The 57,671-nt window shown below is 52.2% G+C and carries 44 protein-coding genes and 6 pseudogenes (1 of these 50 running past the window's edge); 19 read left to right on the top strand and 31 right to left on the bottom strand.

What is annotated here, in order from left to right; all coding sequences use genetic code 11:
* The 9 genes from CPJ18_RS24700 to CPJ18_RS24660 form a co-directional block, all read left to right on the top strand.
* Nucleotides 1-594, top strand: the 3' end of a protein-coding gene (locus CPJ18_RS24700; protein WP_233109030.1) for an NAD(P)/FAD-dependent oxidoreductase. The gene continues 648 nt to the left of window position 1, outside the view; only the last 594 of its 1,242 coding nucleotides appear in the window; the start codon falls outside the window, past its left edge; its stop codon occupies nucleotides 592-594.
* A complete protein-coding gene (locus tag CPJ18_RS24695; RefSeq protein WP_065698674.1) occupies nucleotides 575-874 on the top strand; it encodes a (2Fe-2S)-binding protein in 300 nt (99 codons plus the stop codon). The genes CPJ18_RS24700 and CPJ18_RS24695 overlap by 20 nt, the downstream gene beginning before the upstream one ends.
* The gene (locus CPJ18_RS24690) at nucleotides 871-2,250 is read left to right on the top strand and encodes an NAD(P)/FAD-dependent oxidoreductase (protein ID WP_065698673.1); all 1,380 of its coding nucleotides are present in this window, start codon (nucleotides 871-873) and stop codon (nucleotides 2,248-2,250) included. The genes CPJ18_RS24695 and CPJ18_RS24690 overlap by 4 nt, the downstream gene beginning before the upstream one ends.
* Complete coding sequence (locus CPJ18_RS24685; RefSeq protein ID WP_099086243.1) at nucleotides 2,247-3,368, top strand: NAD(P)/FAD-dependent oxidoreductase; 1,122 nt, start codon at nucleotides 2,247-2,249, stop codon at nucleotides 3,366-3,368. Before CPJ18_RS24690 ends, CPJ18_RS24685 begins: the two co-directional genes overlap by 4 nt.
* Nucleotides 3,365-4,306 carry an ABC transporter permease gene (locus CPJ18_RS24680; RefSeq protein ID WP_065698671.1) on the top strand — a complete coding sequence of 314 codons (942 nt, stop codon included), beginning with the start codon at nucleotides 3,365-3,367 and terminating at the stop codon, nucleotides 4,304-4,306. The genes CPJ18_RS24685 and CPJ18_RS24680 overlap by 4 nt, the downstream gene beginning before the upstream one ends.
* Complete coding sequence (locus CPJ18_RS24675) at nucleotides 4,303-5,181, top strand: ABC transporter permease (RefSeq protein WP_065698670.1); 879 nt, start codon at nucleotides 4,303-4,305, stop codon at nucleotides 5,179-5,181. Before CPJ18_RS24680 ends, CPJ18_RS24675 begins: the two co-directional genes overlap by 4 nt.
* A complete protein-coding gene (locus CPJ18_RS24670; protein ID WP_065698669.1) occupies nucleotides 5,178-7,040 on the top strand; it encodes an ABC transporter ATP-binding protein in 1,863 nt (620 codons plus the stop codon). Before CPJ18_RS24675 ends, CPJ18_RS24670 begins: the two co-directional genes overlap by 4 nt.
* 100 nt (nucleotides 7,041-7,140) lie before the next feature.
* Nucleotides 7,141-8,238, top strand: coding sequence for an NAD/NADP octopine/nopaline dehydrogenase family protein (locus CPJ18_RS24665; protein WP_065698668.1), 1,098 nt, complete (start codon nucleotides 7,141-7,143; stop codon nucleotides 8,236-8,238).
* 517 nt (nucleotides 8,239-8,755) lie between these two features.
* Nucleotides 8,756-9,823, top strand: coding sequence for an NAD/NADP octopine/nopaline dehydrogenase family protein (locus CPJ18_RS24660; RefSeq protein WP_065698667.1), 1,068 nt, complete (start codon nucleotides 8,756-8,758; stop codon nucleotides 9,821-9,823).
* A gap of 700 nt (nucleotides 9,824-10,523) precedes the next feature.
* On the opposite strand, the gene CPJ18_RS24655 is transcribed toward CPJ18_RS24660, so the two are convergent.
* From CPJ18_RS24655 to CPJ18_RS24645, 3 genes are all read right to left on the bottom strand, one after another.
* Nucleotides 10,524-11,084 carry a RolB family protein gene (locus tag CPJ18_RS24655; RefSeq protein WP_065698665.1) on the bottom strand — a complete coding sequence of 187 codons (561 nt, stop codon included), beginning with the start codon at nucleotides 11,082-11,084 and terminating at the stop codon, nucleotides 10,524-10,526.
* Between the two features lie 514 nt (nucleotides 11,085-11,598).
* Nucleotides 11,599-12,321, bottom strand: a complete 723-nt coding sequence (gene ipt, locus CPJ18_RS24650) for an adenylate dimethylallyltransferase Ipt (RefSeq protein WP_065698664.1) — start codon at nucleotides 12,319-12,321, stop codon at nucleotides 11,599-11,601.
* Between the two features lie 696 nt (nucleotides 12,322-13,017).
* Nucleotides 13,018-15,285: an FAD-dependent oxidoreductase gene (locus CPJ18_RS24645; protein ID WP_010891461.1), complete on the bottom strand. Its 2,268-nt coding sequence runs from the start codon at nucleotides 15,283-15,285 to the stop codon at nucleotides 13,018-13,020.
* Between the two features lie 339 nt (nucleotides 15,286-15,624).
* On the opposite strand from CPJ18_RS24645, the gene iaaH reads away from it, so the two are divergent.
* The gene (gene iaaH, locus CPJ18_RS24640) at nucleotides 15,625-17,028 is read left to right on the top strand and encodes an indoleacetamide hydrolase (protein ID WP_010974823.1); all 1,404 of its coding nucleotides are present in this window, start codon (nucleotides 15,625-15,627) and stop codon (nucleotides 17,026-17,028) included.
* 506 nt (nucleotides 17,029-17,534) lie between these two features.
* Here the strand turns inward: iaaH and CPJ18_RS24635 are convergent.
* A complete protein-coding gene (locus CPJ18_RS24635; protein WP_083212579.1) occupies nucleotides 17,535-18,200 on the bottom strand; it encodes a RolB family protein in 666 nt (221 codons plus the stop codon).
* A 763-nt stretch (nucleotides 18,201-18,963) separates the two neighbouring features.
* Here CPJ18_RS24635 and CPJ18_RS24630 point away from each other — a divergent pair.
* Nucleotides 18,964-20,070 (top strand): glycerophosphodiester phosphodiesterase family protein, encoded by a 1,107-nt coding sequence (locus CPJ18_RS24630; protein WP_010891464.1) that lies wholly within the window; start codon nucleotides 18,964-18,966, stop codon nucleotides 20,068-20,070.
* A gap of 461 nt (nucleotides 20,071-20,531) precedes the next feature.
* Here the strand turns inward: CPJ18_RS24630 and CPJ18_RS24625 are convergent, their stop codons facing one another.
* The 3 genes from CPJ18_RS24625 to CPJ18_RS24610 form a co-directional block, all read right to left on the bottom strand.
* Complete coding sequence (locus CPJ18_RS24625; protein WP_256367196.1) at nucleotides 20,532-21,473, bottom strand: RolB family protein; 942 nt, start codon at nucleotides 21,471-21,473, stop codon at nucleotides 20,532-20,534.
* A 481-nt stretch (nucleotides 21,474-21,954) separates the two neighbouring features.
* On the bottom strand, nucleotides 21,955-22,650 hold the full coding sequence (locus tag CPJ18_RS24620) for a RolB family protein (protein WP_099086244.1): 696 nt from the start codon (nucleotides 22,648-22,650) through the stop codon (nucleotides 21,955-21,957).
* Nucleotides 22,651-23,355: 705 nt separating this feature from the next.
* A complete protein-coding gene (locus CPJ18_RS24610; RefSeq protein WP_010891467.1) occupies nucleotides 23,356-24,054 on the bottom strand; it encodes a RolB family protein in 699 nt (232 codons plus the stop codon).
* A gap of 1,073 nt (nucleotides 24,055-25,127) precedes the next feature.
* Here CPJ18_RS24610 and CPJ18_RS24605 point away from each other — a divergent pair.
* The 6 genes and pseudogenes from CPJ18_RS24605 to CPJ18_RS27360 form a co-directional block, all read left to right on the top strand.
* Nucleotides 25,128-26,705 carry a hypothetical protein gene (locus CPJ18_RS24605; protein WP_065698662.1) on the top strand — a complete coding sequence of 526 codons (1,578 nt, stop codon included), beginning with the start codon at nucleotides 25,128-25,130 and terminating at the stop codon, nucleotides 26,703-26,705.
* Nucleotides 26,706-27,571: 866 nt separating this feature from the next.
* A pseudogene (locus CPJ18_RS24600) lies at nucleotides 27,572-27,880 on the top strand (phosphodiesterase); the annotation flags it as partial.
* A complete protein-coding gene (locus CPJ18_RS24595) occupies nucleotides 27,873-28,649 on the top strand; it encodes an inositol monophosphatase family protein (RefSeq protein ID WP_065698661.1) in 777 nt (258 codons plus the stop codon). The pseudogene CPJ18_RS24600 and the gene CPJ18_RS24595, both read left to right, overlap by 8 nt.
* Nucleotides 28,650-28,852: 203 nt before the next feature.
* Nucleotides 28,853-29,379: pseudogene (locus CPJ18_RS24585) on the top strand (NUDIX hydrolase).
* Nucleotides 29,380-29,402: 23 nt separating this feature from the next.
* Nucleotides 29,403-30,040 (top strand): annotated as a pseudogene (locus CPJ18_RS24580) (sugar phosphate isomerase/epimerase family protein); the annotation flags it as partial.
* A gap of 71 nt (nucleotides 30,041-30,111) precedes the next feature.
* Nucleotides 30,112-30,440, top strand: a pseudogene (locus tag CPJ18_RS27360) (autoinducer binding domain-containing protein); the annotation flags it as partial.
* 30 nt (nucleotides 30,441-30,470) lie between these two features.
* On the opposite strand, the pseudogene CPJ18_RS27700 reads toward CPJ18_RS27360, so the two are convergent.
* The 12 genes and pseudogenes from CPJ18_RS27700 to virD1 all read right to left on the bottom strand — a co-directional run.
* Nucleotides 30,471-30,518 (bottom strand): annotated as a pseudogene (locus tag CPJ18_RS27700) (hypothetical protein); the annotation flags it as partial.
* Nucleotides 30,519-30,544: 26 nt separating this feature from the next.
* The gene (locus CPJ18_RS24570; protein WP_108722683.1) at nucleotides 30,545-30,817 is read right to left on the bottom strand and encodes a hypothetical protein; all 273 of its coding nucleotides are present in this window, start codon (nucleotides 30,815-30,817) and stop codon (nucleotides 30,545-30,547) included.
* 486 nt (nucleotides 30,818-31,303) lie between these two features.
* The gene (locus CPJ18_RS24560) at nucleotides 31,304-33,358 is read right to left on the bottom strand and encodes a virA/G regulated protein (RefSeq protein ID WP_099086245.1); all 2,055 of its coding nucleotides are present in this window, start codon (nucleotides 33,356-33,358) and stop codon (nucleotides 31,304-31,306) included.
* 66 nt (nucleotides 33,359-33,424) lie between these two features.
* On the bottom strand, nucleotides 33,425-35,095 hold the full coding sequence (locus CPJ18_RS24555) for a type IV secretion system single-stranded DNA binding effector VirE2 (RefSeq protein ID WP_010891481.1): 1,671 nt from the start codon (nucleotides 35,093-35,095) through the stop codon (nucleotides 33,425-33,427).
* Between the two features lie 13 nt (nucleotides 35,096-35,108).
* On the bottom strand, nucleotides 35,109-35,300 hold the full coding sequence (gene virE1, locus CPJ18_RS24550; protein ID WP_010891482.1) for a type IV secretion system effector chaperone VirE1: 192 nt from the start codon (nucleotides 35,298-35,300) through the stop codon (nucleotides 35,109-35,111).
* A 115-nt stretch (nucleotides 35,301-35,415) separates the two neighbouring features.
* Nucleotides 35,416-35,666 (bottom strand): annotated as a pseudogene (virE3, locus tag CPJ18_RS24545) (type IV secretion system virulence effector VirE3).
* Between the two features lie 452 nt (nucleotides 35,667-36,118).
* Entirely contained in the window at nucleotides 36,119-36,577 is a 459-nt protein-coding gene (locus tag CPJ18_RS24535) for a virA/G regulated protein (protein WP_233109028.1), read from the bottom strand.
* Nucleotides 36,578-36,754: 177 nt separating this feature from the next.
* Nucleotides 36,755-39,280: a virA/G regulated protein gene (locus CPJ18_RS24530; protein WP_065698659.1), complete on the bottom strand. Its 2,526-nt coding sequence runs from the start codon at nucleotides 39,278-39,280 to the stop codon at nucleotides 36,755-36,757.
* Nucleotides 39,281-39,391: 111 nt separating this feature from the next.
* Nucleotides 39,392-41,398, bottom strand: a complete 2,007-nt coding sequence (gene virD4, locus CPJ18_RS24525; RefSeq protein ID WP_065698658.1) for a type IV secretion system ATPase VirD4 — start codon at nucleotides 41,396-41,398, stop codon at nucleotides 39,392-39,394.
* Between the two features lie 73 nt (nucleotides 41,399-41,471).
* Nucleotides 41,472-43,205, bottom strand: coding sequence for a protein virD3 (locus CPJ18_RS24520; protein ID WP_233282972.1), 1,734 nt, complete (start codon nucleotides 43,203-43,205; stop codon nucleotides 41,472-41,474).
* A gap of 302 nt (nucleotides 43,206-43,507) precedes the next feature.
* A complete protein-coding gene (locus tag CPJ18_RS24515; RefSeq protein ID WP_065698656.1) occupies nucleotides 43,508-44,851 on the bottom strand; it encodes a T-DNA border endonuclease VirD2 in 1,344 nt (447 codons plus the stop codon).
* A 33-nt stretch (nucleotides 44,852-44,884) separates the two neighbouring features.
* Complete coding sequence (gene virD1 / locus CPJ18_RS24510; RefSeq protein WP_010891489.1) at nucleotides 44,885-45,328, bottom strand: T-DNA border endonuclease subunit VirD1; 444 nt, start codon at nucleotides 45,326-45,328, stop codon at nucleotides 44,885-44,887.
* 270 nt (nucleotides 45,329-45,598) lie between these two features.
* Between virD1 and CPJ18_RS24505 the strand changes: the two genes are divergently transcribed.
* Together CPJ18_RS24505 and CPJ18_RS24500 are read left to right on the top strand one after the other, a co-directional pair.
* Nucleotides 45,599-46,294 carry a conjugal transfer ATPase VirC1 gene (locus CPJ18_RS24505; protein WP_010891490.1) on the top strand — a complete coding sequence of 232 codons (696 nt, stop codon included), beginning with the start codon at nucleotides 45,599-45,601 and terminating at the stop codon, nucleotides 46,292-46,294.
* A 2-nt stretch (nucleotides 46,295-46,296) separates the two neighbouring features.
* The gene (locus CPJ18_RS24500; protein WP_010891491.1) at nucleotides 46,297-46,905 is read left to right on the top strand and encodes a conjugal transfer protein VirC2; all 609 of its coding nucleotides are present in this window, start codon (nucleotides 46,297-46,299) and stop codon (nucleotides 46,903-46,905) included.
* 141 nt (nucleotides 46,906-47,046) lie between these two features.
* On the opposite strand, the gene virG is transcribed toward CPJ18_RS24500, so the two are convergent.
* The 12 genes from virG to CPJ18_RS24440 form a co-directional block, all read right to left on the bottom strand.
* Nucleotides 47,047-47,808: a two-component system response regulator VirG gene (gene virG / locus CPJ18_RS24495; RefSeq protein WP_010891492.1), complete on the bottom strand. Its 762-nt coding sequence runs from the start codon at nucleotides 47,806-47,808 to the stop codon at nucleotides 47,047-47,049.
* Between the two features lie 218 nt (nucleotides 47,809-48,026).
* A complete protein-coding gene (gene virB11 / locus CPJ18_RS24490) occupies nucleotides 48,027-49,061 on the bottom strand; it encodes a P-type DNA transfer ATPase VirB11 (RefSeq protein WP_010974918.1) in 1,035 nt (344 codons plus the stop codon).
* Between the two features lie 40 nt (nucleotides 49,062-49,101).
* Nucleotides 49,102-50,235 (bottom strand): type IV secretion system protein VirB10, encoded by a 1,134-nt coding sequence (virB10, locus tag CPJ18_RS24485; RefSeq protein WP_010891494.1) that lies wholly within the window; start codon nucleotides 50,233-50,235, stop codon nucleotides 49,102-49,104.
* A complete protein-coding gene (gene virB9 / locus CPJ18_RS24480) occupies nucleotides 50,232-51,113 on the bottom strand; it encodes a P-type conjugative transfer protein VirB9 (protein ID WP_010891495.1) in 882 nt (293 codons plus the stop codon). The genes virB10 and virB9 overlap by 4 nt, the downstream gene beginning before the upstream one ends.
* Nucleotides 51,110-51,823: a type IV secretion system protein VirB8 gene (locus CPJ18_RS24475; RefSeq protein WP_010891496.1), complete on the bottom strand. Its 714-nt coding sequence runs from the start codon at nucleotides 51,821-51,823 to the stop codon at nucleotides 51,110-51,112. Before CPJ18_RS24475 ends, virB9 begins: the two co-directional genes overlap by 4 nt.
* The gene (locus CPJ18_RS24470; protein WP_010891497.1) at nucleotides 51,810-51,977 is read right to left on the bottom strand and encodes a type IV secretion system lipoprotein VirB7; all 168 of its coding nucleotides are present in this window, start codon (nucleotides 51,975-51,977) and stop codon (nucleotides 51,810-51,812) included. Before CPJ18_RS24470 ends, CPJ18_RS24475 begins: the two co-directional genes overlap by 14 nt.
* Nucleotides 51,978-52,012: 35 nt before the next feature.
* On the bottom strand, nucleotides 52,013-52,900 hold the full coding sequence (locus CPJ18_RS24465; RefSeq protein WP_010974917.1) for a type IV secretion system protein: 888 nt from the start codon (nucleotides 52,898-52,900) through the stop codon (nucleotides 52,013-52,015).
* 100 nt (nucleotides 52,901-53,000) lie between these two features.
* Nucleotides 53,001-53,663, bottom strand: a complete 663-nt coding sequence (virB5, locus tag CPJ18_RS24460; protein WP_010891499.1) for a pilin minor subunit VirB5 — start codon at nucleotides 53,661-53,663, stop codon at nucleotides 53,001-53,003.
* Nucleotides 53,664-53,679: 16 nt separating this feature from the next.
* Entirely contained in the window at nucleotides 53,680-56,049 is a 2,370-nt protein-coding gene (gene virB4, locus CPJ18_RS24455) for a type IV secretion/conjugal transfer ATPase VirB4 (RefSeq protein WP_010974916.1), read from the bottom strand.
* A complete protein-coding gene (locus tag CPJ18_RS24450) occupies nucleotides 56,049-56,375 on the bottom strand; it encodes a type IV secretion system protein VirB3 (RefSeq protein ID WP_010891501.1) in 327 nt (108 codons plus the stop codon). The genes virB4 and CPJ18_RS24450 overlap by 1 nt, the downstream gene beginning before the upstream one ends.
* Entirely contained in the window at nucleotides 56,375-56,740 is a 366-nt protein-coding gene (gene virB2 / locus CPJ18_RS24445) for a pilin major subunit VirB2 (protein WP_010891502.1), read from the bottom strand. Before virB2 ends, CPJ18_RS24450 begins: the two co-directional genes overlap by 1 nt.
* Entirely contained in the window at nucleotides 56,740-57,477 is a 738-nt protein-coding gene (locus tag CPJ18_RS24440) for a type IV secretion system lytic transglycosylase VirB1 (protein WP_010891503.1), read from the bottom strand. Before CPJ18_RS24440 ends, virB2 begins: the two co-directional genes overlap by 1 nt.
* Nucleotides 57,478-57,671 lie beyond the last annotated feature (194 nt).

Here is a 57,671-nt window from a genome sequence, read left to right as displayed (position 1 = left end):
GGAAAAATTCTGTTCCGCAACACCGTACAATCCATCACTCCCGGCGCTGACGGATTTACCGTCACCGCAGCGCTTGGAAGCTATAAAGCACCATGTGTTATCGTCGCTGCCGGGCATGCGACGCCTTCGCTTACAGACCCGCTTGGCTTCAAAATTCCGCTTAAAGCAGATCGTGGTCAGTTGCTTGTTACGGAACGCATTGAACCACTCCTTCCCTATCCTGCAAGCGGACTGAGGCAGACGTCCGATGGCACTGTAATGATCGGTGCGACGAAGGAAAATGTCACAGATCGCGGTGTTACTGTTGCTTCGGCAACGAAGCTGGCCTTGCGCGCAACGCGGATAATTCCTGCTCTGGCGTCAGCGCGTCTTGTCCGCCAGTGGAGCGGCTTCCGGGTTCTGCCACCCGACGGTACGCCGATATACGCTCAATCCGAGGAATATCCCGGCCTCTTTGCGGCCGCTTGTCACTCGGGCGTGACGTTGGCCGCTGCCCATGCCGCTATCGTGGCGCCTGCAATGATCGAAGGCCGGTTGTCTACTGACCTGTCCGCTTTTTCAAATGGAAGATTCGATGTTCAAAAGTGTGCTTGAGCGGCCGGACAAGACGGCTGACATGACCATCCTAGTCAATGGCGTCGAGACCATCGCTTGGGAAGGCGAAACCGTTGCCAGCGTGCTGCTGCGCGTTCCGGAAGCGGGACGTCGCTCTCCCGTCAGCGGCAAACCACGGCTTCCTTACTGTCAAATGGGAGTGTGTTTCGAGTGTCTCGCCATCGTTGATGGCATTGCGTCAACACAGGGGTGTCTCGTCCCAGTTCGCCACGGGATGCGTATTGAAAGTCAGCGCGGACCCCGGGAGATTTCACGATGAACTATGACGTCGCAATCGTCGGGGCCGGGCCGGCCGGAATGAGCGCCGCGATACGTTTGCGTGAGCTGGGTGCCTCTGTGGTTGTCATTGATGAACAACCATCGCCGGGAGGGCAGATATTCCGCGGTGTCGAGCGCAACGTAAAAAGCCCGGTTTTTGAAGCTCTTGGCACAGACTACCAGAAAGGTCAGGCGCTTACCGCGGCTTTTCGCGCATCCGGCGTGGAATATCTCCCGTCAACTCAAGTCTGGCAGATTGAAGACTCCTGGAGCCTTTTCCTTACATCGGAGGGCAAGGCGCGTCGTATCACGGCTCGCGCGGTGCTGCTCTCAAACGGCGCACAAGAACGACCTGTACCGTTTGAAGGTTGGACGCTGCCAGGAGTTATGACGGTGGGAGCCGCCCAGATCCTTCTGAAATCTGGTGGAATGTTGCCAGAAGGCAAGGTCTGGATCGCCGGTGCAGGACCATTGCCACTCCTCTATGCCACCCAGTTCCTGAATCTTGGTGGACGTATAGCCGGCTATCTCGATACTGCGGCATCCCCGAAATTGTCTGCCGTAAGTCGATTGCCGCGAGCCTGGAGGGACTTCGGCGGCCTGCTCAAAGGACTGCGCTGGCTCCGCGACATAAAACGTAGCGGCATGATGGTTCGGGGTTTCTCTGACCTGCGAGCCGACGGCGACCAGTGTCTGAAGTATCTCACATGGGAAGCGAAGGGAAAGCGTCATCGCGTTGAAGCGGACGTGCTGTTGGTCCATGAAGGTATCGTGCCGCGTATCCATGAGACCCTGGCGCTGAACTGTGATCACCACTGGAACGAGGAGCAGGGATATCTGGCGGCGAAGCTAGATCGATGGGGAGAAACCAGTCGCGAAGGGCTTTTCGTTGCAGGTGATGCGGGCGGAATTGGGGGCTGGCTTGCCGCGACTATCTCCGGAGAAATCGCTGCGCTTGGAATTGCCAGCAGACTTGGAATTTCTTCAGAAACAGAGAACCTTCGCCGCGCATCTAAGCTCGATCAGCGCCGTAAAAGAGCCTTCGCATTGCGTCCGTTCCTCGATGCTATGTACCCGCCTCCACGGAACCGGCTCGACGACGATGTCGTCGTATGTCGATGCGAAGAAGTCACTGCGGGGGCCATCCGAGCTGCCGCCCGTAACAGCCCCGCCGATCCGAGCGCAGTCAAAGCTGCTACGCGCTGCGGAATGGGGCCCTGTCAGGGTCGCCAATGCGGCTATACGGTCCAGGCACTACTGGCCGAGGTTCATGATCTCCCGATCAAGGACGTGAACTTCTTCCATATCCGTCCGCCGCTCAAGCCGATTACGCTTGGCGAAATCGCGTCTCTGGAAGATGTGGCAGGTGCGACATGAATGCGGACGTCCTGGTCATAGGAGGTGGTCTTCACGGTATTTCGGCCGCTCTGCAAGCAGCGCAACGAGGTGTATCTGTACACCTCGTCGAGCGACATTTTCTCGGAAGCCACGCTTCCGGCGCAACCGCCGCAGGCGTGCGAACACTTGGTCGGGATGTAGCGGAACTGCCCCTAAGCATCGAGGCTGCCGAAGCCTGGCATGGCATGGAAGCTCTCGTCGGTGACGACTGCGGTTTCGTCGCCTGCGGCCAGTTACAGGTTGCGGAAGACGAACAGTCTCTGAACGAGATCGAGGCGCGCATCAAGCGGCTGGAAGCCATGGGACATCATCACGAGAAGCTTGTCGGCCCTGAGGAAATGCAACGCCTTCTGCCCGGTCTGTCTGCCCACTGTCTGGGCGGCGCCTGGGTGTCGAGCGACGGCTCCGCCGATCCGCATCGCGCTGTCCGGGCATTCCGGGACGCAGCCATCAAGGCCGGAGTGAAGATCGCCGAAGAATGCCTGGTGATCTCCATGATCCGATCGGAAAACGGTTGGCGCGTCGAGACGACGTGCGGCGCATTCGAAGTCGAACTCGTCGTCAACGCGGCAGGCGCGTGGGCGGATCACGTCTCGGCTCTCGCGGGAGATCCGCTACAGCATGCGATCCGAACCTCAATGATGGTCGTGACGGAACGTAGCGTCCCGAAAATCAGCCCGGTCGTCAGCTCGTTCGGCAAGAAGCTTTCATTGAAGCAGACATCCCAAGGCACCCTCCTGATCGGCGGCGGATCGCAAGGCAGGCTTGCCGCCGACAGGCAGTCGGCGGCGGTCGATGTCGTCGCGTTGGCGGCGTCGGTACAAGCGGCGGTCCGGGTCTTTCCTGAACTGCAGAACGTCCGGATCGTCAGAACCTGGGCGGGCATGGAAGCCATGACGTCAGACCACCGTCCGGTCATCGGATTGTCGAAAAAAGTCGAAGGCTTGATCCATGTTTTCGGCTTCTCCGGGCATGGGTTCCAACTTGTGCCCTCTGTCGGAAGAGTTATCGCCGATCTGATCTGTCATGGTCAGACAAATTCCAATCTGGACGCCTTCTGCCCAGGTCGCGTCTCTATCGAAAGGGCCGCCGCATGATAGGTTATGCGATCCGAAGACTTCTATTGGCGATCCCCACATTGATCGCCATGCTCACCATGGTTTTTGTTCTGGTTCGACTTGTACCGGGTGACGCCGCGGTTGCCATGCTGGGTGACCGCGCCAGCGATGCGGCGCTTCAAGCGCTTCGTGCACAGCTTGGGATCGATCAACCCATCGGCGTCCAGTATTTGCGTTTCCTTTCGGACATGCTGACCGGAAATTTCGGTACGTCGATGGTGAGCGGTCGCACGGTGCTGGAAGAGGTGGCGCTGGTCCTGCCCTATACACTTGAACTCGCCGCAGCCGCGATGATCATCGGGACGTTGCTCGGAGTACCGCTAGGAGTGATAGCTGCCGTTCGCCGCGATCAATGGCCGGACTACCTCAGCCGCATCCTGTCGCTCGTTGGCTTGTCCTTCCCGGGGTTCGTCTCCGCGATCCTGATGCTCCTGGCTTTCGCGGTTTGGCTACAGTGGCTGCCGGTGATGAGCCGCGCTACCAGCGACCCGGTCGATCATCTCCGCAATCTCCTGCTCCCGGCACTGAACCTAGGGCTGATCATGACGGCTTACATCGCACGAGTCACCCGCTCCTCCATGTTGGACGTCATGGGCGAAGACTATATTCGCACCGCACGCGCCAAGGGTGTCCGATCACGGAACCTCATTCTCCGGCACGCCCTTGGCAACGCCCTCATTCCGATCGTGACGGTTGTAGGTCTGTATTTCGGCACCCTGATAGGCAATTCGGTTCTGACCGAGATCGTCTTCACCCGCCCCGGCCTTGGGAAGCTCATACTGGGCGCACTGCAGTCTCGTGATTACACGATGCTCCAGGGACTAATGGTCGTTTTTGCAACCTTCGTCATCATCGTGAATACGATCACCGATCTCATTTACGCCCTCGTCGATCCCAGAGTGAGTCTTGCCCAATGACCGACGTCGCTGTCTCCCAAGCCGCGCCAGAGCGGCAACCAAACCCGGTCCTGAAGGCATTCCGTCGAAACCGCTTTTCGTGGATCGGCATTGGCCTTCTGACCTTGATTATTTTGCTCGCCGTTTTCGCGCCGCTTATCGCGCCATACGACCCCTTGAAGCAGAATATTCTTCATCGACTGACCCCGCCCTCCGCACAATTCTGGTTGGGAACCGATAGTTATGGCCGAGATGTTCTTTCCCGCCTCCTTTACGGAGCGCGCATCTCGCTATCCATCGGATTTCTGTCCGTCATGATTGCGATGGTGGTCGGGTCTGCGCTGGGGATTCTGGCAGGCTACATCGGCGGCATATTCGATCAGATTGTGATGGGTATCGTCGATGTCATGCTGTCCTTTCCCACCCTTCTGTTGGGCTTGATGGTTGCCGCTATGCTCGGTGCCAGCTTCGAGAACCTAATCATCGCGATTGCAATCACAGAGACCGCACCGTTCGCTCGCGTCGCCCGGGCACCAACGATTGCTATGAAACGGCGTGATTTCGTTGAGGCGGGACGGTCGCTGGGTTTCTCGCCACTCCGGATCATGGGCGTTCATATACTCCCGAACATTCTATCGGACATTGTGGTCGTCGCATCGCTCTGGATGGCCTCCGCCATTCGAACGGAAGCATCGCTGGCCTTCATCGGCCTTGGCGTTCTGCCGCCAACCGCCACGTGGGGCGGCATGATCCGTGAGGGTTTCGAAAACATCCTGAGCGGATGGTGGCTCGTTGTGTTTCCTTCGCTTGCCATTCTCCTTACCGTACTCGCCCTCAACATACTTGGTGACGCGCTCCGTGACGCGATCGATCCGAAAACAAGGAGCGCGCAATGACCGTGCCAATTCAAGAAAGCGTCGCCGGCCGAACTCCGGCCCACTTTGCCCCGGTGCTCTCCGTCCAGGATCTGACGACCTCATTCAAGATCGAGAACGGCTGGAAAGAGGTCATTCGTAATATCTCGTTCGATATCGCGCCCGGTGAGACTGTGGCGATCGTCGGAGAGTCCGGCTCCGGCAAATCCGTCACTTCGCTTTCCATCATGCGGCTTCTGGCGGCACGGTCGAGCAAAGTGGAAGGGAAGGTCATTCTTGCCGGAAGAAATCTCCTTTCGCTCCCGGAAGAGGAAATGCGTCAGGTCCGCGGCAATGAGATCTCAATGATCTTTCAGGAGCCAATGACCTCGCTCAATCCGATCATCCCGATCGGCAAGCAGATCGCTGAAGCGCTGACCGTTCATACAGAAATTTCCGCAGCTGAAGCCAAGGGCGAAGTCCTGAGATTGCTTGAAAAGGTTCGGATTCCCAACGCCAAGGGCCGGTACGACGAATATCCGCATCAGTTCTCTGGGGGCATGCGTCAGCGCGTCATGATCGCCATGGCGCTCGCCTCCAAACCGAAGCTGCTGATCGCCGACGAGCCCACAACAGCGTTGGATGTGACCATCCAGGGTCAGATTCTTGATCTCATCAAGACCCTGCAGGAAGAGGAAGGTACTTCGGTCCTTTTCATTACCCACGATATGGGTGTCGTGGCGGAAGTGGCGGACCGAACGATCGTCATGTTTCGCGGGGATGCGGTGGAAACAGGAGCGACTGACGACATCTTCCATCGGGGTAGACATCCGTACACGCGTGCGCTGCTTTCGGCTGTACCGCGCCTTGGCTCCATGGCGGACCGGAAACTGCCATTGCGGTTCCCGATCGTCGACAGCAAGACTGGCGAAGAACAGCCGCTCGCCGAGGTGAACGATACTGTCGCCCGGCACAAGGCGCCGATCCTCGATGTCAAAGACCTGACAATGCGGTTCAACATACGTTCCGGCTTTTTCAGCCGAAAAGCAGGCGCCGTGCACGCGGTCGAGAAGGTGTCCTTCAACCTCTTCCAAGGAGAAACCCTCTCACTCGTCGGGGAATCGGGTTGTGGCAAATCGACGACCGGCCGATCAATCACACGTCTCCTGAATCCGACTAGCGGCAACGTCGTCATTGATGGTCACGATGTCATGAAGCTCGATCATTCCTCGCTTCGTAAAATGCGTCGCTCGATCCAGATGGTGTTTCAGGATCCATATGCTTCACTCAATCCGCGACTGAGCATCGGCAGCGCCCTTGTCGAGCCATTTATTCAGCATCGGCTTGGAACGGCATCGCAAGCGCGCGACAAGGCCGCCGCACTGATGGAAAAAGTTGGGCTATCGCCCGAGATGATGAGGCGTTTTCCCCACGAGTTTTCCGGTGGTCAGCGGCAGCGCGTCGCCATCGCCCGCGCGCTGATGCTCGACCCAAAGATCATCGTTGCCGACGAGGCGGTTTCCGCGCTTGACGTATCGATCAAAGCGCAGGTTTGTAACCTGTTGCTTGATCTGCAACAGAGCCTCGACCTCGCCTTCCTCTTCATCTCTCACGATATGGCGGTCGTGGAGCGGGTGAGCCATCGCGTGGCGGTCATGTATCTCGGCGAGATCGTCGAAATCGGACCTCGCGCCGCCGTGTTCGAAAATCCCCAGCATCCGTACACCAAGAAGCTTATGGCGGCGGTACCTGTGCCGGATCCTGCGCGACGCAGGATCCGGCGGGGCATCGCAAGCGACGAACTGAAAAGCCCGGTCCGGCCGATTGGCTATGAGCCCCCTGCAAGACAGTACCGTGAAGTTTCGGAAGGGCATCTAGTCAGGATGGATGAGACAAACTGATGCACCGCACGCCCACGACAGGGCGCAACATCACGAAAATCATAAACCTACACCGACCGCGACATCTCGTGGTCGGCCTCTTTTTGAAAGGCCATCGCCAATGAAGGCAACAATAGCAGGGGCAGGCGCAATCGCAATGGGATATGCAGCCTTTCTGCTGCAGCGCGGCCACGACGTCAGCGTCTGGTCTCCGTCCGGCCAACGGACGAAAGCGCTTGTCGAGGGTGCCCCGTTAAAGGTCACCGGTGTGATTACCGGAGAATTTCATCCAGGCGTTTGCCGGAATGCAAAAGACTTGGCGGAGGGCGACGTCATTGTGTTGGCCCTACCTGCTTACGGCCATCGCTTCGTTCTAGACAGCCTGATCCCTCACCTGGAGCAACGACACACAATCATAATCAGTGCACACCTATCGTTTTCAGCCCTTTATCTGTCGAAGAAACTGGCGGAACGTGGAACTGTGATCCCGATCGTCGTCTGGAACACCACCGTTTTGACATCGAAAGCCCAGTCTCCGACCGAGGTTAAAATCGGGGCGATAAGAGGTAAAGTCGACATCGCGGCGGTCCCAGTATCTTGCTCCGTCTCCTCTCAGGAGACATGTGCACAACTGTTCGGCGACCGCTTCGCCGTCAAGGACGACATTCTCACAATCGTTCTTAGCAACACCAATCCTGAAAGCCATCTCGCAACGGCATTATGCAATCTCACTCGTATCGAGCGAAAAGAAAGCTGGGGCCAGAGAACCAACGTAACGCCCACCGTTGGCAGGCTCGTGGAGGCCATTGATAGGGAACGTCTCGCAATTGCGTCGGCCTATGGAAAGTTGGTCCCGTCTATTCTTGATCATTTCGCCAAATCTTTCGGGATCACGGCTGACAGTGTCGCGGAGGCCTCTGCCATTCTTGTGGAACGCGGTAACGACCCTTTGGGACCGGCAGACACTGAAACAAGGTATGTCCTCGAGGATGTTCCATTTGGTCTTGTTCCTGCGATTCAACTTGCAGAACTCGCGGATGTTGACGTTCCCTTGCACCGAAGCGGCGTTGAAATTCTGAATGCTTGTTATGGGCGGTCCCTTTCCGGCGATAACAACTTACTCGGAGAGCTGGATTTCGACACCATGGCGGCAGTGCAGTGTCTGGTTCCGAACGGATACAACGCCAAAGGCAAAATTGCTCAAACGAGCTACACGTAGTTTCTAACGCAAATGCACATTGCGTTCATATTAACGAGTTCACCCAGAGAGGAATAACCGACCATATGGACGTACAAATGCACAGACGTACGCTACAGCTTGATATATCCTGTCACCTGGCCATCATGAAGCTAGACAATAGGGGCAAATTCATTGGCATCATACATCTTTCCTTATATCACTGGAGTTTCTTCCGATGCAGTTTTTCCACGTACGACAAACATACGCGGACCCACGAAAGAAAATTAAAGCTTGGTCGGGACCACAAAAATTGAAGATTTCCTGATAAAACAAATGCACCCGTCATTCTGCGACATTTGAAGATAAGCTCACCTCAATTTTCAAAGGTTGAGGCCCATGCTCCTAGACTTTTAGCGTCAGTTGGCAGCCATTCCTGACTTTGCAGATCGAACCGTAGTCGCACCTCACGATTTATAAATAAGAAGTTGGCTTTGGTTGTCGAAGTATCCCATCATCAAAAACGATCAAACACAACAATTGCCAATATTTTCACCAAATGGCTGTACTCATCATCGGTGCTGGCACCTTGGGCTGTGCTTTAACTGCTGACCTTTGCAATCGAGACCGCGAAGTCTCGTTGTGGACACATCCTCATCACTCCGGCAACAGCGCCAACCTCCGCGATCAAGGGCTGAAAGCCAAGGGCGCTGTTTCTGGGCATTTCTGGCCTACAGTACACAGTGACCTTGGTGCTGCACTCAAAAGCGCTCGATCTGTATTTGTAACCATTCCTTCAAAAGCGGGAGCGCGTGAAGAACTGAGCTCTTATCTGAATCACTATGACCTAACCGAGAAACTGCTCTTCTGGTTGCCCGGGCACATGTCGAGCCTGTTAGGAAACCCTATTGCAACTGCTGCAACCATCGAGGCCTCCACAGCACCATATGGCTGCAGATGGGAGGACGGGGCTATCTATGTAAAAGCGATAAAAAATATAATTGAAATAGCGTCGCTCAATCCCCTCTCTGAAGAGACTCGTGACGAGGTTAGCTCCTTGTTTCCCCGGGGTGTTGAGTGGCGCGCCAATATTCTTGATGTAGCCCTTCTGAACACCAACGTTATATTCCACCCTGCTACCGTCATCATGAACGCCGACAGGATCAGAAATCAGGAGGATTTCTATTTCTACAAGGGTGGAATGACAAAAGAGGTTTGCGATAAAATGGAATTACTCGATGAGGTCAGAATTAAAATCGTGGAACGTTTCGGTTTTCAGGTTCTGCGTACCATTGATCTCGACAACCGCTGGTACGGGATGAACGAGCCGGATCTTGAATCATTTGCTTGCAACTCCCCGTCGCACAATGCCACGAAAGGGGTGCCGAAGGACATGAAGCACCGATACCTCACGGAAGACTGTCGCATCCTGCCTCTTTTCAAGGAACTAGCCCTGATGTTCGACATCGACACCAGTGCAATTGATTGGGTCCTCGACAATGCCTCTGAGCTCGCGAATGAAGACTTCAACGAGACAGGCATAACTCTGGAGAAATTGGGCATGGGTGAACTTTCTCCGGAGCATCTGACCGCAAAATGGGGAGCCTTATACCTGAAGATGTGTTGAACCCATAGCTATTATCGCGTGTGAGATTAAAGGGAACCTTTAGATAGTCGTGTGTTTTCTATGCCCGGGGCGGAAATTACACCGAGGAAGGGGGAGGTGGCGACGATGAGATGGACGATGAAGACGAGACTGCCGGAGCGGAAACAAGAGATTCTCAGACAGGTAACCTTATCAATTATCCGATCATTGCTTTAGGGTCATGCCATCTTTCGGCATAATTCCCGTCGACGACTCCTAATAAAGTCGCATAATCTATGAGAGTGTGCTTTGGATCTCTGTTATTTTTCGTGTTTCCAATGTCATCTAGTAACGAAATAAATACGTTATCTTCGTCTAAAAGCAGGGAATTTTTTCGGAAAACATCACCACCCATCATGGGTGTTTCTTGCAGTTTTCGAATCTAGCCTGGTAACAATCTAACGGGCGTCTATTTCTAACCATACCGTGAGATTGTGATTTAAATTAATTCAATGAACAACTTAACATCATTACTCTTAAATAAGAATATAATTATCTCTAAGTTTTACCGGGTTCGATTGAATATGACAAGAACTACAAGTTCAATACTATTGCCTTATTCCTTTAATACTTAATACAACGAGGTTCTCAGACACACCTTGACATAATAATAGATTTTATAAGCACCTCTATGATGCAACTACTAGAATGACATAGACTTCGAAACCCGGCGCCATTAAAACTAGACAGCACCATCTGACTCCACGTCATCAAGAGCAGCCTCAGGGAGGAAAGCTGAACAGCCCACAGCGATCAAGTGATAATCCAACGGTTGGCTGGCGTCTGGCATTCTCCTTTTCCAAATGTCCTTGCTTTGACCAAGTGTGTTCCGGACGGCTCCTACGTGCTTGAACTCGTTGCTGGCCTGAATTGTTAGAAAGTACGAGGACGAGTGTTCATTTCTGCTGTAGTTGATCCGACCACCGTCTCCGCTGAAGGCTTGCAGTTGCTCCCTCACCTGCCGGAATGTATAACTGTCAGAATAGGGCTCCAACGTCGTGGCAATCAATCCATCAGGAGCATTTGAAACTAGAACCATGCTTTGCCGGCATATCCGATAATTCTCTTCATCGAGATAGACGTACAGAAATTCCCCGCTAGGATCGATGATGTCGCCAGACTTAGTGTGCAGATCGGTTTGGAACTTTTTTCGATAAGCTTTTGAAAGCTCCGAGAGTTCATCCTGCAGTTGATCATCTTTGCCATGAGAAAGGCATGGTACAAGCCAACCTTGCCGAGTCATGCTCTTTCGATCCTGCGTTTTTAAGAAAAGAAACAGCTGAGCTTGGCTGCAATGGTAACAATTAGTGTCAAACTAAATATTAATAGGCAAACTGAAGACACTCCCCGCAAATTTCGCAGTTTTTGTCGCTTTCACGAATATCCGTGACTTTTTGCGCGAATAATGGAAATGATTCCCGGTGTATAAACAACGTATAAGAACTTATTTATAATGTTAAAAAAGGTGTATTTACTCTTATTCGTTCGATGACGAAAATGGAAGAACATTCATAAAACTTATGTTCTAAATGAACACTTAAATAGGTTATTTTACAATCATATCTATATCCAGACATCGTAATTTTAAGACGCAGTCTAGTATTTCCAAAGGAATTAAGAAGCTGTTCGCCAGCATAAATTTTGAAAACAGGATGATGTCTGAAGCACTTGCCGCCCTGCCACAACAAGACAAAGCTAAAAACAATTGCGAACATCTTATTCAAATGAAGACAGGTGTGACGCGGAGCTGGTGCAAACTAATACATTCCGAATGGATGACCTTCGAATCCGTCGTAAGCGGCTGCGTTAACTCGAGGGAATTTCTGTTCTTGTCGGCGTGCATGGATGAGATACTCCTGAGCGATCCCATGAATCAACTTATCCTCCATATCTGCGTCAAGCTGCAATAGCATATCGGATGTGATCTGGTTCTGGCTAGCAAACAACATGGCATATCGATATCCATCGATCTCTTTCAGTATGGGCCTCAGCCGAGGCTCTTTCCAAAGATCAACCAACTCTTGGATAATAGAAAGGCCTGCAGCGGGGCGTAACATCTGCTTAACTCTGGCCTTGGCCACTTTCATGAAGGTCTCCTCGTCTGCTAACTCGTGGCGAATAATATGCCAACGAAAATCCGCACTCCAATAACTGCTTTGCGCCATGCACTTGAGCAACGAGATAGATCCTCCCTCAAGAATAAGCCCGCCGTGGGCCTCATAATTATACACCTCCCCCATCAGCCTTTCATGAGCTTGCTTGGCTGCGATGATACCCTTCACCAGAGGCCGATCATCAAGGTATAGACGGCTCGTTCCTTTCAGTTCTTCCACTGTTGGTCGTCCGCTTCCGGTTGACAGCTGAGGACAACATTGGACCCGATCGAGCGAAAGGACTGGAAGCCCAGTCTGCTGGGCAAGAGCTACCGCGGTCGACGTCTTTCCTGTGCAAGTTGGACCGAAAATTAGACGCAGATCCATAAGTTTTTTGCGGTATCTTGAATACAAATTGATTTTTGGATTAGAGAAGTGTACTACCAGAGGCGGTTATATTGCCTCCTCGAGATTCCTTATTGAAGAGCAACTGGCTTTACCGTCTCCCCAAAGGGCAATTTGTTTTTCAACAAAGTGTGGGGCATGGCTGTCTCCTTGAAAGCAATTTGTCACTAACGAGGGCACCCTTAAGTCAAATAAGGCTGACTAAATCAGCAATACAGAGGCAGCTATTCATGCCACTCGGGGACGTTTTTCCGCGCTTTACTGCCATTTGTCTGCGCTGATTACACCATTGCTGGCGACAGAGTGAGATCTTTTGTAATATTTGATTAGGTGAGACGTCAAAATAAGGGCGACTATTTCACAATTGACGTAAATTTCCCTCTAGTTAGGCACATATGATAGCAATTCTTTAACAACGGCGTCTATTATTTACTTCTTGCAGTCGTTGTCATTGTAACAGAATCAAAGATATGGTTGAAATAACAGTGCCATTTCAATAAATGCGACAGTTAATATTTTAATTATTCATCATCATATTATGGCACGCTTCAACATCATGAAAGATCAATACAATAACATACATTTTTTCTTTTACGCCATTACCTTCGTTGTTGAAAATCAAGATTGCATTAATATGCAATTTATAAAACGTGCAATACTTGTAACAGGATCCGTAGATTAATTTCTATTGCGGTAGTTATATCTCTTCCAAGAGTGTTCGAGAGGATTGTCCTTTGCCAAAATACCTCCACAATTGTGGATAATTGCACAGACGGCGTTACACGCGGTCTGAATAGCGCCCTCCACCCATCCACCGGTGAAGGAACAACTGCAACCCGCCAAGTAAACTCCGGTATCATTAGTCATGTCCAGCGCTTGAAAGAAAAGTTCTTCAGAATAAAAATCCTCGCCACGCCGGTTGAGTTTGAAAGCTCCCCCGGCATTCTCGTCTGTAAGCCAATCATGTTGAACAACATTTTGGTCGTAATCAGCGCAGGCGGGAACTAGATGCTGGGCAAACTCCGGGAAAGATCTCGAAATTGCGTCCCGCAGCAGACAGAATCGCTCTTTTTTGTCGGGAACCGCCAACAGCTTGTGGGAGTCGTCCTCCCATGTATAACTGATGAGCACCAGACCTTTACCATTCGGATCCTGCGGCTCATAGTCCAGGCAGTACACTGCTTTTGCGATCCCGTCCATGAGGACACAGGACGGGAGGATATGGTCTAACCAAAATTTTCGTTCAGTCAGCAGGAAGAGTTTTGACGAGCCTGTCATATGGCTGTTATCAACCGCTTGGTTCACTGGTGCACGAAAAATGGTGGTATCGCATGTCAGACAATGCCTGAGTTGGATATTTGCGAGTCCAGATGTAACCACCACCTTATCATAAAGTTCAGATATCCCGCTCTTAAGCCTTATCTTTATTTTTGTCTTTTCCTTCTCAATCGCCCTGACTTGAACATGGCGTATACGCTGGCTTACAGACACACCGTTAACCACTTGAGTGGCTATTCGACGTGGAAGTTCTGAGATTCCTTCAGAGCACATCCGCTGATTTTCTTCATATCCGTTTATGACCAAGCGAAGGATCTCAATAAACCCGCTTTCAAAAACTGGACCAAACCCGCCAGATCCTATTCCCATTAGCTTGAATAGGTCCCAATCATGAGGGAAACTCCATGTTTCACCACCAGGAGGATGCGTGCCCAGAAAGATCCTCTCTATCGCTGAAGAGAAGGACTCCCTCCCGAAACGGTTCAGCCAAGTTTGCCAGGAGTCATGAGCCCGCCTAATGTCTCCTGATTTCAAGGCTTGAGTAATAGCAACAGGCGAAGCCAACACAATATCTCCCTCATGGAAACCGTCCTTCAAGAACGCACGCCAACCGCTGTAAACGCGATGGAACAGCTTCGGTGGCTGCTGCCCGGCTTTCCACATGTATCGGAGGCCTTGGTAGACCAAGTTAGTGTCGACTGTGCCGGGATTTGGGAACGGCCTCATCGAAGACAGGCCGTACCGCTCGAGGAAGAAAAACAAGCACGATGCAGCAGGAGGAAATCGCATCGCCCCCATTTCGGCCACCACGCTGGGAGCGTCCTTGAAAGCATGTGACCAAAGCTTGCCTCCAACCCGATCACTTGCTTCATATATTGTAACATCGTCTACAGCAGCATGAAGCAGTTCGCTTGCCACCACGAGTCCGGAAATGCCAGCGCCAATGATCGCCACTTTTGGCTTAGGAACATCTTCCGGAAAGAAGCCGATCCGTCCACTATCGGAACATTGGTCAAAAAACGATCTGTAGTCATAGAGCAAGTCAATTGTTGGAAAGGAACCTGCCGAAGCCTTCAGCATCAGGTTTCGACCATAAGCTACCATGTCAAATGGTACGGCCTCTTCAAGGGTCAGGGTAAACCCGGTAACGCGTTTCGTCGTGCCTTTCTCGTACGGCGGCATTTGCAGGGTTCGGGAGCGGGCAGTCTTAGAGATTGAAATGGCCACGAAATGACTAAGATCGCTGGATGCACATCTTTTACCGCTCAGCAAAAACAGGGTTTGGAGAAGTTGTGCTTCGGAGAAATCCATACAAAATGGTGCAAGGTCGATGGCAACGAGACCACTCACTCTTGCTCGCGCCCAAGGTTCCGATTCAAGTATCCGCCCCAGAATTTCCTTGCCAACATAGATGTAAGCGGAGAGGGCTGCTACCTTCTCACCAGCTGAGATCTCGGGAAAGCGACCGTCGGCCAGCCTTTTGCAAGCTAACCCAGCGCTGCACTCGCCGGAGATTTGAGTAATCCTCCTTCCCCTAGAAGCTTCACGTTCTGAGAAGGCATCGGAAACCCTGCGGTCCAATTCATCAGCCTTATCGACCATTATCAGATCCACCATTTTGGTAGAGAAATGATCGCACTGGTTATCAAGGAGAGCTGAAGCTGACATTGCTAGAAAAGATTGGTCTTTGTGTAGATAACTAACGACATCAACCGTTTCTATTTAAGTTGCAAATCGGGGAACATACTGTTCATTGACATCCCAATGGAAAGCGACAATTTGGGCATTTTTTAATACAATATTCACGCAGGTCCACCTCGCCGCTCAATCAAGTTGAATATTGATTGATACAATACTGTTTCCGTTTGAAAAAGCGACCTTAGTGCCTCCAATGATTAGTATCATACGCCGTGATTGCGGAATTCCCTCCAATAATCGCGCAATTTGGGTCAAAGCGCGGTATATTTATTTAATCTGAAATGGCCCTGAAATCCCCAAACCAGAAAAATGGTGCCCATTACCTCGTTAGCACAAACCCTAGAACGCCTGAGACGGAAAGACTACTCCTGCTTAGAACTAGTAGAAACTCTGATAGCGCGTTGCCAAGCTGCAAAACCATTAAATGCCCTTCTGGCTACAGACTGGGATGGCTTGCGGCGAAGCGCCAAAAAAATTGATCGTCATGGAAACGCCGGATTAGGTCTTTGCGGCATTCCACTCTGTTTTAAGGCGAACATCGCGACCGGCATATTTCCTACAAGCGCTGCTACTCCGGCGCTGATAAACCACTTGCCAAAGATACCATCCCGCGTCGCAGAAAGACTTTTTTCAGCTGGAGCACTGCCGGGTGCCTCGGGAAACATGCATGAGTTATCGTTTGGAATTACGAGCAACAACTATGCCACCGGTGCGGTGCGGAACCCGTGGAATCCAAGTCTGATACCAGGAGGCTCAAGCGGTGGTGTGGCTGCTGCGGTGGCAAGCCGATTGATGTTAGGCGGCATAGGCACCGATACCGGTGCATCTGTTCGCCTACCCGCAGCCCTGTGTGGCGTAGTAGGATTTCGACCGACGCTTGCTCGATATCCAAGAGATCGGATAATACCGGTCAGCCCCACCCGGGACACCGCCGGAATCATAGCGCAGTGCGTAGCCGATGTTATAATCCTCGATCAGGTGATTTCCGGACGGTCGGCGAAAATTTCACCCATGCCGCTGAAGGGGCTTCGGATCGGCCTCCCCACTACCTACTTTTACGATGACCTTGATGCTGATGTGGCCTTCGCAGCTGAAACGACGATTCGCTTGCTAGCCAACAGAGGCGTAACCTTTGTTGAAGCCGACATCCCCCACCTAGAGGAACTGAATAGTGGGGCAAGTTTGCCAATTGCGCTTTACGAATTTCCACACGCTCTAAAAAAGTATCTCGACGATTTTGTGGGAACAGTTTCTTTTTCTGACGTTATCAAAGGAATTCGTAGCCCCGATGTAGCGAACATTGTCAGTGCGCAAATTGATGGGCATCAAATTTCCAACGATGAATATGAACTGGCGCGTCAATCCTTCAGGCCAAGGCTCCAGGCCACTTATCGGAATTACTTCAGACTCTATCAGTTAGATGCAATCCTTTTCCCAACTGCACCCTTAGCGGCCAAAGCCATAGGTCAGGAGTCGTCAGTCATCCACAATGGCTCAATGATGAACACTTTCAAGATCTACGTGCGAAATGTGGACCCAAGCAGCAACGCAGGCCTACCTGGGTTGAGCCTTCCTGCCTGCCTTACACCTGATCGCTTGCCTGTTGGAATGGAAATTGACGGATTAGCGGGGTCAGACCACCGTCTGTTAGCAATCGGGGCAGCATTAGAAAAAGCCATAAATTTTCCTTCCTTTCCCGATGCTTTTAATTAGCTGTATGCCACGCCACTTATTGTCTAATAAATCTGCACTTCAGTTAGCATTATCTGAATGTGATAGAAATTTCTTCAGACAGGCTTGTCGTTCCCGAAATCAAAACAGCTACTTGATATATATATTCTACAGTTATTGCGTCTCCACGGAACAGAATACGCATTATCTTTTGACTCAATAGTGAATTAGATTCCCAAATAAAATTAAAGTAGAGAATTTCGTAGGCTGCACCTACAATTTGTTTTGAGCGCCAGAACGGCTCAAAGATTAGACAGGGGCCCCAAGCCAAAAATATTAACCATATATATCTTTAGCAAATAATTTATCACTCATAAAGCACGCAACAATACAACATAGAATTCATAGTACATATGGGAAATACGCTGATTATCTTAATGCTGGCTACAGCATTTTATTATCATTACATAGGATCGATACATTTCGTTACAATCGGACACTGTTGCTTCATCCCCGCTGACACACCTCTGCGCATTAGACCAAGCGCTTCAACAAGAAGGTGGGAGCCATTGACCACCACACCTTGGGTTCTTTTTCAGCCCGTTATCATGAAAGAGGGCTTTGCCGACCGCGATTATTTCAACACAGAAAGGATCAACCCGGGATGGCGCTAAGAAGCTATCGCAGCCGATCTTCATATGCGAGAAACTTGGATTTTGAAGCGAAGTAGGAAGGAAAGCAATATAAGCATCCAAATCATGTGTTTCATTGCTTGTATTCTGACAGACGTTGTTGTGCCACGACCTCATAGTTTCTTTTGTTATTCCTTCCGCATAGGGTGGAACGGTGGAGATGACTACGCCTTCGTCGGAAACGCCGTCATAAAATCGCTTGTGTGCGTACTTTCGCATTGCTTGAAACGAACAATAAACGTACATTAGTGAATCATTGAGTATAATATACAGGGGTATACCTGCTGGGCCTGGCAAGCAAGCAACTTCGCAAAAGCGCTTGACCACTTCATCTATAGCTGGATCAATGGGAACATCAGTATTAATGATGGAATTCATCCAGGAACGTTGAGCAGGTATGAGATCCTCTTGTGCAAAGCTGCGATAAGCAATCTCTGTGTGACGTAGGACGAGTTTAAGTTCACGCCGATCTTGTATATTCGAGCTGTCGATAATGTTGAATATCGGTCGACTGTGATACATATCGAACTAGTTACTTATTTTTGAATGTAAATTTCAGTCACAGTCAATAATTAAACGCGCTTCAGTGCCCCTTATATTGGGCGACTCTATAGCATCAATCACGGGATTGGTTTGAAATTAATTGAGTCGAATCTCAACGCCGAAGTATTTCGTCCTTTTACCCTATTAAACTATTTATCTTGATGGAGGATTTTTCAAAAATGGGGCCTGCCTTTCGCTGAAAACACCGACAAAGGTGTGATGTTAGGTCGAAAATTTGAAGATTTGCGCAACTAATCGGATAGTGGCCGACAAATTGACGCCGAAAATAACAATGACTGATTATCCGTGGAGTGATTCCAGCTAAGTTATGCCCCACAATAAAATATTAGCTAAAACTGTCAGCATTTGTGCATTATTTAAGTACTCCATTTGGCAATATCTATATACTCCACGACAAATTTTGCTTGTCACTTTTAGATCGAAATCGCTGCAATTCCCGCCGTGCACCCGGCAATTCGCTTTAGCTCGCAAATGGCTGTGAATGTAAGAGTACTTTATATTTTACTCACCATGTCGTGTCGTAACCTCCCGTTTTTTTGCGCAGGTCCTTTGTCAACGTAAGCCACTCAAGGTGGAAGGAACCGTTTGGCCGGCTTGGACACTCCATTGGGATCTACCAGAAAACGTTACTCCCCCCGAGGTTCTCGCACGCCATTCTGTCCCAAGGCTTCTAGAGCGGCTCGAGGAAGACCTGCCCTTACAGGTCATTGAGCACAGAGGAATGTTCAATTTAGGGAAACGAATTCAAGAATGCACCGCGAGCTCATTGTTGGCCGCGCTCGGGCAAGGAGGACGCAATCTGAGCGAGTTGGACGTCTGTTTAACTTCAGATAATGTAGCTATCGTTTCTCATGATCTTAACACTTGGCGAGTGTCTGAAAAGTTGGGAGATAAGCTTTTCAATGAAATTCACTCATCAAAAATCAAGGATGTACCTGTTATTATTCGAGAGGTATCAAATGGGATAATACAAGACAAGTATCTTGAAACCATTGATCATATTCCTTTGTTAACTGAAATATTCAGCAAGGTATTTTTGGCTAATCCAGATGCCACCATTTTCCTAGACGGTAGGAACTACGAGGCTCACGTGATTGTGGCTTGGCTTAGCCACCGGCCGGAATACCATCAAAGAGTTGTTGTACTTTTCTATACATTTGAATACCCACACGGCGGTGCCTTCGTTGATGCAGTTTTAAATGCCCAGCCCGCATCTGCTTGGAGGAAATCAATCGCCCTGATGCCCGCTCTTTTTCCTGAAGAACTGTGCCGACTGGCCCGTCTGCGTCAAGTTACTGAACCCACAGTCGATGATTTGTATTTGGCAGGCAAAGCCTGGTTTGATTCCATGCTAATGCAAGACATGAGGATCGTGGCGGCACATGTTGTTTTCTCCGGGGTGACCAGAAATTTGCTGGGCCAAGTTGTCGATAAAGATGTCTTGTTGGCTTTCGATTCAGATCAAGCCGCAGTGAGACTCGCGTATTACCTCAAGGAGGATACGATGATTAGAGCTAAACGCCCTCACCTGAAGTTTGCTGCGGTCACTAGATGCTATGACTTCGCAGCCCTCCTGGATTCCGGCGAGCGGGGTGAGTTCTCCATCGACATTAAAACAGGCAGGGCCCGACGTCATGAGACAGACGAGCGGAAACACATACGTTGGAGAAAAGGAACACCAGGAAATTCGGCAACAATTGCGGACTGGGTAATCTCAGATCGACCTGAAGATGAAATGGCTATCTGGGAATGGCGAAATCAAGGAATCGATCGTGAAGTTTCTCATCTAAGTCCACACTTGGATCTTAATATAGAAACGTCAAAATAAAAGTCTCGTAATTGAAACAATATGTTTATTAATTTCGATATATCAATGTGTTCACGCGTATTCTAAATTGCAGTGGCATAATTGGAGACCAGGTTTCTATTTTTGCGGCACGCCGCACTCGGTGACCCTTGGCCACGTCCATTTGTCTTTACGATTTTTTCAAAAATGCGATAATTTCGGGAAATCACTTCAAACTTAGTCGCTCGGATTCTCGATATTCAATAATTGAACTGCGAAATTATCGGGTTTGTGTTCGACAAATAATACCTATTAAATACCTATCTGATTACCTGTAGCAAACAACCATGTTCTATCAATATAGCATGATCGCTATTTTAAAATTTTTATTGATGGCCATATCAGCCAATAAAACATTTGTTTCAACAACATCACAAGGACCGCACTCGAACATAGATAATTATTTAAGCGAAAGCACAACCAGACAGCAAATTAATACAGATTCAGCGATTAAAGTAGAAATGCTTTGAAACAGATCGGAGCTTCTTGAAGAAGCGCTTCCAAGGTCTATGACGTTCATTCGGCACTCGATTTCCCGAAAGCAAGGGTTTGCAAGGATGATCTTGCGTCGGGGTCAGATTTGGAGGCCGCACGGGGTACACGGCGTCGGCTCCTAAAGCCGCTTCGGCCCAATTATCAGTTGTCTCCGCCGTTGGAACGTTGCGTGACAATTCGACACTGGCCCGAACATGATTCAAACGAGAACTCTCCCCGACGCTTTTCCAGTCCCAGGACGAGCCATCAGCTAGTATTTCGCTGAACAACGCTCTACCGAACGCGATGATGTGGCAAGGGAGTTCCAACCCTCCTTCTCGTAGAAAGAATTGGACATTTTCGCCACCCAGGTAAAACCGCGGCCCTCGCCGGAAAGCCGTGGTGGGAAGGAAGGCCACAAAATGACTCAAGTCTTCTTCGCCGGTTCCAGCTTCGACGCGATTTCCATCGCGTAAACGCTTGAACAAACATCGCACCATTTCGATTGTAACTCCGGTTCGGTAAGGAGCTAACGTGCATGCGAGAAGGTTCGCCCTTCCGAATTGGCAAAGATCCTTAGACTGCACATGACTCAGCATAGCTTCCCGGGAACAATAAACATAGATTGGCGCCGCGTCTTTACAGATCACCTCCTGCTCTGCGATGGACTGAAGCGTCGGCGGACGAGGAAATGGGAGACGAAGATATAACGCGGAAATTTCGTTTTTTAGCGCGCTCTCTGCCAATCGTCCCCGCCAGTATTTCGTCCAAATCTCCTGATAAATCAGGAGATTATCGCGGATATAGATATGATATAGGATGCATGCACTGGTCAAAAATAGATGCATTTCCATTCTGTCATTAATAGATTCAAGACTAAGCGGAGCGAAGCCTGGACGTGGTGGAACCATCATATCTATTTGCAGAAATGGTCTTCACCTCATCCGCTCAAAAGGCTTTAAATAGACCCTGAATCCAATTACACAGTTCGTCACACACAAGATAACTTTCGCTTACGACTATTTCCCGCTATTCATTGACTTTGTGTGGCATCAAAACGTATATGTCGTTATATGTATGGTATTCTTTTAAAACTATAGGTATCCGAGGTAATTGCCTGGGAATAAGAACTTTGAACAGCATGTTTACTATTTTACGACATATCGCACTGTTCTGTATGAATATTTGTTTCAAAAACACAAACAAACGAGATAATTTATTTCGCTTAGAAAGATGCTACAGTGCTTGAAAACAGAACGTAGTACATAGTGGCAATAGCCCACGATCTGCTGCCGACGTGCAACAGCAGATTATCATAACTTAAAAGATATTTCACAATAAACCGGTAAACGGCGATGCGGACCTTCTGGCTTCATTCCAACGCTTAGTTTCTTACAGGCAGGTGTTTGTCTTTCCGGTGAAGCAACAACGCAGAATTCCAAGACCAGAAGGCCTTTTTTTGGCAGCGGGATAGGCCAAACCAACCGCTACGACTTCAAAATGAAAGCGGGATCCTGGGAGCAGCGCAAAGAACTTATGAACATAACGATCATTGTGAACCTCATAAACGCTATATGGCAATTTCAGAAACGACTTGCTCGGGAGAAAGGCGACATAGGCTTCCAAAGCATCCGGAAGGAGGCAAGACCCTGGGGATATCAGGTTATGCCCATAGCGGACCTTCTCACGCGTCACGCCTGCATCGAAGGGTGACATGGAGCACACGACCGAGCCGATCTCTGAATGAAAAGACACAATACGTTCTTTTGCATATTCCTCAAGCTTCCTGCGAGGACAGTAAATGTAGAGCGGATTATCATTCACGGCGATTGTGTCCAACGGCCCCAACCTCGGTCCGTGCAAGCATGCACACCTGCTGAACCATGTCAGGATTCCGGTCACAGCATCACCCGGATCGTCGTAGAGTACGAGTGACTTGACCCAATTTTTTTGGGCATCAGCCAAGGTTTGTTCCACAAAATTGCGATAAACCACGACTGCTCCGATCAGCACGAGCTTGGCCTCTTCGCGGTTCCGGATCCGCAGCAGGCTAATCACCCTGAAAACAGGACGCTGATATACCATCATTAAGCTTTATGAGGGGTGTAGCATCCGGAGCTCTTTGGAGCCCCAGAGATTGAATCTTGCTTTATAGCTGAAAAACGCATGTGCAGGGAACGTGATCATGGTAATTTTACGGCTTTATACTGTTGAAATGCCTTCTGGAAACAGCATTCCTGTCTGTTAAACTACAAACAGGACCCGTTACTTAACTATTGGATGAGCGTAGGGCCGTTTTTTCGATAATTGACATGTGAATGACATAAAGCAGGTTTCGAGCTTATCGAGGTGATCCTTATCGCCACATTGTCAAAAAGCATCCACCATAGTCCTATAATTGCTGACAGACACGTAGCGTGCCTCCCTGGCTCATCGCAAAATTGAGGCTTGGGCCTTCGCTTGGCTCGTGACGAAGCCAGCTTTCGATGCCCGAAAACGATGGCCCACATTGTCTCACGAATCATTACGATTCTGTCAAAAAAATACGCTGTTTCACCAGGATGAATTTTCAATTTGTGTAAAATCTGTTCAATAAATAATACTTCCTCAAAGATGTTTCAGAAAAGCATCAAGGACTTATTTTTATTAAATTATTTTTATCACATTCTTATCCTTGCATGAAACATGCATCCATATCATTACATGTCTCATCGGGAGATACACAGTGGCACTAGCATGGTTATATTGATCCCATACACTAGGGTTGTTTTCTATCCATGAATAGAAAACAGATTAAGTGCTGATAAGGTTCTGTAGTTCATCGAAGCTGAGATTTGGCAAACCAAATTCCTCGTCCGACTGGGAGAACAGCGTCTTCCCCACTGCGACGATGTCGTATGGGATTATGTCGTTCTCTTCTCTACTGAAAACGACAAAATGCTCCTCCGCGCCACCACGGGTGGTGATTTTGGACATGCTGATCGTGAATTTCTTACTGGGCAAAATGGCCACGAAGCAGCTTACGGCATGCGGCATGCTATAGGCGCCTGGCAAGATACTGTTGAGTACGTTCTTGAGCTCCTCTGCTGGAATATCCGTTCGGTATGGTGGGAGTGATGAAGCCAGCACAAATTTGCGATAGCACCGCAATAGGGTTTTTCCTTCGACGTATTGCGATAATAAATTCAGGGAGGTGTAGATGTAGATTGGTGAGTCATGTTGGCAAATTCTATCTGGCTGGACGGCGCCAGGAATGCTGCAACACGGCGTGAAGACACAGCTTTTGATTGCGCGCAGAGTCTCTTCGTCTAGGCCGGATTCGGACAGGACTCGGACAACCCAAGATTGCTGGAAGGGGAGAATCTTTCGAGTGAGGAAATCCCTATAATTTGCGACCGCCGCGCATAGGCTCTGCTGAAGTTCTTCCAGGGAGGTGTTTGCGAACAAATCAATTGTCGGAAAGACGGGGCGATCATCCCCTGAGGGTATCATATTTTGATTGTAAGACATTAGTGAGGTGTGCATGGCCGAAGGCTAGTGGCCCTCTATTATAACACTCACCTGCCCAGTGATTGTCAAACATCGCAATAAAGAAAGTTTAGGTTACTATTTCGCTCGTGCCGCACTTGTCAAAGTGGGAAGTGAGCATATCAACATTTTCAAACGCTTGTTCCCAGAACACCGACGAATTCATTTGACCGTCACCAGAGCTTTGATGCTACTCAGATATTTGGGCACCGCGATGGGACCCGTGAAACAGCCTGGGTCCACTTTTGAATTGCGTTGCTCCTGAACATCATACCAACTGCCACGATAAGGACTTGTTTTTCACACTTTCGTGTAAATCAATAGTCAGCAATCGAACCTGCCGACAAATTTGAAAATCTCTCAACAAGTCTCGCAATGAGGTGAAACTGCTGTGTTCGAAACACGGAAGCAACCATGTTTCGGTTGGGTTGGAGAGGTTTATCTTAGCGACTCTCTTTCAAGAACGCGTCCCATGCCATACAGCCAGTCATTCAGGCAACGTCGCGCAGTTTGTCATTTCGCCCTACAATCACAGCGGCGCTAGAGGAAGCGACAGATTTTCGAATGATAGCTGGCTTTCCGAGAGTCGAGTTAAACTGTTGATGTGGGTTCTGCGTGCCAGATTGAATATTTCAATTTCATTGATACAGTTAAATATTCCGCGTATATGCCTCCCCTTTCCTTTAACGTTATGAACGTGCTGTTATACCATTCCAAATGGAAAAATACAAATTCGCTGAAATACCAACAATTGAAATTCATTGAATCGCACTTGGCTCTATAATATTACACGATCCGTCGTACAGATTAAGTCATTGGCATCATTATTAGGCGAACGGCACATTTTCTTTCCGAATAGAAAACTCGTTTTCCTTTAAAAAAACAACTGACTATCGTCTAGTCGACGCCGCTGCTTTGACTTATAGGCCAAAACAGGACCGAGACCCACGCGGTGCATTTTTATTCGGTGGATTCGAGCACAATTAATAAAGGAGCTTTTGCATTCCCTGGATGCCTCAAGCTGTGCCAAGTTATCAATGGAGAACCAGAACACTCCGGTTGAGGCGATAGAAAGAAAGCTCAAAAGCAGCTGGCTTCACTCCCTCCATGTCAGAAAAATCCTCCCTTCACCCTTCTTGGGAGGACCTTACTCTTACATCACTGAGGAAACCGATGTCGGCCAAGAAGCAGACTGCATTCGAGGCCATTCCGTCACTCCACTGCCAGAAGATGAAGGCATGGTATCACATCATATGCAGCAGATCTTTTGTTCAACGCACCAGCCAGCGGCCCATGACCATGTAGATGCGTTTGCTTTAAGAGCAGCACCGGAACCGGCCGTCATTCCTGATGAAGATATTGCCGACAAATCTTATCGTCCATTCGCCAGTTCGGAGAACAGCTTGACGGATATCCTCATGCGCATGCCCCTATCCACGCGAAACGCTTGGGCCACTCAAGCGCGCAAGGAAAGAGACGACGCCTTTCGAGTTATTCTTGAACTCCCCAGCCTGCCCAAAGAAGTTAAAAAGTACCTGCGTCGAAGCGCGCAATCCATTCAAACGCAAGAAATGAGGTGGCAACTAAAATGCCACCTACCCCTTTCGGAGAGGGGTCTGTTCTGGCTTTGGTTGGTCATAATGCAGTTGGCGGTTGTCCTGCCCGACATAGTATCTGCCTCACTTGGAGCGGAAGTTGCCGTCTTGCGCTCTGGGCCTATTACTCTGCAAACACAGCTTATGGTGCTTGCGATTTTTGATTATCCTTGGGCGGACACGAGGCTCGCCGCTCACCTGGCTTGCGAAGTCTTCCTCGGAGGATTGCCAGTTTTAATTTTTGGCTTATTCGCCATTGCTATGCCCCAACATGAGGGAACCACATTTCACACCGCCAAAGATGTAGCATGGAAGGCGTCACTATGCATTCTGTGGCAAATGCTGATGCAGAACAGGAAGAACATCCGGGATTTATTAAAATACTCTTTCTTGCGGATGAAAAGGATTTCTACAGCTCAGAGTTCCGATTTCACTTCTGAATACACAAGATTGAGGAATTCCAGCGCCATCATCTATTCCTGGCTCGACACCTTTGAGGTGAGTAACCGTCTCCGTATTCAGATCGGTTACCACAAACAAGACCATGAAGATGCCCTGAGGGTTCTCCGGTGGGTCGGCCATATTGCCGACGATAAAGACCGCAATCCTCGGGGAGGCAAAGCAGGCATACTAGTAGCAATCCTGACGATGGCTGGCCTGATATGCCTCTCTACGTTTCCAACCGATGCCTATTCAGGCCTTATTGCGGCGGCCAATCTTGTGCCGTTAGCTGCGCGGGCCGCTGTTGACGTTATGGATAATTCGCAAAGCTCGCACGATCTGTTGCGCCTTTTCACCGCAACCGCCGGCGTAAGTTTTCCAAGCACTTTATTCGTGCTGGGCAATTCGAGTTACTGGCTTCTGACGAAAAAAACTTTTCTTGCTGGGTTCGCCAACATTCATTTCTGGATAGCCTTCGTACTGATCTTTTTCCTGAGCCTTTTTCCCAAACTTTGGGGGAGACTATTCATGCACGTTGGCTCGAGACTCCTCAATGATCGTTCAGAGCCGACGTTATAGAGCAAGATGGAAAATCTGTACCGTGATATTATTATAGAATCCTGTATATCAGACATAGGAAGCAATTTATGTTATCTATCTATTCTCTGTAATATTGAATTACTTATATAAGTTTCATATTTTATAATAGTCTATATATCTTGGTATATAAATGTATTTATAACTTTAAATAACTCGTAAAATAATTATAACTGTAATGACTCCGCGCAATATTTACACATAGACACACACATCATCTCATTGATGCTTGGTAATAATTGTCATTAGATTGTTTTAATGCATAGATGCACTCGAAATCAGCCAATTTTAGACAAGTATCAAACGGATGTGAATTCAGTACATTAAAAACGTCCGCAATGTGTTATTAAGTTGTCTAAGCGTCAATTTGTTTACACCACAATATATCCTGCCACCAGCCAGCCAACAGCTCCCCGACCGGCAGCTCGGCACAAAATCACCACTCGATACAGGCAGCCCATCAGTCCGGGACGGCGTCAGCGGGAGAGCCGTTGTAAGGCGGCAGACTTTGCTCATGTTACCGATGCTATTCGGAAGAACGGCAACCAAGCTGCCGGGTTTGAAACACGGATGATCTCGCGGAGGGTAGCATGTTGATTGTAACGATGACAGAGCGTTGCTGCCTGTGATCAAATATCATCTCCCTCGCAGAGATCCGAATTATCAGCCTTCTTATTCATTTCTCGCTTAACCGTGACAGGCTGTCGATCTTGAGAACTATGCCGACATAATAGGAAATCGCTGGATAAAGCCGCTGAGGAAGCTGAGTGGCGCTATTTCTTTAGAAGTGAACGGTTGACGATATCAACTCCCCTATCCATTGCTCACCGAATGGTACAGGTCGGGGACCCGAAGTTCCGACTGTCGGCCTGATGCATTCCCGGCTGATCGACCCTGCCGCTATTGCCCGCCAGGCCGACCTCGATGCGATGAACATCGAGATATACCACTTCGCCAGCGGCGAGGCGCGCCAGCTTCGAGACAAGGGCTTCGCGGCATTCTGCTACCTGCCAGCCGGACATCATGAAAAGCTGATGCAGTACGGCATCAATGTCGAAGCTCAGGTTATCCAGGGAACCCGCGACGGGGAGCTCGACCAGTTTCTCGGAGATGATGTCGCACAGGTTGCAAGGCTGAAAGAAGAAGCAAATGGCTGATCAGAATATGCCAAAGTCTGCCGAGCAGGATACCGCTGCCATTGTCGAGAAGATCGCCCGCAAAGCCGGCGAGCGTGCCCTCGATCACTTTCGTTCCCTGTCGAGCCTTCCCGTCGAGACAAAGGGACACCTCGACCTCGTTACCGAGGCCGACAAGGACGTTGAGGCATTCCTGATTGGCAGCTTGCGGGAGGCGTTCCCCGATGATGGCATCATGGGTGAAGAAAGTGGCGAGATTCCTGGCGCCTCCGGGCGCGTGTGGGTCATCGATCCGATCGACGGAACATTCAACTTCGTCCGCGGCGGCCAGAATTGGGCGATCTCGATTGGTCTGTACGAGAACCGTCGTCCGTCATTCGGCGTGATTTATGCACCTGTTCGAGATCTGATTCTGGTCGGCGGCAAGACCGTTCCAACACGGTTGAACGGTCAACCGATCAAGCCGCTGCCAGCGCTTGATATGTCGCGTGCCTCGACCGGTTTCAGCCGCTTTATTTCGGATGATCTGAAGATCAGCTTCCGGTTCTGCGGCGCCGCGACCTTGTCGATGATCGAAGTGGCGATGGGCGAGACCGACGGCTACGTGTCGCTCGGGGATTTGACCTGGGATGTGATGGCGGCACTGCCGATACTCGGCCATCTCGGTATCTCCAATACGATCGACTGGGACAGGATCGATCTCTCGTCGAAGCTCCGTTTTGCGTGCGGAAGCGAGGAATTCCTCAGCAAGGTGCGCCCACTGATCGAAAAGGTCTCAGCGGCCGCGTAGTCGAAGCCCCGGCGCTTTGATTGAACACTTCTTCGCAATCGTGGCGCAGCGCCTTTACAGGCCGCGGCGCCGCTCAAAAGCCGGATGCGGTTCTTGTTTCGAAGGAATCCTGCATCGGAAAGGAATATTCAGTTCGTTGAACGCGTCGGCACCCGCGCCAGGGATGACCGCTACGCTTTCTCAATTCGAGGGTGGATCACGCCATGCCCGGTGAACCTGCAGGACAAACAGCTTTAGCACGACTGGCAATGGTAGCTGACAAGCTCTGGACCGGCGAAATCAGGACCCAGTACGCCGCTATTTGCTATCGGCGAACCGATGACAGTTCAGGCCCAATCGAGGTTCTCCTTATTACCAGCCGGGGTACCGGGCGCTGGGTATACCCAAAGGTTGGCCAATGGCGAAAAAGAAGCCGCATGAGGTCGCAAGCCAGGAAGCCTGGGAGGAGGCTGGTGTCCGGGGACGCGTCCGAAAAAAGGCTTGGGGTCATTACACCTACGTGAAGAGGCTTGGTGACGGCGAGTTCATTCCGGCAATGGTCCAGGTCCATCTTCTCGATGTCCAGCGGATGGAAGACGACTTTCCGGAACGCCATCAACGCGAGCTTCAATGGTTCAGTCCCCGTCTGGCGGCATCGGCGGTCGGCGAGCCGGAGCTACGCGGCCTCTTTGCGAGGCTCGAAGAACGAGAAATCCAACGGGCCGCCGCCGTCGCCTCCAAAGCGGGTTAAGCGCCTCAGAACTGGAAATCATTATGAACGATATTATCGCAACGGGCTTCAATACGGCATCGACGGACGGCGAGCTTGACAACCTCGAGAGAGAGAGCTGCGCCGCCTTGAGGCAATCGGCGTCGACACGGTCGAACTCGCCCTTTCCAGCCTCGATCTGATCGCGGGTGGCCGCATCGTCAAAGAGCGTGCCGATCGGCTCAGAACCCTTCTTGAGACGTTTTCCTTCCGCTATACCGTGCACGGCCTCGTGTCCTCGAACTTCATGGACCCGGCAACGCGCCGGCACCAGGTCGATGCTGCAAAGGCACTGGTCGAGCTTTGCGACAGCATCGACGCCCGCGTTCTCGTCCAGCACGCGGGCTTTCTGCGCGCCGATCAGATCGCTCAACGCGCCGGCGCTGACGAGCGTCAATGCGAAGCGCTGCTCGAATTGGGCGAGCATGCCAAAGCGTACGGTATTCGCATCGCCTTTGAGAATATTTTCACAACGGAGCCGGGCCAGTATCGTCAGACTCCGGCCGAAGTTGCCGCAACGGTGAAAGCCGTCAATCATCCGGATGTCGTAGCCCTGATTGACTTCAGCCACGCCTACCTGGAATCCAACTATCGCGGCCTCGATTTCCGCGATCAGTTGCGCGCCATGGCCCCGGTCCTTGGGGCTCCCGGTCGCCGACTGTCGAGGCGGACCGCGACGACAAGGATAGTTGTAATCACAGATGGGGGTATGGAATGCAGCACTGGCTGGACAAGTTGACCGATCTTGCCGCAATCGAGGGCGATGAATGCATCCTGAAGACCGGGCTCGCGGACTTCGCCGAGCATTTCGGCTTCACCGGTTTTGCCTACCTTCACATCCAGCACAAGCATATCATCGCGGTGACCAACTATCACCGCGAGTGGCAATCAACCTATTTCGACAAGAAATTCGACGCCCTCGATCCGGTCGTCAAACGCGCAAGATCCAGGAAGCATGTCTTCGCATGGTCGGGGAGCAGGAACGGCCGGGGCTGTCGAAGGAAGAGCGCACCTTCTATGCGCATGCGGCCGATTACGGCATCTTTGCGCAGCTCATTCTTGACCAATGCCGCCAATCCATCATGACCTTTACGGAAGTCGACCGGCTTGGTCGCGACCATGATCCGTACGCGGTTCGACGGAAAGATCATGCCGGAACCGCGCAGGCACGCGCAATAGCGGCAATGCGGGCGGCAGACGCACCTTCTTCCAGGCGGATGGTGACAGCGCCGACGATGATCTCAGGGCGGCTAGTTTTATTGATCAGCGGCTCCGCAACGGGTGGATCGATGACTACCGCTGCGAACTCCACTGGGTCATCGGGTGCAGGTAGAACAAGCTTGCCCTGCCGCGCCATCGTTCGCCAAGTCGAAAGGCGGTTCGCCCGCAATCCATAGCGCTCGGCGCCCTCATTCACCATCGCGCGCCAGGTCTCAAGCTTTCCGAAACGATCTGCGCCTTGACCTCGTCCGGCCAATGCCGGTGAATCTCACGTCCAGACTTCCTGGTTGTGAGAAACTCCAATGTACTCTCCATGGAGAAACTCCCGTTGCTCGTCCATGGAAAGCCGATCACAGATTAGGGCGGCGAGAACAACGGGGGGGTAGGACATCGGTTACGCTGAAGCCCTGTTTTCCGGCATAGGTATCGCGGGGCCGCACGACACGGCAGGTGGGCTTTGATGAGACACTCACGGCATTGCTCCTATGGGCTGGCGGTTCAACATAGCTACATTGCAAGCTACACAAACGTTCTCGCAGAGTCATCTAATATGCGTAGAGGCTGCGCAGCGGGATGTCACAACTCTGAACTATTCCTCGAGCACCACCTCGAAGTGGTGTGTTCCGCACATCTTGGCCTGTTTCAATCAAGCCACTGGGTGGACACTTGAATCGGTAATTTCATTCTAAAGTGAAAGCCCTCCTGACATGGAGCGCTCTCGGCTCCGTGAGCTTTCCAAAACCCTCGGTCGCTCATGATCCGCCTTCGGCAAAGGACCCGGTAATGGCACACTAAGCAGTTCATTCAGTAACGCTTGCTGTTCCGAATTTGTCAAATGGTCGCCTTGCATCGAGAGTTCTGGTCGTGTTTCTGAGACGCGCGACAAGCCCGGTTCGCCAAACAAAGCCTGCGGATCAAAGCGCTCACTTGTCGCATTGGTCGAGTGATCGCGTTCCAAAGGCCCTTGCGAATGTTCATCGAACACACTCTCCGACACTGAACTCGTTCGCACCAGGCTGTCTCCGGAAGCTCCACGGAGGCTGTCCTCAACACGCCCGCCTGGTGCGCCATGTACTTCCAAAGGCGGCGGGACTGGCACGCTATGCAGGAAACTCAAGAGCTCTTGCTCGTTTGGATCCGACTGATGATTATTGATCGGAAATAAGGACATCGGCGGCGCTTGGGAATCCGTTCTGCCGACCGGCGATTGCGGATCGGCGGATGGGTTTATCGAGGCCCGCCGCGAACCTAACATCGTTATTCTTTCCGGCGATCCGGGAAACGACATCTCTGTTATTGACCGGCTTGACCGGAAGAGATTTCCCCGCCTCTCACTGAGGTTTTTTTCCTCTTGCTTTTCCCTTTCATTATCACGCTGGAGATTGACCGCCACTGGCCCTTTTTCCGACTTAGCGCCTTCCCTTGGAAAAACTGGATCTGAGGCACGCACATTTGACGATGGAGGTAGTGTTTGGGAACCGACCCGTCGCTCGGAGTTCGGTTGCCGAAACAAGGGTGAATTTTGTATAACGCCATCAAATCGTCGGTCTTTTGCAGGCACAACCCTAGGCTCAGCCTCATCACGACGGCCGTCTCTAAGAGAGTTGACCAGATGCGACTGCGGCGCCGAATCCACATTTGCCGTCTCCCGTGGAGGCGATCTAGGGATAACTGCGCGCTCTTGCCAAGCCTTCCTATGCTCAATGGATTCCGAATTTCGCAGCTTCTGAGCGTCGTGTTCTTGTTCACTTAGCGTCGTCAGTTTCCGACGAACCGTCACGCCGAGTATCTTTTTTGAGACTTTTTTGATATCAGCGTTCAAATACGCTGTTTCACTCTTGTAGATCTTACCGAACGTATGCTTGGTGCTCGTCAATTGCCCGCTAGCCTCATCGTAGACAGCCGATCGCTTGTTGAAGAGCCGTCGATGACTCGATATATCTCGGCCAAGTTCGTTGCCCTCTGTGTCTAGCAGGGATCTATAAGATTTGCTGAATGCGCCACCAAGTTTTCGAATTGTCGTCTGAGAGGTCTGACGATCCACGGCTTTCGTCGAATTCTTGGAAAAGCCGAGACGTTTGCTGCCGATGAGCTCGAGGTTGCCTTTTTCGTCCCGCTCAAAAGTTTCCTGCTTGGAACCTTTTCGACGGGTTAGTTCACGAAAGAGCCGGTTTTCCGGTCCGCTCCGGTAGGGTGTGCTGACCTTCTCGGAAATAGGTTGAAATAGCCGATTTCGGTTGACAAACTGCGTGCGGAACAGCAGGCCATTTTCGTCTCGTTCCCATTTTTCTTCAAAGCGTCCGTCTTTGTATTTCACATGCTTCGCGCGAAGTGTACCGTCCTCGGCATAAAGATGGCTGCTAACGCTCCTCCAGGTCTTCTTTTCGTGGAGACCCAAGTAAACATTGCCAGTCTCTGCGTTACGCTTCAGAACCTTTCTTGTTTTTCTTATTATACCATGCTCGCGCGTTAATTCTTTTGGGCTGTCGACCCGAAGCTGTTTATTTCCAAGCATTTTATAGCTTATTTCGCCTCGAAAGCCGTCTTCCAGCTTGTCGATTGTCTGCATATCGGCGACATATTTTCGCTTCTGGTCCGGCGTTTCGAGCCGGGCTAGATTCCTTGTTGCCTCCTCTTCAGTAAGCGAGGCTTTACGCATTTGCTTAGAAAGCCGCTTAGCAGAACGGCGCATGTCAGCCGTAAGCGACTTCGCGACACTCTTCTTCGTCGTGTCGACCATTGTTGAATCCTTTCAAATGCATATTTTGAACTAAAGGGCTTCGTCACTGACGCGGTATCAGGAAATCTACAGACTGTTTACGGTTGGGCCGCGCGGTCGGCTTTCATAAGTCCGCCGGCTGTCACTGATGGGGGGCAATGCTGGCTCCGGCCGGACAAAAGCACGTGAATATCTATCGGACGGTTCAGCGAGAAGCTGCGCTGCGTCGCTCGGTAATTTCATCATCAGGCGCTCATATTCCACAACATTAGTGTAAGTGCCGGTTCTTTGCCCCTTTTCATTGCGATCCGCTATCAGGACATCTTTTTGAGACAGTTGTTGCAACTTTTCCGGGGACAAATCTGGAACCTCACGTAAGTTCGGGCCATCCGCAACAATAACCGCTGCCTGTCTGTCAAACTGCTCAAACTTGACACTATTCGCATGACTTTGCCGACCCATCGACACGGGCAGACCAACTTTATCCATCAGTTGGGTAAAGTGTTCGGGGTCGGAATATTCCAGTCTTGAAGGTGACATGTAACGGTTTCCGTCGCGAGCAAGGACCTGAACTCGATCCCACAACTTTCCCTCTTTCAAGGCTTGCGTCCAAGGGGAGTTGGGTAGGTTTTGCAATAGGTAGTCAACGCTTACATGGCGATCGCGAGTCATGCCTCCCTGGCCATCTGGCTGCCTTCCCATATTCACAGTCGCAGCCGGAAACTGCTTGTTGTGAGCTCGATTCTCGCCGGCGAACTCTGCGAAACGGATATCCGCACTGCCCCGCTCCCATGATTCCAAATATTTGGAGTCATGCATAATCCCAGATTTGGATTTGAGCTTGATCTCGGTATCGCTACCGTATTTAGTTTTGATTGCGCGTTCGAATTCCTCAAATCGCTTGTTAGCGTAAGCGTCGCCCGCAAACCTGTACGAGAAATGTATATCATTTTGCGGGGTCTTGATTAAGATATCCGGCAGCAGTGAACCAGCTTGAAACTGGTGCTCATAGCGTTTTTGAATTTCTCTGCGCCCGTATTTCTCTGTTTGTATATATCTATCCTCAGGCCTCAATTTATAATTTCGGTCGAGCTTAATATTCTTGTCTGTTTGATAGAAGATGTCGGTGCCAGTGATGCCCATCTCTGCGTGAGCGCGATTCCAGACTTCCAACTTGTACTGAAAACACTGTTTACTCTGTTCTCTTGGCTCCAGGTTATGCAATTGTGCAGCCAATTGCTCCGGGATATCGATCCTCTCGAATGCGAGGGGCGGGGGATAGTAGTTGCCGACTCCATCCCTATAGAGCCGGCAGCTCGCATTGAATTCCGCCTTGGTGGGCAGATGATCGAGGTTACCTTTAGTAGTACCTGCGAACTTGTCTTGTCCGGTTTGCCGCACAAGAATATACTCGTCGGTACGCCGATCATGGCCTGGTAAAGCCATCTTCGCGAATAAGTTGGATAGCTCATTTTCAACCTCAGACCGATTGCCTTGAGCGCTGCTAGAAACATGACTTGACTGAGAATCGAGCATGTCCGCATCCAACCGCGGGCCGAGATCATCCGTGTGAGTCGGGCTTCCGTGCATGTTGTGTTCGGGAGTTTCTTGGCTACCCGTCATATCAATTTCGGACATCCCGGTGGAATTTACGCCCTCCCTCTTCTGGCGCTTCAAATTCACGAAATCAGAAGTTTCGACATTGCCTGCTGCGGTCTCAGTGATATTTTCACCATTGCCTTCGGCCTTCGGATCCATCGTCTAACTCCTTTTAGCCGGCTAGGTTTTCTTCGGGGAGCGGGCAGTGAAGGACAAAATTCTCCAGTTCAATCATTTCGAGATCCAAACTCGTAAAGCCATTTGACTGGTGATGGTCGCTCAACTCCTCTTTGTGAATTTCTTGCGGCTTCTCAACCGCCAAGACAGGCATGTTTTTATTCGCATTTAGCTTGATGATCACCATATCATTGTTTCTCCTACAGAAATTACGCTTTTCCTAGTGCCTTCCGCTCCGATCCTGCCCAGCCCAACTCCATCGAACGGAAAATTATCGGTGCAAATTAAGGTTTGCTCCATCTTCATGGCCCCGAATGGCCCGGTGCGAGTGTAGGGCCTCCTGCACAACTCTCTTCAGACGTGGCGCATGCTTTGCCGGAAGCCCACAATCGTCGACGGTTTTCATCTTTCTCTTGAACCAAAAGTCGCTCAAAACAAGTCACACAGTGAGGTTGTCGGTTTGCCGCCAGGTCAACTTGACTATCGACGTAAGCGGCTTCAGCCGGTAGCCTGGCGGGACGAAAGCCGTCCGATCAACATCATCACCGTGCATTGCTTTCTAGGCTGCTGCAGCGGCAGTCACTCTTCGGACACAATCAAGACTCCTAATAGAATTGAGCCTTCGGTGAATCTACCATCCGAGCCTCCGTCATTAAACGAATATCGCGTTTCATATGTAATTCTTGCCAAGTCACGGAGTTAGCACGACTTTATCGAATAAGGCCGCAGGAGATAGTGATCGAGTAACCGGTGCCGTGTGAATGTAATTCTTTCGGAATGCCACAATGACTGGTCATTCGGGATCCCGCCGTTAGCGTTTACGGTGTTCTGCACGGCCTCGACCCCACGGATCAGACTCTTCGCTTGTCGAGGGGGATAGTATTCCTCGACGCGCCTCGACAATCTCAAAGCGCCCAGCAAATCCCTCATCATCCGCCATGCCAAATCTCCAGCTCTTGCCGGAGACGTATTGGCACGGACCTCAATGCTCAGGAATATCCGTATTCAATGGGATGGAGACGGCGGATACGTTGTACGGTCGCAAATTTCGGCTCTCGGCGAACTCAAGTTTGCCCTATCATCCGACGATGGCGAGTTGTGCAGTTCATTCAAGGTCGATCGAGCGGCATCAAGAGCTTGGCGATCCTCGCCAACGGAGACGGAAGCGGCTTGATGCGCGATCGTCATCTCCGACTCTAGCCGCTCATCGCGTTCGTTTCGAAGATGACTATTGGCATCTCCTCGTTGCGACCGGGAGGGGTTAACGGGAGGATTCTGCCAGACTTGTTTATCGAGGGCGCGTTCCGCGGCGCGTAATCTTTGAGCGTCAAGCTCGCGTTTGCTTAAAGTCTTCAATTCTTTACCGACCGTGACGCCCAGGATTTTCCTGGAGACCCATGGCGGACCCGCGAGAACTTCATCTTTGCTGAGAGAGGTTGCGCGGCCCCTCGAAAAATCGACCATAACGGGAATATGCCATGAGATCGATCGCACGGGGCTTGGCAATAGAAGCTGTCGTGCGTTTCTCCGCCGATTATTTTCCAGGGACGAGACAAGCAGATGGTGGATCAAAAGTTGAATGGCACTGCTGTCAAGAAATCGATTGCGAAGTCCGTAACAATCATTGTCTAGGCGACTTTGTCAGCGATTGAACGCTTTGTCTCTGCCTCGATCGCGCGGATCATAAACCCGTCGTTCATCGGGCTCGTCGGTAGTATATTCAACCTTAGCGGTCGACGATTGAGCTTCCAAAGGTGACGCGCCAATTAAGCCGGCGGTCCGGTTCAACGCCGCAACGAGTGCCTGCTTTTTCTGCCGTACACCAAGTTGTTTGGCGTCCAGATCCTTCTTTACGTCGTACAGGGCCAAAAACCGCTGATACACTTGACACTCACGCTCGAGAGTTGGCCATTTTCCGGTCAATGCGGTCTCGCGGGCAAGCACAGCTTCCGTTTGCCCACGAGGCCCAAGGTGTAGCAATGGGGGCGCTTGTTCTTTGCTGGGTGGTGAAAGGACCGGATCACGACTCACTGTATAGTTGTAGCTAATTGTCGCAACTTGAATTGGCATGGTAACCCCATCGGGCGTTTCACTTTGGAGACCATGGGTGGCGAGCTGGTGCGCGTAGCCCAGCTGGTTCAACTGGTACCCATTTGAAGCTGTTGCACCTTCCGCGGACGCAACAGGGTCCGACAGGGTTGCCCTTTGATCTGCGCGATAGCTCGCATCATCTGGCCATCCGCGCCCGACCAGTCCAGTCCGTCCTCTTCCTGTCCCTACGTGTTGCCGATGAAGCTCCTTGTATTCGAGGTATGCCGGCATTGGCCTTTCGAGACGACGGCCTTCTTTGGTCGCCCGCAAAGTATCGTGGACGACCTTAAATCCGAAAATGTGCTCCGATTCGTATTTCCCGGTCTCTGTAGCCAGCCGAGCTCGTTCGTTTTTCCGGCTTGCATAGGTACCAATATTATCGGTTCGCGGCCGAGTAGTTTGTTCCGACGGAGAGGGCTCAGCCGCTTGTCCGCAATCTTCGGACAACAGTCCTTGCGCACCGAACTTGCCGCCGTGAATAGTCGCGTTTACTGCCCGGCGGCCTTTGGTGCCTAATCGCTTAATTTTACTGACGCCATCCAAACGATTACATTTGGCGATGCTTTCCGTTGGATTTGCATCCGGTCCAGGCGACCCGAAATTTAATGCACGCCTCGTTTCCAATTGTGAGCATGCCGGTGATTGCAGGTGACTCGCCTCTTGTGCTGCCAGATATGCGAAGGCGGGCCGGCCTGAATCTGATTGATTACCCAAAGCGCGGTTGGACTTGTTGGCGCCACTCGATTGCGAAGTGGGGCTAAGCGCCTCGGCTTCCGCAAACGGATCATGTTCATCGGGAATCCAGGCCAACGGATCAAGATCCGCAAGGCGCGCGTTCACCACAAGATTTTGCCATCGCGGTTGGGCAGGCTGCCTCCACCTTCCATACGCTTGACGTTCCGCATCCCCTAGCGACATTCCCTCGTATAGAAAGACTGGCGAGGATGTCTTTGCAAGTAACGAATTCGAAACCGAAGAGCTTGCTATGGAAGCCTGGCGCGCATCTAGGATGAGGGCTTCCCATGACGGTCGTTCCGGTTTGCTCCAGTTCTCGTATGCAGCATGCTCGGGTTCCCCGAGCTTCATTCCATCATAGATAAATGACGCGGAAGAACTCTTCCGCTGGTCGGTCGAGTCCTTCAGGCTGGCCTGTCTTGCATCGGGCCGAAACTCTAAGTTTTCTTCAAGGGAATTGTGCTCGTCTGTAATCCAAGAAGGATGGTCGAGTTCTGCCATGCGTGCATTAATGACGAGGTCCTCCCACGTGGGCTGAGCGTCCTCTTGCCATTCTTTGTAGGCTTGCCGTTCCCCCTCACCCAGTGGAATTCCCTCATACTCAAAAGTCGAGGAAGACCCTTCTGAAGCAAAGAGCCAGGCGGAGCTGTCAATTGCATCAAGGCGCGCCTTAAGTACCAGGTCTTTCCACGTGGGCGGCTCCGCGTTGCCCCAGTTATCATATGCCTCGCGCTCGGGTTCTCCGAGCCTCATCCCGTCATAGTAAAACGATGTAGGAGAATTCTCGTCCTGGTCGATCGGTTTTTTCCGCTTGCGTTTCGACGCTTCAGACCGAAACTCCTCGCCTTCTTTGAGGGGATTGTGCTCGTCTGCAACGTCAGCACAAGGATCAGGTACCGCCATTCGTGCGTTGACAACGAGGTCTTCCCATGTGGGCTGAGCCTCCTCTTGCCATTCTTTGTAGGCTTGCCGTTCCCCCTCACCCAGCGGAATCCCTTCATATCTGAAGATCAAAGGCGACTCCTCGCCCAAATCGGGGAGCCAAGCGGAACTGTCGATTGCATCAAGGCGCGCCCTGAGTACCAGATCTTTCCATGTAGGCCGGTTCGATGGACACCAGTTCTCGTATGCTTCACGCTCCGCGGCGCCAAGCTTCATGCCATCATAGTCAAATGATGCAGATGGATGCTCGCCGCGATCGGTTTGGCCCTCAAGCGAGTCGTCAGCCGGACGGTTCCTGGGCTCGATTAGATTAAGGACAGGGGTAGCTCCGGCGGGAACTTCGGCAAGCGATGCAGTCGAACCGCTAAGATCGACGTTCGGGTTTCCTGAAGGTCTCATGGCGATATCTGCTTAATCGGCAACCTCGGGGTCTAGCTCCGCATTCGATACAACCGGAATATCTGACGACGCCCCGCATCGAATGATTCCAATGTGAAAGGCAGCTTGAAGTCATTTCACCGAGTGCGAGGACGCGGGTCCATATCGTTGCTGAAGCGCAATGATCTGCTCCAGCAGCTGCTGTTGTGCAATCATAGCTGGAGCCATTTCAGCTGAAACACCGAAATCTGGCACCACGCCACCGGCGTCTTCTTTCACCTCATCGCTTTCAATAAGGCCCTGGGGGACGTCAATTCCAGTTGGGAGGCTGTCCTGCTCGTCATCCATTTCACTGTTTTGCGGTGTAGCGGCTTCCATATTATTAGGTATCGAATCGATGGCACCTAAGCCCTGCGCCTCCGTGACGGCGGCTTGTTGACTGAGGTCTTGCCCATCCCGATGGACACCTTCCGAAAGCATCAAAGATGCGGGCTCAGGGAGGGCGCCAATTTGGCATTCGAAAAGGCGCCTCAGCATACGATCGGAATAATATCGCACCTTTCGTAGTTTGAGAGGCGGATGCCCTTTAATAAGGACGATTTCATTGTTATCGTCAAGCAAGCGCACTTGTTCGGGGCGCAAAAGCGGCGCCCCCTGATCGGAAATCTGGATGTTATGATCGAACATTCGGGCTTGACTGTATGAGGTCGAACGCGCCTTGAACGTATAGTCGCCGATAGCTTTTGAGATATAGGTCGGTGTTTCGTCGTCGGCCGTGGCCATAAATACTTGCACGCCAGTGTTACTGAGAAAGTTTTGTTTGCCCGCGTCATCGTAGGTGCCCGTCAAGGCCGAGAGACTCTGAATAATAAACATGAAGCGGCCTTTGTAACCGGCGATGGTTGTAATCGCGGTCTCGATTGCCTCAAGCTTCCCCAGGTGTTTAAATTCGTCAAGGAGAAACAAAACTTCATGCCGCTCATCTTTACCTGGCAGTGATCGCTGCAGAATTGACACGACCTGCTGAAAAAGGAGGCGCATCAATGGCGCCACGACCTCGAGGTCGTTGGGGCTGACGCAAAGATAGACGCAGGTCCTCTTCCGACGCAGATCATAGACGGAAAAATCTGATCGACTTGTCGCTGCTTTAACCAATGGATCAGCCCACAGGTTAAGTCCGCCGTCGCCGAGCACTGATGTATAAGAAGTCAAAATTTTCGTGTCGTTACCCGCCATATTGTCGAAAATACGCTGAGCCTCTTTATTTCGGCTTTCTTCCGCGAGGTCCGCAAAAAGTTTGTACTTCTCTCCAGGTTGAGCAAATAAGTCGTAGACCGCACCAATTGTTGGCGTACCGCGCTCAATACAGGTAAGGATGCCCGCAACGAAAAGGTCCCGCGCGCCGTCGATAAAGCCTTCCGCTCCCTTGCCTTTGGCCGTGATGAGGTTTGCGGCGAGGCGGCGCGTCTCGGTAAACTGCCGCTCGGGCGGTAAAGCTGCAATATCGAGGACGGGATTGTAACAATGAGTCCGTCGCTCTGGATCCAGAGGTGAGAACTTGAAAACGGCGTCGCCGCCCGCTTTGCGTGCTCTGGAAGTCAGCTCAAAAAGCTCGCCTTTGACGTCGAGGGCTATCACCGAACCCTTGAAGGTTAGGAGCGTCGGAATAACGACGCCAACGCCTTTGCCGGCGCGCGTTGGCGCGACAACAAGACTGTGAGGCTGTTCGCCATTGGTCAGATAGCTGCCGAACCAACGAGGGCCACACGTCTTGCCAAAGATCGGCCCCTTGATACCATTATAGCGCTGCAGGTAACCGGCGTGCCGCATTTCGCCAAATCCCGCCCAACGAGCCGTGCCATGATGCTCGTGATTGCGAAACGATATGATAAGTTGGCTTAACAGCACAACAATAGACGTCGAGACGACAATGGCTAAACCGCAATAGAAGACGGGGGTCGCATGACCCATATAGAGCGGGGTCTCGTACCAAAAGGCGAAGACGCTAAACGTCATCATCGCTTCGCCATTGAAACCATGGCGAAATGTTACATAGAGACTTGCCGCGCAAAAACCGGCTGCCAGCGAACATACGATGCTGACAGCTAAACGCTGGGGCGTGGTCTTGCTCGAATTCATCACTTCACCGAGATTCTTCGATCGATCGCAAATAGGGCTTTTGATTTGGGTGTTGCTGCGAACAACACAGCCTTTACCGCCCGTAACCTTCACGTGAACGCGAATCCAATCCTCTATAAGGGTGTGTCCTGCGATCACGGTCATCCCGTTTCCAAATGTCGTCTATTGCCGAATGTTCTGCCGCATGACTAGCCAGTTGTCGGTCCGCGCTGGGTCTAGACATCACGTCGCGAACGGGCGTTAACGCGCGAGTTCTACCAAGATTGTCATGCCCCAAAGCAGGAGCAGGGTCACCAAGCCTGGCAGCGGTGTTTTCGACGTCATTTCGCGCCCTAGAACTGTCAACGGCCGGCTTCACGTAAGTGTTCTCTACCAATTTGTCACAAGTCTTTTGTGCCTCGTAGAACCACGATGTAATCGGCTGATTGGCATTGGGAACCAACGGGGTAACCGATCGAGGGCTAACCCGGGGTGCAGAAGAGTTGCCCAAATCAAACCGCGTATCGGCTTCGGTCGAGATTTTTTGCTTCCCCTTTTCAACAGCAGTTCTTGCGATCCGCTCCGACTCTTCGATATGGGCCAGATCGGCATCGGTTAGATCGGGGAAATCGTCAAGGCTTGCTTGCGATGTCTTCGGTGAACGTGAACGCTCGCCATTCAGTCTGGTAAGACTCACACTATCGATCGGCATCTTCTCCGCGCGTTCGACAACGCCTTCTTTCCGGAAAACGTTGTCTGCTCCCGCTCCGCGCAAATCTGGTACTATATTTCGCACTGATAAAGATCTGTTGGAGTGAGATTCGACTAGTGCGTCGATTTTTGCCAGTTCGGCCTCGGTGAAATCAGGGAAGTCATCGAGCTCCACTCCTGAGGACCTCAGCGCTTGCGGTGAATGCCCGCCACCGCGACCAAAAGGTACCTCCCAGTTAGTGGGCACCCCGTTCGCCCTGTCGGACACGCCTTCTTTCTGGAAAGCGCCGCCTGGTCCGCGCTCACGAAAGTCCGGTGCGGCGCTCTCCCCGGCCGGGGGCCCCTTGGAGAGAGATTCGAACACCGCATCGACTTTTGCCAGGTCGGCGTCGGTCAGTTCAGGGGAATCGCGGTTTGTTTGTGATAACTTCTGCGCACGCGGTGAAAGGTCATGATGGGATCCAAGGATTGCGGCGCCAAGGGCACCCCTCCCCTGTTCGCTCGAGCGGTCACTGCTGACATCGTCGAGAGTTTCAGTGTGTGCGCTATGAGAACTTGCCTCAGCATTCGAATTAGGCGTTGTTACGGTAACTGAAAGACTCTGAGCTTCGCGCCCAAGATACCGGCTGTCCGCGGAATCGCCGAACTCCTCCAGCCCTCGGAGCGGTGACGAAATGGTGTTGCCTGAATTCCTGGTCGTCTCGCTGCCAGTATCCCTCTCGAACCATTCTGCGAGTGGGCCTGAATAGAGAGCGGAAACAGGAGTGCCATCGGGAAACGTCGAACTTTCCTGCGCAGATTTCTGTGCTCTATCTGCCGATGGCTGAACATTGTACACGCCCGGTTCCGGCGCGCCTTGCCAGTTCGACGAATGCGCGGCCCGGTTCACGGGCGAAGATGCCGAGATAGTATTGATCTCTATGCCTAAGCCGTCTTGCCTCTTTATGGTTAATCCGCTTGCATTGCCGGGATACTCAATTTCGCGCGGTCGCTTTATGCCCCTTGCACTTAAATCTGGCAACGCACTGGCTTCCCTGTCTTGTTTATCAAGATTTTCCCGTTCAAGCTCACGCAGATACTGCATACCGGTGCGGAAAGAACCGCTTTTTTTCCGCAAAATTGCGGATAGGTCCGTGCGGGCTTCGGATATTCCTGGCGGGATTACGGGATCCCGCAGACGGGCCGCTCCCAGTCGTCCGCCACTCGCCGATGTTTCTTGGACGCCGTGCGGCATATCTTCAATTGGCGGTCGCGACAAAGCCGTTGGGACCGAAGTGTCCCGACCGTCTTCTCCAGCAACGATTGATTGTGCCTGGATGGGGATCCGCGCGGTCCCACGCCCTTCATCATTCGAAGCCACAGGAACGGGCCACGCATAGTGTCTGGTGAACTCTTCATTTGCCATCACTCGGTCCTTCTCTATCTCCTATTTCCCCCACGCCCGTCCTTGCTGCGCTCATCTCTCTCGCGTTTGCGTTCACTCGGTTCTCCATCATCATCTTCACGCGGACGCTTTGAAGGGACACCTCTCCGTTGCTGGAGGTGGGCTGTAGCAGACAATGAATCGGTTGCGGTGCTGGCCCGCGTCGTGGCCGTCGGTGGAGATGGCCGAGACGTTCCAGCTTGCCGTACTAAGGGGCCACTACTGCCATCCTGTTCGCCGGCGTTCGCCTGGGGCCCAACCGCGATGCCTTCCAATGTCACACGTTTTGCTCCACTCGGCCCTCCGTCGTCATCATGAGGACGCTTTGCACGCCGCTGCCGGTCGTGTGTCGTGTGCGTGGCAGCTTCAGTTGCTGCGCGAGGAATATCGGGAGTGCGGTTTGCGCTCTCCACACGGCCCTCGGCAACACGCGAAGAGCCGCTCCCTATGTCGTCCGCGAGAATGGTTTCGGAAACGAATGGTTGAGCAAGGCGCTCCGTCTCCAATGCAACCCGCACAAGGACACCGGCTTCGTTGCTGACACCAGCTGGCTCCTGGAGATGAACTTGCGACTCATTCTGCCGATTGTTGGGCCGAGGCATGTCCTCCGGTCCGCCCGCGGATGCTTCAAATGGGGATGTATCGAAAGGTTGGCTGAATTCTGGATGATCTCCTTGCGGCGACGACTGTTCCAAATCCGCGTCTTCGAAACGGATTTGGCGAGCCTGCTCCCGCTCAAGGCGCCGATATTGGGCATAAGTGATCGGCCGCTCGGTGATGCCACGTTCTGCTCGTCGGCTCGCATCGAGGGCAATGCCATGACGAAGTGAAATCTCGGCCATCTTTATGCGCAGGGCGTCGTAATTCAGTTGGGGATGGCGCCGAGATATCTTCAGCCAGCCGTGTCCTAAAAGTTCGCGCCGATTGACGACGACATGCAGATGTGGGTGGTCGCGATCGATGTGGAAGGCCGTAAGATAGTTGTATCGGCCCCCCCCTGCGCCTGACCCGAACATCTCGGCTGCCCACTCCCGGCTCGCCGCATAAGCCGCTACCTGGCTTGTACCCGCGGGGAAGCTTACAATAATATGGGTGGTCAACTCCTGTTGCCTTTCCTCGTCTGGCTGACTTTCGTCATAAGTTCCAGTCTCTTGAACCCAGCTTCGGGCAAGTTCGTGGATTTGATCCGGTGGCAGGGGAATATCGAGATGTCGGGCTGAACGCTGCAGCTCCAGCCTGCCCTTCCGGGATAGATACTCCAACTGATTGATAATTTGTTGAAGGGTCTTGGTGCCACCTCCCGGCACAATGCGAATGATAACTTGAGCTCGATCGGGCATCGAATATGTTCCCCGCCAAGTGCTACGTCAGTGCTACAAGGCGTCTTTCAGCAGCGAGCAACCGTCGATCCGCCGCCGTGATACGGACAAAATGGAACGGAGCAAGCCGTCGAGGTCAGCGAAAGATTTACCGAAGGCGATACGTTCAGCTCGCAAAGCCTCCAAATCCATTGTCGGATTTTCGGCATAGGCAGATAGCAGCGCGGCAATGTTGCTTGAGAGTGTTCCTATGGATTGTAGTATGGCCTCCATCCTATGACGAGTCTCTGCGTCGATTTCAAGAAAGCCACCAATGCGGCGCACCGCAACCCGTATGGCCATGCTGTCGGAGAGGCCCAGCAAGCGTGCCTGATGAGAAAAACTCTCATATTCGGCCGATCTTAATCGGGTACTGACGACCTTGAAGCCTTCAACCTTCACGCATTCGCGCTGGTTGACGGCAATGTCACTTGAGGTGGGCCTACTGCCTTGCGACATAGCTTCCTCCATAGAAGACGGAAAGATCTGAACTTGCCCCGCCGTAGCATTTCCTCGTCGTGGCAGATGGGAATCTAGCCATATACAAAACGAAATCAAGAACACATAAGGGATATTTATTTTTATATTATTACAATTGAAATTATATTACAATAAAATTGAAATATAAAATCAGGTAATTACTACATTACTCATGAATTATCGCAAAATCATACACACAAATAAAAGTACAGACGCACTTCCGCTTCACAAAATCGACAGGATAAGGACATGAAACTTCTGACATTTTGCTCCTTCAAGGGAGGAGCCGGCAAAACCACGGCACTCATGGGTCTTTGCGCCGCCTTTGCAAGTGACGGCAAACGATTGGCTCTCTTCGACGCTGATGAAAACCGACCACTAACGCGATGGAAAGAAAACGCCCTTCGCAGCAATACCTGGGGCTCCTTCTGCGAAGTCTACGCCGCCGAGGAAATGGCACTCCTTGAGGCGGCCTATGAGGACGCCGAACTCCAGGGATTTGATTATGCGCTGGCCGATACGCATGGTGGTTCGAGCGAACTCAACAACACGATCATTGCCAGCTCAAACCTGCTTCTGATCCCGACCATGTTAACTCCGCTCGATATCGATGAAGCATTGTCGACCTACCGCTATGTCATTGAACTGCTGCTGAGCGAGAACTTGGCAATTCCGACAGCCGTATTGCGCCAACGCGTGCCGGTTGGTCGATTGACCACATCGCAGCGCGCGATGTCGGACATGCTCGCAAGCCTTCCAGTTGTACAGTCTCCCATGCACGAGAGAGACGCATTTGCCGCGATGAAGGAACGTGGCATGTTGCATCTCACATTGCTGAATATGAGAACCGATCCGACAATGCGCCTCCTCGAACGGAATCTCAGAATCGCCATGGAGGAACTCGTCACTATCTCCAAATTGGTTAGCGAAGCCTTGGAGGGGTGAAGATGGGAATTCGCAAACCCGCTTTGTCTGTCGGGGAGGCCAGGCGGCTTGCCGCCGCTCGACCCGAAATCGTCCATCCTTCTTTGCCTGTTGCCACCCAAAACTCGACCCTGCCGCAGCCGCCTGAAAATCTCGACGAGGAAGATCGACGACCTGCCCCAGCCACCGCCAAGCGTTGTCACAGCTCTGATCAGCAATCGATGCTGACCGTGGATGCTTTGAGTTCGACGACAGCGCCAGAAAAGATCCAGGTCTTCCTTTCAGCGCGCCCGCCCGCGCCTGAAGTATCGAAGATATATGACAACCTGATCCTGCAATACAGTCCTTCCAAGTCGCTACAAATGATCTTGCGCCGTGCGCTTGGCGATTTTGAAAACATGCTGGCGGATGGATCGTTTCGTGCGGCTCCGAAGAGTTATCCGATCCCTCACACAGCTTTCGAAAAATCAATCATCGTTCAGACCTCCCGCATGTTCCCGGTCTCGCTAATAGAAGCCGCTCGCAATCACTTTGATCCATTGGGATTGGAGACCGCCCGGGCTTTCGGCCACAAGCTGGCTACCGCAGCGCTTGCATGTTTCTTTGCTCGGGAGAAGGCAACGAACAGCTGATCTCTCAAAAGATAGGACCCATCCAATCACTCCGCAGTGCTGAGTTTTTCGGATAGTACCGAGGAAAGGCAGCTTTGCCAAGCCGCATAGCAATCTGCTCACGTTGGGAACAGATTGCTAAAGGCGAAATGCACCTCTACCTCAGGCCGCCATCACACCCCCGTACGAAACATCCACGTCAGCGTCAAAGAAATAGCCAGCACCTCTTGCAGTCTTGATCAACTGAGGGGTCGTCGGATCCCCCTCAAGCTTCCGGCGCAGCCGCAAAATGAGGACATCAATACTTCTGTCATACACCTCCTCCTCGCGTACCCGACTGGCGATCAGAAGCTGCTCCCGGGATAGGACGTCGCGCGGCTTCTCCAGGAAAGCAACCAGGAGATTAAACTCACCTGCCGTGAGTTTCACCTCACTGCCCTCTTCCGAAATCAAGCGGCGTCGCCTGAGATTAAGTGTCCAGTCAGCGAAACTAAATGAGCGTCGATCTTTGGTTCGCGCGACACTGGGCCGCACGCGTAACGCAACACGGATGCGCGCCAGAAATTCCCGCGTCCCAAAAGGCTTGGCAATAAAATCGGTTGCTCCCAACTCGAGCGCAATAACTTTGTCCGCCTCTTCGAGGCGAGCGCCGCTAATAATTATGATTGGAACATCGGACTTCGTGGCCAGACTACGAACAATTTCAAGCCCATCTTCGCGACCCAAATTAAGATCGACGACCACGACATCGACCGTCTCGGAGCAGAGTACACGATTGAACTGCTTGCTGTCGGCTACCGCAGTCACCTTAAAGGCATGGATCGTAAGATACTCGACTATAAGATGCCGCATAGCGACATCGTCATCGATGACAAGAACGTGTTTCAACGGTTCACCTCTCAATCTAGGATCCTGGCCAGCCATTTGCAGCTCAACAGAATTTATACACGTAAAGGTTGTATTTGTTAGACTCCACTCTTTAATTTTCTCTCACTACACGGGCATTTCGGCAAGATTTCGACCAAACCGCGCACGACAGAAATGCAAACTAGATGTCTCCGTTTGATGACAAAGATTGCTGAGCATTGCTACAAACGTAATTCTACAACGCGCCATGCGGCATTTAGAAACATGGATCACAACTACTGCTGGTTAAGAAGATCGCCTATTGTCTCACCGCGCCGGCGCGCATCGGCAGCGAGCCAGATTTCGCCCACCTCGTAAATGTCACCGTGGGCACGGAAGGGTACGATGACATCAACTGCGGTTGCGAGCATGTCAATCAGGGTGCGATCTTCCAAGCTAGCCCCCTGAGCGCTGCTTTTCACGAGCGAAAATAGCTTTTTGAAACCTTGGACGGGATTGGCACCATGTATTGTGGAAATCGATCCCGGATGCCCTGAGACGACTTCACTCAGATAAGCCCACGCGGCATCGTCGCGTATCTCGCCGAGCAGTATTCGGTCCGGTCGCATGCGCAGGCTAGCCTGTAGCAGGTGCTCAGCGGTCACTGCGCCCAGCCCAGCCCCATTCTTAGAATAAAGCAGCCTTACGTGGTTCTCGTGTGGAATGACGAGTTCGAGCGTATCTTCGATGGTAATCAGCCTTTCCTGCGGCGGGATAGCGTTGATCAAGGTCTTGCTCATCGTTGTCTTGCCACTCCCGGTGGGTCCGCAAAGCAGCATCGTCAACCGACCAACGACACATGCGTGCAGAAACGCCTCCAGATCCCCGTTGTCATAGTACCGAAGGATAGCTTCATCATGCTGATCATGCCGTTTTTTTCGTTCCTTCCACTGATTCCACCTCGGAGCATCGTAACGGGACGAGACTTCTTTGAGACTAGAAACACGGGAACTTGGCCGTCGAATCGTCAAGCTGACGGTGCCCGATGGTACCGTCGGCGGCAAACAGATCTGCAGCCGCTCGCCGTCTGGAAGTTCAGTTGCGCAAAGTGGGTTGCGTGGTCCAACGTCCTGTTTTCTCAGCGCGCCTGCTAAAATAGCGATATCTTCGAGATCGTCATAGGAGACAGGCAAAGGGAACTTGAGGAAGGCGCCGGCCTGGCGCACAAATGCCTCCCCAGGTCGATTTATCGCAACTTCTTCGGTCCGCGGGTCATCGAGCCATTCCAAAATCGGCTTGAGAAGGATTCGTAATTGCGGATCCACCTCCATTTGTATCGTATCTCCATCTGTAAGTGATAAGTTGAATTCGTTATGGACGGCGATCCCGCCCCCGCGCCGCGCGACCAGCCATACGAAGCTGGTATATGCCTGAGAAATCGAGATCCCGTGCGACAAAAATGGAGACCGTGTCGCCCTGATTCTTCTTCAGGGTTGGCGGTATGTTGATCGTGGCCTTGAGGGCTGTGTCTGCCGTTTGTTCACCGTTATTCTGGACGCTGTTGAAGCTCGTCCCTCCACCCGAGCTGCCAGCGTAGGTGCTCGCTGCCTGGAAGGCACCTTGGACGACACTCAAGAGCATGGCCCCGCTAAAGCGCTGCCAGAAGTGATTGTCGACGGTGCCCGGCAATCCCGAGCGACCGAGTTCGTCAGCGCTTGGTGACGCAAGCGAAATCATGGCATGGTCGGGTGTCTCCGCCCGATCCCAGAGCACAAAAACACGCGCATCTCCCTGTTGCAAACCGCGCTGGATCTCGCCAACAACGGTGGTGCCGCGATCAAGAAGCACAACGTTGTTCGTTGTTCCACGAACATCCCAGGGTAACACGCATTTTACATAGCCTGCCAGACTGGTGTCGATTGCCGTTTGCAAGATACATGGAATAATCGTCCCCTCCGTCACCATGAAGTCGGGATGAGGCAAGAGCGTAGCCCTGGTGGGCTGCAGCTCGGTGGGCTTCATGCGTATCGAGAGATCATTCTCGGCGGACACTTCGACCTTCGGCAAAGGACTGTCTTCCCCATTGCCTTCGCGTCTTCGGTCCGTTTCGCCTTGTTGAACGCGCTTGCTGGTCCCTTGATCACCACTGGTGTACGCAAAAATCGGTGTTTCTTCCGGCCGCGGCTCATGCCGTTCCGGCTCACTTCGTGCTGGCGGAGGAGCAGTCGGCTGAACAGCTTCCTGGGCAGCCGGAGGATCAAGTGTAACGTCAATCGGAGCCGGATGAAATGGCTTGGTGTTCGTGGCGATCATGGTTGACGGGGGTGCGTCCCCGTTTTCCTTCTTTTCACGCCCGCCAAGCCAAATGAGGCTAAGTGATAGCGCGAGAACTACACCTCCTACGATCAACTTTTGAGCCCCCGAAAGGCGCCGGTGATGTGTGTCGGAGACCAGGGACCCCGACGCATCGACATCATGCGCCGATTGCTGATTGTCGTCGTTCATCCTCTCACCTCCTTTAGGACGCGCTTCACATCGGGCCTCACAGTGCCCGTCTCCGGCCTGCGGCCGACGGGATCGTAGGCGGTATTCCAAATGCATAATACCGTGTGGCCATCCCTCAGACGCCAACCACGGGAAACCGAAGAAATCTCGACATAGCTCCCTTTGACTGAATAGTTAGCGACAGCTTCCTTTCCATCCGGATTTATCGTGTAGATGGAGGGTATGCGTACATTACCTGGGAAGTGAAATACCGTCGTAAATCCATCATCGAAGACTTCGAGCGGCAACAGCGAACGATCGCCCTGAGCGACATAGTGCCAATTCTTGTCCTCGGCACCAACGGTCGTGGCAGGCTGCTCCAATAAACCCTCTGCTCTCTGTTGATATTGCGCTTCCGCACGTATACGGTCTGCAACAGCCTTCTCTTGTGCCGCCTTCTGGCGAGCCGCTGCGTCATCGGCAGGGTAAGCGAATTGTACGCTATAGTAGAGATCGGCCTGCTCTTTATCGAGGTGCGGCAGCGTCTTGGAAGAGATGCTGAAAACGTAGCGTCGCATACCGGCGTCACTCGCAGTTAGCACGACCACTGGCTGGGGTGGGAGAACCTTGCTAGCCTTGAAGAAAAGATAATTTCCGCGTGGAAGGGCCGCGAGATCTTTGCTATTGGAAACGGCAACAGCTGTCACCGTTTCGTTAGCCCCGAAAGTAACAACCAAAGTGGCTCCAACCGCCGTTGAAAGGCGCACCACTTGATCGGGATTGTAAGCGAGATAACGCATGCGCGGATCAAGTCTGCCCGCCGTTGGCGTGTCTTCAGCCCTCGCGCCAATCGCCGCAAAAAGTAAACATGCCAGAGTGAGAAATGCTTTTTTCGTCATGGTTCGCTGTGGCCTGCGTTCGAAACGGTATCTTCCGATGTCTGGTAGGAGGTGACAACCAAGCCTCCCGGGTTGGTCAGTCTCAATCTGCCGGGCAAGCTGGTCACCTTTTCATAACGAACCGTAGCAGTCCAAGTGCTCGCCATCGGCATTTTGCCGTCAACGATGAGGGTTCGCTTATAGCGAATTTGCTGCACACCCGGAGTAACATCATTCGAAGCGATGTGTTCGACCTCTAGCCTGCCGTGTTTGCCGAGGATGACTTGAGGCGAAGTTGGATTGGGATAATTGAAGAATTGCTGATAATTTTGGCGCACCATTGGGGCGCTGAAGTTCGAGACCAGGTCATAGGCGTACTGGGCGGTATCGGCATCATAGCTCTCGCGCAGCCGAACATACTCCCACAGTGAGGCGTTAACGACGGCCTCCTCTTGAGTTGCAGGCAATCGGGAGACGGACACCTCGCTGTCAACGGTGCCATCCGGCCGTATCCAAAGATATACCGGCACAAGCCTGATCAGCGGCACCATGGTGGCAATTGTGAAGGCTTGCGCAACATTCCCCAAAACCGCGATGGTTGCGACAGCTGCAATGACCTTGGAGAGGCGCCGCGCTGATTTCGCACGCGCAGTTTGGAAAGCTTCCACTTCCTTGTAGTGCTCAGCCAGGGTTTCCCGCGCTACTAGCAAGGCGTATTCAGACCCCTTCATGGCGACCACCTACGTTGCTGAGCTGAAGATCTGACGGCGTAGGCTGCCATCGCCCCACATTCAGCGGGAATATTGGGCCTTTGCAGCTCGCCAATTTATCGTTTGTCTGGCAGCCGCCTAAAGCGAGAGCCAGGCACAGCAGGCAATATTTCATAGAGTTCTCCACCGACGTGAATTTTTTTGCGGGACCTAACGACGATCGACCTGAGCGAAGCGACGGTACAAGCTGTTGGCAGATTGGGTCGCGCCGCTCCAATAACTGCCTCCGATGTTGCCGGCGATTGCCGGCAAAGCGACAATGAGTGCGTCACCAGTCAGAAAGAACATGTCGAGTTCGTAAAGACCAATGATCTTGGCCGCGGTCGTACCGGCAAGGGTGATTACACCAAGCATAAGCGTGAGTGCAGTCGCTTCGGTTAGGATGACTATTGTCGCCACGAGGTTTAGCAGGAGAAGTAGGAGACCATACGTGATAAGTTGCCCGATCCACTTTGCCGCGATGTCGCGCGTGCGATCAAAGATATATCCCGTGAGGATCAAAGGGCCGATCGCCAGAAGCACTTTCGTGAGAATTCCGACGGCGTCGTAGATTCCGAAGGCAGACCAGAGCGTGCCGTAAAAGACCCACTGAGCCCCCTGGAAAGCAAGGATATCCTGGTCATTCATCGGGCCGATTTCAGATGCAATTCTCTGAAATGCAGCTTGGGTTAGGGCGAACATTGTATCGAGCTGAGCGGGAATGGTCTGCAGAGGCAGGCCGCTGCCACTAAACTGCTGAATAAAGTTTGGAATCGTCTCTTCAAAGACTGAAACCACATAGTCGTGGTAGTTGGCCTGCCCGACGACAAGGGCAACAACGACGGTGACCGTGATCACCCGAGTGATACCGCCGCGCGTGTCGATTTCGCCACGCATGACCAGAATACCCTGAACGATAATCCAAAGAGTGACGCAGGCGACCAATGGCGCGCTCACCGCCTCTTGGATCGTCCCAAGCATTGTGTCCAGGCTTGTCGTAAAGGCTAGATCGAAGATCGTATGAATGGCCGTAAACGGCGCCGGGATCGTGAAATTCATCGTTTGGACCTGACCTTGACTGGCTTGTCGCAGAATGTCGGATACAATGAACTCGCATCCTGAAATGTGCAGATGGGCGGCACGAATAAGTCGCCCAGTCTCAGGGGACGGCCCCAAAGATGACCGCAGTCTTTTGATGCTCCTTACGTTGAGCGGCCGCCTCTTCCGCCTCATGAAGGCCAGCCTGCGCGGTGGTCATCGTTAACAAGCTGGTCGCCTGTACATTTTGAATCATTGCGTCATGGATCTGCTTGAGAAGCAAACCGTTGGTAACGGTTGCCTGCATGATATTGCGAGAGCGAGAAAGCTGTGTCGAGGTCTCGGCATTCGCTGTTAAGCGTTTGTCCATCGTCTCCAGGTTGTCAGCCGCAATGCCCGCGCTATTTGCGGAACCGGTGATCTGCGATCGCAACAGATCCGCTTCAGCGTCGCCACCAACTACGGCGCGATCTGTATCGGTGGTGATCGCACGTGCCGTGGTCGACATTGGCATTCGCGGCGAAAACATTTCCGTGTCCAAGTCCCTGGTCGAGGGATACTGATTTTTTTGGTTGAGCGAAGTTAGTAGGCCGGTGACGCCATAAGCCGAGGTTAACATCGCCACCATCGTTATGGTCTGTTCGAGATTTGCCGCAGTCTCGAGCGCCGTCGCCAGCGTCTCAGCTTCCGTCGCCGGATCGCTGACAACGAACTGCGCCCGCGCGGGTCCGACCGAAAGAAGGCTGACGGCCATGGCCGCAGCAACAAGTTGCATGATCTTCATAGTTCCCCACCTTTGATCAATCTTTTGCCTCGTGGTAACGAGCCATAAATTCGCTGAGCCAGGCTGATGGGTTGTCCCCCTGTACTTTGCGAAGCTGATCCGCGAAGCGCACCGTGTTGGCGCGCCCCGAAAGTACGGCGACATATTCGCGCATTTCCCGCAGATCGAATTCGCAGACGACGCTTCCGCTTTCTCGTTTAAGCAGAAACTTCCGGCTACCTACTGCCATGTCTTCACGGATCGCCTGAAATTCCTTTTCAGTACATTTCAGTCCATCGATGTAAGCCGATCGATCTGCCGTGGGTGAAGGATAGAAAATCTTCGTCATACATTGCGCGACGAGACTGGCGCCTAGCTGCGATTCCAGGACATGCTCAGGTTGCTGCGTTGCCAGTATCAGCATCCCATTGTTTTTGCGGACAGTAAGCAGGAACTTGTCGACGACCGCCGCAAATTTAGGATTTAGCAAATAGGCGCGAAACTCATCGCAACTCATCACAAACCGACGGCCGTCAACCATGGCTCCAATGCGGTGCAGAAGATATGCTGCGGCGGCAGCGCATACTTCCTCATATTCGAGAAGATGCGTCATGTCGAAACCAGTAATCGAAGGATCCAACTTTACTTCGTCGAGCTCGCCGTCGAACGCCCAGCCTAGTGCATTGCCACGGCACCAGCGTTGGAGTCTCGCTCCCGCCCCTTCGGCGGGTCCATGCAACAAAAATTCGCGTAACCCCGCGATTGAGCGCATGTGGGGATCAAACGAGAGCTGCCGATGGATACCCCGCACCAGACGGCGATTTTCCTCGGGGGATATTCCTCCACGGCCATCGCTCTCAATGAGCGCCACGATCCATTCGCGCAGAAAATCATGTGAAGCCGCTGTATTTTCCAGGCCACGCAATGGCGCCAATCCGCTCGGCGCTCCTCTACGGAGCGCCAAATATGTTCCCCCGGTGGCGCGAACCAGCAGCTCACTGCCGCGGTCCTTGTCGAAGAGGACAACCGCACCCGCGCGGTCGACCATGCTCTGCTCGAGCATCGCGAGGATAAAGGTCATGAGCGTCGTTTTACCCCTCCCGATGGGACCGAATATCGCCGTCATGCCGACATCGTGCTCGTGCGGGATGTAGTCGAAAGGGGTTCCACCATTGGTACGAAAGCGCGCAATCGCGTTGCCCCAGTGACCTGAGCCGGATCCCTCGGGAAAATTCTCGAATGAGACTAAACCAGCGAAGTTGCGCGATGTGATCGCTCCCGGACGCGTGCGCCACTTATAGTTGCCTGGCAGCTGCGACCAATAAGCCGCCTCCATGCCGATGCCCTCTTGGACAACAACAGCTCCCGCATCCGCCAATCGCGTCCGGGCGCGGGCACCTCTATCTGCAAGATTATTGAGATCATTTGCATATATGCAAAGACTCACATGATGCGCCCCCAATACGAATTCGTTGCTCGCTAGTGCGTCCTCCGCCTCGGATAACTTGCTGATTTGGGTGACGGCTTTGTCGCCAGAACTCAACATTTGGCTGGACTTGAGGCTGAGCTTCGAGTGGGCTTGCGAGCGAGTCAGAAACGAGAAGCTCTGCGTCAGAACAAGCGGAAAATCGAGAGACAGTAGCACGTTGAGCATACCCGGTCGCGTCGTTGCGGGGTATTCGCGAAACGAGTAAATAGATCCCACATAACTATCTTTTGGTGTTCGGATCTCGAGTCCCCGCTTGCCGCAAATAACTCGGTCGGTATAGATCGAGGCGCCGAGCGAACCGCTAACGACGGGAACCGGCGTGAATCGACCAGTCATTATCAGCCGCAGAGCTTCTCCAACCTCCGTAAAAAGCACATCTTGCTTCTCACGAATACCAAGACGACGCAGGCCGTACGCTTCGAGAGCGCCAGCGACAAGATGCCAGAGATCTTCCAGGTTCCTGGTTTGAGCTGTGAGATCGTTTTCTTTTTGTCTGTAGCGTTTGGTGAACCTTCTCCTCACTTTGCCAAGCGCGGCCCGGGGAGACACGATCAGCGTAAGGAAGTGGTCATTGCGAAGGAGTTTGCCGGAGAGAACGCGCTCCTCAAAAGCTTCGCTCAGACTGGCGGAAAAAGCGCTGCGGAAATGTCGCGCGGGTGACGGCGGCACATCGTCATGACGTACGAGGTGAGCATATATTGACACATGATCATCAGCGATATTGCGCAAGAGCGTATTAAATGCACGGCAACGTGCATTGCGCATTTCGGCATCTTCGAGTTCGAAGGCCATGCCACTTACGTGCGCCATCGTCATGATCGATCCATCTTCTAGAAGGACAATATGGTCGCTGACGTGCCCGACGTAGGGTAGATAGACCTCGCCAGACCTTTCGGTTGTGCCACTTGCTCCGAGCATTACGCCATTCCTCTCCCTCGCGCGGGAACCTTGATTGGATTTGGGCTAACGCTTGCGCCGCCCCAAATCAGACCATCAACGCTCCTTCCCGCCGTCTGCAAAAAAAGTAGAACGACGCTGGCCGCGTTATAGTCTCGTTCCACCACAAGCCGCGCTCCGAACCACAAGGGCACGAGAACGACTTCGTACAGCGGGTTCTGAACGATGACGATGACAAAGCCGGCAAACATCACGAGTAGCCCCGCCAACGTCAGCGGCACGCCAAGAAACAATGCGGGCCGTGTCGCCGCCAAGTAAAGGGTTGCTTCTTCCAGACGATCATTCATTAGCCACCTCCAGTCAGCGTTTTGCCCAGGAAGCTGGCTCCAAACATGATGACAATGCCGCCGACGACGCCGGCAACGAGACCGAGTGAAGCGCGACCGAACATCCAGGAGATTCCGATGGCCACGATGCCAAGAACAGCGAGTGACTGGCCGAACGGACCAAGGATAAACGTGCATATGTTGTTAACCATTGTGGCTGGGTCAGTGCCGCCACCTGCAGATTGGGCCGCGGCCGGCCCAGAGGAGAAAATGCTCCACCCCATTGCACCGACCACGCTCGGCGCATAGCCGGATACCATGCGCATCACCGCGTTCGAGAGCGAGAGGCGATTCAGATGTACACGGTATCTTTCAAAGCATCGCATTATTGCGGACCTCCTTGATTTAAGTCGAACAAGAGTTGATCGTCGTCTTCGGATTTGCGGTTGTCCTCGTCTGGCGGCGGAGGCGGACCGGATGACCCGCCAGCTCCGCCCTCCGGGGAACGACGCTTATATGCCCCCCAAACATCCCATGTTTCCTCGGATCCCGGCTTCTCACGATCATCTTTTGGACGCGCGGTTAACGGGGGGACGAGCTGTTGAGCGGCCGTTTCAACTTTTCGCACGTAGCCGTTCGCGAAGCCGTGCGTGAAATCACCGGTGTTATAGGCGGAGATTGCCCGACGAAGCGACAATTGCTCGTCGTCAGCCGTGTTGCCGCCAGCGTAGCGGCTCCCAAGCAAGTTTGCGGCGACAGATAATGACGTGCAAGGTTGAAGGGCTTCGTCAGGTGTCAGACCAAGCACGGAAAAATTCCGGGAATTGATCTGCATGAGCCCAACATCCAGCGAATGCCGTGCTTCGAGACGGTCCATCACGACTTGCGTTGCTTGAGCCTGGTTCTGCCAGTGAAGCGTTTCGCCGGTGGTATTGTCATGCACAGCAAGCGGATCAAAGCGACTTTCGACCTGAGCGATCGCTGCAAGCGTAGATGGAGCAACGGATGGAGCGCATTCGCGTGCAAAATTATTGAACTCAGCAAATGAAAGTGGGGCAGCACCGCTCGACGGGCACGTGGAGGCCAGTAAGATAATCGACAGCGGCCCTGTTGCCTTCAACATTCCCCATCTCCCCAAGCTCATAACCAACACAGCCACTTCGGTCGGAAGAAATGCTGTCATCTGATGTTCACGATTATCGGGAGGGTCGGTTACTCTAGGATTTTTGTTTTCTTCTTTTCGATTTCATTGTTAGCGTCCGGTGAGCGGACTTTCGGTCAGCATCACTCAATCCTGTCTTAAGCGGCCCATCAGGC

This window comes from Agrobacterium rosae (genome assembly GCF_002915175.1).
Lineage (GTDB): Bacteria > Pseudomonadota > Alphaproteobacteria > Rhizobiales > Rhizobiaceae > Agrobacterium > Agrobacterium rosae.
The sequence above is the reverse complement of the archived record's forward strand: the minus strand, read 5'-3'. Positions and strand labels throughout refer to the sequence as shown.

Excerpts from the sequence above, each read along its gene's own strand:
- CPJ18_RS24470 (WP_010891497.1), bottom strand. The coding sequence starts at position 51,977 with ATGAAATATTGCCTGCTGTGCCTGGCTCTCGCTTTAGGCGGCTGCCAG.
- virB10 (WP_010891494.1), bottom strand. The coding sequence starts at position 50,235 with ATGAACGACGACAATCAGCAATCGGCGCATGATGTCGATGCGTCGGGG.
- CPJ18_RS24505 (WP_010891490.1), top strand. The coding sequence starts at position 45,599 with ATGAAACTTCTGACATTTTGCTCCTTCAAGGGAGGAGCCGGCAAAACC.
- CPJ18_RS24570 (WP_108722683.1), bottom strand. The coding sequence starts at position 30,817 with ATGGTGAATGAGGGCGCCGAGCGCTATGGATTGCGGGCGAACCGCCTT.
- virB5 (WP_010891499.1), bottom strand. The coding sequence starts at position 53,663 with ATGAAGATCATGCAACTTGTTGCTGCGGCCATGGCCGTCAGCCTTCTT.
- CPJ18_RS24635 (WP_083212579.1), bottom strand. The coding sequence starts at position 18,200 with ATGTATCACAGTCGACCGATATTCAACATTATCGACAGCTCGAATATA.
- CPJ18_RS24450 (WP_010891501.1), bottom strand. The coding sequence starts at position 56,375 with ATGAATGATCGTCTGGAAGAAGCAACCCTTTACTTGGCGGCGACACGG.
- CPJ18_RS24535 (WP_233109028.1), bottom strand. The coding sequence starts at position 36,577 with ATGGTCGATTTTTCGAGGGGCCGCGCAACCTCTCTCAGCAAAGATGAA.
- CPJ18_RS24660 (WP_065698667.1), top strand. The coding sequence starts at position 8,756 with ATGGCTGTACTCATCATCGGTGCTGGCACCTTGGGCTGTGCTTTAACT.
- virD4 (WP_065698658.1), bottom strand. The coding sequence starts at position 41,398 with ATGAATTCGAGCAAGACCACGCCCCAGCGTTTAGCTGTCAGCATCGTA.
- iaaH (WP_010974823.1), top strand. The coding sequence starts at position 15,625 with ATGGTGCCCATTACCTCGTTAGCACAAACCCTAGAACGCCTGAGACGG.
- CPJ18_RS24690 (WP_065698673.1), top strand. The coding sequence starts at position 871 with ATGAACTATGACGTCGCAATCGTCGGGGCCGGGCCGGCCGGAATGAGC.
- CPJ18_RS24500 (WP_010891491.1), top strand. The coding sequence starts at position 46,297 with ATGGGAATTCGCAAACCCGCTTTGTCTGTCGGGGAGGCCAGGCGGCTT.
- CPJ18_RS24605 (WP_065698662.1), top strand. The coding sequence starts at position 25,128 with ATGGAGAACCAGAACACTCCGGTTGAGGCGATAGAAAGAAAGCTCAAA.
- CPJ18_RS24655 (WP_065698665.1), bottom strand. The coding sequence starts at position 11,084 with ATGACTCGGCAAGGTTGGCTTGTACCATGCCTTTCTCATGGCAAAGAT.
- virE1 (WP_010891482.1), bottom strand. The coding sequence starts at position 35,300 with ATGGTGATCATCAAGCTAAATGCGAATAAAAACATGCCTGTCTTGGCG.
- CPJ18_RS24665 (WP_065698668.1), top strand. The coding sequence starts at position 7,141 with ATGAAGGCAACAATAGCAGGGGCAGGCGCAATCGCAATGGGATATGCA.
- CPJ18_RS24475 (WP_010891496.1), bottom strand. The coding sequence starts at position 51,823 with ATGAAGGGGTCTGAATACGCCTTGCTAGTAGCGCGGGAAACCCTGGCT.
- CPJ18_RS24515 (WP_065698656.1), bottom strand. The coding sequence starts at position 44,851 with ATGCCCGATCGAGCTCAAGTTATCATTCGCATTGTGCCGGGAGGTGGC.
- CPJ18_RS24610 (WP_010891467.1), bottom strand. The coding sequence starts at position 24,054 with ATGATACCCTCAGGGGATGATCGCCCCGTCTTTCCGACAATTGATTTG.
- CPJ18_RS24680 (WP_065698671.1), top strand. The coding sequence starts at position 3,365 with ATGATAGGTTATGCGATCCGAAGACTTCTATTGGCGATCCCCACATTG.
- CPJ18_RS24465 (WP_010974917.1), bottom strand. The coding sequence starts at position 52,900 with ATGAATTTCACGATCCCGGCGCCGTTTACGGCCATTCATACGATCTTC.
- CPJ18_RS24625 (WP_256367196.1), bottom strand. The coding sequence starts at position 21,473 with ATGGTTCCACCACGTCCAGGCTTCGCTCCGCTTAGTCTTGAATCTATT.
- CPJ18_RS24675 (WP_065698670.1), top strand. The coding sequence starts at position 4,303 with ATGACCGACGTCGCTGTCTCCCAAGCCGCGCCAGAGCGGCAACCAAAC.
- virG (WP_010891492.1), bottom strand. The coding sequence starts at position 47,808 with ATGGCTGGCCAGGATCCTAGATTGAGAGGTGAACCGTTGAAACACGTT.
- CPJ18_RS24595 (WP_065698661.1), top strand. The coding sequence starts at position 27,873 with ATGGCTGATCAGAATATGCCAAAGTCTGCCGAGCAGGATACCGCTGCC.
- CPJ18_RS24685 (WP_099086243.1), top strand. The coding sequence starts at position 2,247 with ATGAATGCGGACGTCCTGGTCATAGGAGGTGGTCTTCACGGTATTTCG.
- CPJ18_RS24560 (WP_099086245.1), bottom strand. The coding sequence starts at position 33,358 with ATGGTCGACACGACGAAGAAGAGTGTCGCGAAGTCGCTTACGGCTGAC.
- CPJ18_RS24440 (WP_010891503.1), bottom strand. The coding sequence starts at position 57,477 with ATGTTGAAGGCAACAGGGCCGCTGTCGATTATCTTACTGGCCTCCACG.
- virB9 (WP_010891495.1), bottom strand. The coding sequence starts at position 51,113 with ATGACGAAAAAAGCATTTCTCACTCTGGCATGTTTACTTTTTGCGGCG.
- CPJ18_RS24670 (WP_065698669.1), top strand. The coding sequence starts at position 5,178 with ATGACCGTGCCAATTCAAGAAAGCGTCGCCGGCCGAACTCCGGCCCAC.
- CPJ18_RS24555 (WP_010891481.1), bottom strand. The coding sequence starts at position 35,095 with ATGGATCCGAAGGCCGAAGGCAATGGTGAAAATATCACTGAGACCGCA.
- CPJ18_RS24630 (WP_010891464.1), top strand. The coding sequence starts at position 18,964 with ATGTTCAATTTAGGGAAACGAATTCAAGAATGCACCGCGAGCTCATTG.
- virB11 (WP_010974918.1), bottom strand. The coding sequence starts at position 49,061 with ATGGAGGTGGATCCGCAATTACGAATCCTTCTCAAGCCGATTTTGGAA.
- virD1 (WP_010891489.1), bottom strand. The coding sequence starts at position 45,328 with ATGTCGCAAGGCAGTAGGCCCACCTCAAGTGACATTGCCGTCAACCAG.
- ipt (WP_065698664.1), bottom strand. The coding sequence starts at position 12,321 with ATGGATCTGCGTCTAATTTTCGGTCCAACTTGCACAGGAAAGACGTCG.
- CPJ18_RS24620 (WP_099086244.1), bottom strand. The coding sequence starts at position 22,650 with ATGATGGTATATCAGCGTCCTGTTTTCAGGGTGATTAGCCTGCTGCGG.
- CPJ18_RS24695 (WP_065698674.1), top strand. The coding sequence starts at position 575 with ATGTTCAAAAGTGTGCTTGAGCGGCCGGACAAGACGGCTGACATGACC.
- CPJ18_RS24645 (WP_010891461.1), bottom strand. The coding sequence starts at position 15,285 with ATGTCAGCTTCAGCTCTCCTTGATAACCAGTGCGATCATTTCTCTACC.
- virB2 (WP_010891502.1), bottom strand. The coding sequence starts at position 56,740 with ATGCGATGCTTTGAAAGATACCGTGTACATCTGAATCGCCTCTCGCTC.
- virB4 (WP_010974916.1), bottom strand. The coding sequence starts at position 56,049 with ATGCTCGGAGCAAGTGGCACAACCGAAAGGTCTGGCGAGGTCTATCTA.
- CPJ18_RS24530 (WP_065698659.1), bottom strand. The coding sequence starts at position 39,280 with ATGAGACCTTCAGGAAACCCGAACGTCGATCTTAGCGGTTCGACTGCA.